The sequence below is a fragment of the Mesorhizobium salmacidum (SeqCode) genome (assembly GCF_037179605.1).
Taxonomy (GTDB): domain Bacteria; phylum Pseudomonadota; class Alphaproteobacteria; order Rhizobiales; family Rhizobiaceae; genus Mesorhizobium; species Mesorhizobium salmacidum.
Genome location: NZ_JAPYKS010000012.1, coordinates 113,427 through 169,435, shown reverse-complemented (window position 1 = coordinate 169,435; position 56,009 = coordinate 113,427). Strand labels below are relative to the sequence as shown.

The window sequence follows — 56,009 nt, the reverse complement described above, 5'->3', positions numbered from 1 at the left end:
CTCACCGTCGAGAGAGAAGTGCACCTGTGCCCGGTCACACTCGGCCAGCCGGACGATACGGCCGGCCGTGCTCACTCCGCTGCCTCTTGTACCTGATGGGGGCGGGGCAATTCGGGGAAGCGTTCGCAGACCGCATCGAAGGCTGCCTGAACGCCGTCCGGCCCGGAACGCCCTTTCATGCGCCGGAAGATCTCCGTCTTGGCGAAGAAGCGCCAATGGATCGGCAAAGCATCCAGAACCACATGAAGCTGGTCATAGGCCGCCGGCGTCCACTGCGCTTCGTAATCATCGCGCTCCGGACCGAAATGGAAATGACCGACCGATGGTTCCTTGCGTGAGCGCAGCAGCTTGGTCGCGTGTTCATCGATCTCGCCGCCGCGGATGACAACGCCATAGTCACGCTCGGCGGCTGTCGGCGAGACATAGCCGCGCCGCACGTCCTGAGCGACCCGCCAGGGCTCGCGCTGCAGCGGATCGCCGAGGCCGCCGCCGCCGGCGGAGCGGATCTCGAGCATGTCGCCAGGCTGCAGGACCGCCGTGTCGATATTGCCCAGCCGCCGCTCGTGCTCGCCCCCCGGATTGACGACCATATCGGACAGGCCGGCCGCCTTGCCGCCCAGCACGCCCCAGGGTCGGAAGAAGCTGCGGTCGCGGTTGCGGGCCGTGATCCTGGAGTCCGGAGCAAAGACGCGGAAAGCCATTTCGGTCGCCAGCCCGCCGCGCCAGCGGCCCGCACCGCCGCTATCCCTGGCGAGCCCGTATTTCACGAACTCGACCGGGGTCTCGGTCTCGGTGATCTCTATCGGCGTGTTCTTGAGATAGGCGGCATCGGCACCCGATCCGTTGGTGCCATCGCGATGCGGCATGGCGCCGCCGCCGCCCACCACGGGGTTCACCGCCGCGATGACGCTCCGGCTGGTACGCTCATCCGTCGTCATGACGTTGATGATGCAATTGTTGCCGGCCGGAGCCGCAGGCAGGCGCTCCGGCACTGCCTGCGAAAAGGCGCCGAAGATGACCGAGCGCAGCCGGGCGCAGGTGAGCGAGCGCATGCCGACGGCGGCGGGGTGGACCGGGTTCAGCACCGAACCTTCGGGAGTGATGCAGGTGAAAGGCCTGGTGAGACCGGTGTTGAGCAGGATTTTCGGGTTGAGCGTGTAGAGAACGTAATAGACGCCCACCAGCAGCATGGTGTGGCGCGGGTCGCCGCCCGAGGGCACGTTGAGCGAGGAGCCGAGTTGCGGATCGGAGCCGGTGAAGTCGAGGACCGCCTCCCCGCCTTTGATCGTCAGCCTCAGCTTCAGCCGGCAGGGATTGGCCTCGACCGAATCCTCGTCGGCATAATCCGCGAATTCCCATGTGCCGTCAGGCATGGAGCGCAGCACGTCACGCGCCTGCGCCTCCGCGTGGTCAAGAAGGGCGGCAATGCCTTCGATGAAGCCGGCCGTGCCGAACTTCCCCACCATTGCGTGAATCTTGCGCTCGCCGGTGTTGAGCGCGCCGACGAGTGCCTTGATGTCGCCGATGTTGAGATCCGGCTTGCGCACATTGGTGCTCATGATGCGCAGGATCATTTCGTCGAATACGCCCTCCCGCACCAGCTTCGTGGGAGGAAAGCGGATGCCTTCCTGATGGATTTCGGTCAGCGCCCGGCTGAGCGAGGCCGGCACCGCCCCGCCCATGTCGGTGTTGTGGATGTGGCCTCCGGTCCAGGCGACGATCTCGCCCTCTACGAAGACCGGCTTCCACAGATGGGTGTCGGGTGCATGGGTGGCGACATAGCCTGAATAGGGATCGTTGGTGAAGGCAACGTCGCCAGGCCGGTAGTCGTCCACCATTGCGATCGCACGGCTATACGAAAGCCCGGGATACCAGGTGGCGCCGAGTTCCATCGGGACGGCGAAGGTCGCGCCCGAGCGGTCCATCAGCATCACCGTGAAGTCCTGCGTTTCCTTGACGAAGGCGGAATGCGCGGTGCGGTGTAGCGTGTGGGCCATGTTCTCGGCCGCCGCGCGGGCATGGTTCGCCAGAACCTGAAGGTTTGTCCGGTCAAACAAAGACGTCACTCCGCGAAAGTCAGAAGAAGATTGAGGTGGCGATCGACCCGCGCCTGCACTCCGGCGGGAATGGCAAGGGTGGTGTCTTCCTGAACGACCACGGCAGGCCCTTGGAAGCTACTACCAGGCACAAGAGTCTGCCGGTCGTGGAGGTCGACGGTCTCGACGCCCAGGCCTGTATAGACCGGAAGCTGGCGCGCCGGACTGGCGGAGACGTCGATCTCGTCGATCTCTGGAAAGGAGAGCGCCGGACCCGCGCCGACGGCGGACAGCCTGATGTTCACAAGCTCGATCTCGCCGTCCGGGTCGTGGAAATCGTAGAGCCGCTCATGGGTGCGGTGAAAGGCCTGCTCGATGGCCTCTGCGTCACTCTCGTCGAGCCATTCCGGCGAAAGGACGACCTCGATCTCATAGCTCTGACCGAGATAGCGCATATCGCAGGAGAAATTGAGCTCAGCGGCCGCGTCATGCCCTTGCGCCGCGAGCCAGTCGCGACCCTCGCTTGCGAGCGCCTCGAAAGCCGCGCGGATAATTGGGAGCGACGCGGCCGACAGCGGTGAGAAAATGGTACGAATGAAATCTCCGCGCAGATCCGCCACCAGTCCGCCCAGTGCCGACACCACGCCGGGGCGTCGTGGCGCCATGACGCGCTTCATGCCGAGTTCGCGGGCAAGGAAAGCGCCGAGCATGGGGCCGCCGCCGCCAAAGGGCATCAGCGTGAAATCGCGCAAGTCGACGCCGGCGCGCGATGCGAGTTTCTCGACCTCGACGAACATCTCCGACACCGCGATGTCGAGCATCGCCTGCGCGGTCTGCTCGACCGGGCGGCCGAGTCGCCTCGCAAGCTCGCCGACCGCGCGATGCGCCAGCCCGGTATCGATGCTGAGTTGTCCATAGGCCATCTCGCTGTGACCGAGCCATCCGCATACCACCATGGCATCCGTCACGGTCGCCCGCTCGCCGCCGCGGCCGTAGCAAGCCGGTCCCGGCGTCGAGCCGGCCGACTCGGGCCCGACCCGCAACACCCCTTGAGCGTCGACGCTGGCGATCGAGCCGCCGCCGACGCCTATCGAACTCACCGACACGGAAGGGATATGGAGCGGAAACTCGCCGATCAGTTCGCCGGTGCCGAACTGTGGCCCACCGTCGATGATGAGTGCGAAGTCGGCCGAGGTGCCGCCGATGTCGAGGGTAAGTATCCTGTCCTCGCCGGCCTGACGCGCCAGCCACGCGGCGCCGATGACCCCTGAAGCCGTACCCGAAAGCAGCATATTGACGCAGGCCTGCTTGCCTTCGGCAGCGTTCATCAGCCCACCGTTCGACTTCGTCAGCATGGGGCGAGCCGGCACGCCGCGGCTCTTCAACCTCTCTTCCAGCGCCGTCAGGTAGCCCGAGACACGCGGATGGACATAGCCGTTGAGGATGGCGGTGGAGCTGCGCTCGTATTCGCGAATGACCGGCCAGACCTCGGCCGAGGTGAAGACGAAGAGGTCGGGTGCGAGGCGCGCGATAGCAGACTTAACCGAGGCCTCCTGCGCGGCGTTGCGCCAGGAATGAAGGAAGGCCACGATGATACCTTGCGCCCCGTTCGCTTTCGCCGCCGCGACCGCGCTTTCAACGGCTGCTACATCAGGTGCCTTGGTCTCGCTGCCATCGGCGCGCATGCGGGCCGGAATGCCGAACACCATGTCGCGCGAGATCAGCGGGTCCGGCCGAGAGCAGAACAGCGAATACATGTCCGGCATGCGAAGCCGTGCGAGCTCGATCACGTCCTCGAAGCCGGCATTGGTGAACAGCGCGAGCGGCACGCCCTTGCGCTGGATAATCGTGTTGATGCCGACCGTCGTGCCGTGCACGAAGCGCGTCATATGCGTAGGATCAAAGCCTTCGCGTTCGGCTAGAAGGGTGAGGCCAGTCATCAGCTCGGCGCCCGGATCTTCCGGTGTCGTCAGCACCTTTAGCGAGGCGAGGCGTCCGGAGTTCGCTTCGAGCGCACAGAAATCGATGAAAGTCCCGCCGATATCGACGCCGACCTTCCAGTCGGCTCTGTTGTGCGCTTCATCCGCCGTGATGACTCCGTCCATGATGCGTCCCTTCCTGTCTGCCAACCAAAGCTGGCACGAGCGGATGGTGCGGGTCCAAGACGTATGACGGGCAAGAATATAAGTCCTGCTTATGCCTTAGCGCGATGTTCCTCCAGGACGATGGAACAGGCCGCGCGGATTTCATCGCGCATCATCTCATCGGCTCGCGAAAGGGCTCGCGTCCGCGAGGTGAGAAGCGCGATCGGAAATTCCGGTCCTGCCGTGAGCGGCCTGACCGCAAGCCCGGCAAACTGATGCCACGGCAGCAGCGCATCGACCAAGGCGATGCCCAGACCGGCCTGGACGAAGCCGACCGCGGAGATGGAGACGTCGATCTCGAGCGACGGCGAAAGCGCCACGCCTTGCGCCTGGGCCGCGCGGGCCAGTTCATCGGCAGGGCGGGTGTTACCGCGATAAGATATCAACTCTTCCCCGACAAGGTCGGCGAGCGTCAGCTCGGCTTTCGCTTGCAGCGCGTGCCCGGCGGGCAGCAGACATACGAAGCCGAGTCTGCCGACCACCTCCGCCTCTATATCCGGAGGCAGCCGGTCGTCCATGGCCACGCCGAGGCAGGCATCGCCCGCGCGCAGCATGTCGACGATTGCCGAGATAGGCGCGCTATGGGCACGCAGCATTATGTGGGGATGCTGCGCCCGGAATTTGGTGAACGCACGCGGCAATATCGCCATTGCCGGCGGCGGCGACGCCGCAATCCGCACCAGCCCGGTCCTACCCAGGCGCAGATCGGTGGTCTTGCGGCGCAAGCCGTCGAGCCCCGCCGACAACCTCTCGGCATCGGGGAAGATCTCTAGCGCCTCCGGGGTTGGTCGCAGCCGACCCTTCACCCGCTCGAACAGGGTGAAGCCGAGTTCGTCCTCAGCGTGGAGCAGGATCTGGCTGAGCGCAGGCTGGGAAATGTTCAGCATCCGCGCCGCAGCGGTCACGGTACCTGAGCGCATCACGGCGATGAACACTTCGAGTTGCCGGGCCCGCATGGCTACTCCATAGGTAAAACTTATGGCTTCTGTCCAAACCCATCTTTGACGCAATGCGGCGGCGCCGACAAGATTGGCGCATTCAAGTGTCACCCGCTCTGCACAAGGAATGACGTATGGATGTGATTGTGCTGGGCGGCGGCCTGATGGGGACGGCTTCAGCCTATTTCCTCACCCGGCGCGGCGCGCGCGTGACGCTGATCGAGCGCAACCGGATCGGCACCGGAGCGACCGTCGCCTCCTTCGGCAACATCCGGCGCACGGGGCGGCATCTGTCGCAACTGCCGCTGGCCCATCGCTCGCTCAGGCTCTGGGGCGAGGCCGAGAAAATGCTTGGCCGCGACGTCGAATTCCGCGCCACCGGCCATATCCGGCTGATCTTCGATGAAGCCAGTCTCGCCGACATGCGAACCTACGCCCAGACGGCGCGGCCCTGGGGACTTGAGTTGGAGGAACTCAGCCCGCGCGAGATACACACCCGCTTTCCCGGCCTCGGTCCCGATGCGATCGCGGCGTCGTTCTCACCGCATGATGGCAGCGGCAATCCGCGGCTGATTGCACCCGCCTTTGCCGAGGCAGCCCGCCAGCTGGGCACCGAAATCGTCGAGGAAGCGGAGGTCGAGACTGTCAGGCACACCGGCTCCAGCTTTCTTGTCACCAGTTCAAAAGGTACATTCGCCGCCGAGTGCCTGCTCAACACCGCCGGAGCTTGGGGTGCACGCATCGCCGCACAGTTCGGCGAACAGGTTCCGCTCGATGCGCGTGGCCCACAAATGGGCGTGACCGAACCACTGCCGCACCGGATCCTGCCGGTGGTCGGCATCTGGACGCGTGACAAGAACCATGGCGCCTATCTGCGTCAGGTCGAGCGGGGCAACATCGTCTTCGGCGGCGCGGCCGAAAGGGTGCTGGTGGATCTCGATCCCGGCCATGCGGCCGCCGACCCCATGCGCCTGCAGGCGCAGTTGCGCGCCGTCGCGCGGCTGCTGCCCTCAATCGCAAGGGTCGCGGTGATCCGCACCTGGTCGGGCTGCGAGGGCTATGTCAGGGACATGCTGCCGGTCATGGGACGCTCGGCGACGACGCCAGGCCTGTTCCACGCCTTCGGCTTCAGCGGACACGGCTTCCAGCTCGGTCCGGGCGTGGGCGATGCCATGGCCGAGCTCATTATGACCGACCGATGCGAAACGCCGCTCGATGATTTCAGGGTCGATCGCTTCGGTCGCGCCGTCTGAAAGGTTGCGACAACGTCCAAACCCTCACGTTCGGCGTACGTTCGACACAACGGGAGTTGATCGTCTATCGGCCGTTCATTCTGCAGATCGGTTGAGAGGCATGGGTAGATCGCGGCTCGATTCACGATGGATTTTCCTGGCATGCGCGTGGTCTCGCGCGCAGCTTGGTGCGCGAGAGCGCTTGCAAGGCGCAGAATCGCTCTGTCAGGCACTTGGCGCAGGACCGGTTCGTGGGATTTCATCACCATTGCGGGTGGCGCTTGCTGCGGGTCAAGAATAGGGGTGTGCCGTACTGCCGCGGAACAAAGCAGTCCGCATGGTGCATGGTCTTCTTCAAGGCTTCCGAGATCACAATCTTGGTCCATGTTTCGCAAGATGTGCTCGTGCGAGAGATGAGAGAAGCCATGATATCGATTGGTCGCAGAAAGGGATGGCAAGGCGTGCCATTCGGAAATCCGCCAGCCTTCCGGCCGTGCTTTACATGCGCTGCTGGTAGCGCTACCAATTCATATGGAGGACGTGGCAAGACTGCAAGCTGCGTATGTATGGAGTGGACGTCTCCCTCGCAGGCGTCGCATCGCTCGGGAGGGAATCGATGGCATCCGTTGCGATCCGCGATGTCTACAAATCCTTCGGCGCCGCCGAAATTCTCCATGGCGTCGGGATCGATATAGAAGACGGCGAGTTCGTAACGCTGGTCGGCCCGTCGGGCTGTGGGAAGTCGACGCTGTTGCGCATGATCGCGGGCCTCGAAGGCATCACGCGCGGCGAGATCGCCATTGGCGGGCGCATTGTCAACACGGTCGCCCCCAAGGAACGCGACATTGCCATGGTGTTCCAGAATTACGCGCTTTACCCACATATGACGGTGCGCGAGAACATGGCGTTCTCCCTGATGTTGAAGCGTGTCTCGAAACAGGAGAGCGATGGCAAGGTCGAGCGTGCCGCGGAAATTCTCAACCTCACGCCGTTGCTGTCGCGCTATCCCCGGCAGCTTTCGGGCGGGCAGCGGCAGCGCGTGGCCATGGGCCGGGCGATCGTGCGCGACCCACAGGTCTTTTTGTTTGACGAGCCGCTCTCCAATCTCGATGCCAAACTGCGCGTGCAGATGCGCGCAGAGATCAAGGAACTGCATCAGCGCCTGAAGACCACGACCGTCTATGTCACTCACGATCAGATCGAGGCGATGACGATGGCCGACAAGATCGTCGTCATGCATGACGGCAATGTGGAGCAGATCGGGCGACCGCTCGATCTTTATGACCGGCCGGACAATCTTTTCGTGGCGATGTTCATCGGCTCCCCGGCAATGAACATGCTGACAGGCCGCATTGGCGCCGGCGGCTTCGAAGGCAGCGGCGGCGTCGCCATAGATTTGCCGCGTACGCCGCAAAACCTGAATAACGGTCCGGTGGTGCTTGGCATACGGCCCGAGCATCTGCGCCTTTCCGACCACGGCTTCCCCATCACCGTTTCGGTCGTCGAACCGACCGGGTCGGAGTTGCAGATCATCGGCCGCGCGCCTGGCGGTGAAGAGATCGTCGCGAATTTCCGGGAGCGACACCCGTTCCGGCCCGGCGAAACCGTCAAGCTTGCCGCCGAGCCGAGCCTGATCCATCTCTTTGACGTGGATACGGGCCGCCGGCTTTGAACATGCCGAGGTCTCAGCCAATCAAAACAGGAGGAAATGGCAATGAGATTCACCAGACGCGACGTAATACGAACCAGCGCCGGTGCGGCGGCTGCCGGAGCAATCGGCAACCGCCTGCTTGGCACGCCAGCCTTTGCCCAGGATGCGCCGAAATACACGCCCGAAAAAGGTGCCAAGCTCAGGCTCCTTCGCTGGTCACCGTTTGTCCAGGGCGATGAGACCGCCTGGCTGGCGCTGACGAAGAAATTCACCGATGCCACCGGTGTCGAGGTGCGCGTCGACAAGGAGAGCTGGGAGGACATTCGTCCCAAGGCGGCGGTCGCGGCCAACGTCGGCTCGGGCCCCGACCTGATGTTCGTCTGGTTCGACGATCCCTTCCAATATCCCGACAAGCTCCTCGATGTGACCGATCTCGGAGATTATCTGGGCAAGAAATATGGCGGCTGGCACGAGGGCCCGAAGAGCTACGCCACCAAGGACGGCAAGTTCATCGGCTTGCCGCTGGCCACCATAGGCAACGCCATCGTCTACCGCGAGAGCTGGGTCAAGGAGGCCGGTTTCTCCGAGTTCCCGAAAGACACCGACAGCTTCCTCGAATTGTGCAAGGCCGTGCAGGCTAAAGGCCATCCGGCCGGCTTCACCCATGGACATGGCGTCGGTGACGGCAACAACTACGCTCATTGGCTGTTGTGGAGCCATGGTGGCAAGATGGTCGACGAGAACAGCAAGGTGGTGATCAACAGTCCCGAGACGATGAAGGCGATCGAATATGCTCAGGCGCTCTACAAGACCTTCATCCCCGGCACGGAAAGCTGGCTCGACGTGAACAACAACCGCGCCTTCCTGGCCGGCGAGTTGTCCGTCATCGCCAACGGTATCTCGGCCTATGAAACCGCCAGGATCAACAAGGACAAGGATCCTAAGCTGACTGAAATGGCCAAGGACATCCGCACCGCTAGCTTGCCGATCGGTCCGATCGGCAAGGCAGTGGAGCTTTACCAGGTCACCTCGGCGGTGATCTTCAACTACACACCCCATCCGAACGCGGCCAAGGCCTATCTGCAGTTCATGTTCGAGGAACCGCAGATGTCGGAATGGATCAAGGGCTCTTCCGGCTATTGCTGCCAAACCTTGAAGGCCTACGACGACAATCCGATCTGGAAGGCCGATCCGAACTATGCGCCCTATGCCAAAGCGTCCGCAACGCTGCGCAACAACGGCTACGCCGGGCTGCTCGGCTACGCTTCGGCCGCCACCATGGCCGACTATGTGCTGGTCGACATGTTCGCCAAGGCGGTGACCGGTCGGGCGACGCCACAGGAGGCAATGGAAGAGGCCGAGAAGCGCGCCAACCGGTATTACCGGGTGTAGTCCGCACGTCTTCTTCCGTTCATGGAAGAAGACGCTTGTATTTTTCGGGTCGGCCGCAGCGTGGGTCGAGACGTGCCGCCGAAATGCAGGCGCCCTATGAGGAGAGCGCGGGGCCGTGAGATCCGCGCGCCGGCAGTCTTCTCCACGAAGGCGGAAGGACTGCTGGCTCCGGAGCCACTCGATATCCACCAGAGGAGCCTTTTCATGGCCGTGACAACCGCCGCCGCCCCGCCCCGCCCCTCCTTCTTGTCGCGCATTGCGGAAAGTCGCGGGCTGCTTAGCTTTGGCTTTATGCTGCCGACAGTGGTGCTGCTGCTGGTCTTCCTGACCTATCCGCTGGGGCTCGGCGTCTGGCTCGGCTTCACCGACGCCCGCATCGGCAGGCCAGGCGTCTTCATCGGCCTGGAAAACTATGAATATCTCTGGGACGACAGCGTGTTCTGGCTGTCCGTGTTCAACACGCTTCTCTACACGGTGAGCGCGTCGATCCTGAAGTTCGCCCTCGGCCTGTGGCTGGCGTTGCTGCTCAACGAGAACCTGCCGTTCAAATCCTTTTTCCGCGCGGTGGTGCTTCTTCCCTGGGTGGTACCGACGGTGTTGTCGGCGATCGCTTTCTGGTGGATCTACGATTCGCAGTTCTCGATCATCTCCTGGGCTCTCAAGCAGATGGGCCTCATCGATCACAACATCAATTTCCTTGGCGATCCGCAGAACGCCCGCGCTTCGGTGATCGCCGCCAATGTCTGGCGCGGCATTCCCTTCGTCGCCATAACCCTGCTCGCCGGCCTGCAGACGATCCCGCAATCGCTTTACGAAGCCGCCACGCTGGACGGCGCCGGTCGCTGGCAGCTGTTTCGCTATGTCACCCTGCCGCTGCTGACGCCGATCATCGCCATCACCATGACCTTTTCGGTTCTGTTCACCTTCACCGATTTCCAGCTCATCTATGTGCTGACGCGCGGCGGCCCGGTGAACGCCACACATCTCATGGCGACGCTTTCTTTCCAACGCGGCATTTCGGGCGGGCAACTCGGTGAAGGCGCGGCGATCGCGGTAGCGATGATCCCCTTCCTGCTCGGCGCGATCCTGTTCAGCTATTTCGGCCTGCAGCGGCGCAGATGGCAGCAAGGCGGCGGAGATTGAGATGGCTCTAATCAACGCTAAACCGAACCCCGCCGGCGGCGACGACGGTGGCATGACCTATTTGCAAAGCATGCCGCGGCGCGTGGTGACGGTCTACCTTCCGTTGGCGATTTTCATCATCGTGCTGCTCTTTCCCTTCTACTGGATGACGATCACCGCCATCAAACCCAACGCGGAGATGACCAGCTACGATACATCGAGCCCGTTCTGGGTAGTCCACCCGACGTTGCAGAACATCCGTTACCTGCTGTTCGAAACCTCCTATCCGGGCTGGCTGCTCAACACGACGATCATCTCGGTCGCCGCTACCGTGCTTTCGCTCATCGCCGCGGTGTTGGCTGCCTATGCGATCGAGCGGCTGCGCTTTTCCGGGTCGCGCCAGGTCGGGCTCGCCGTCTTTCTCGCCTACCTGGTGCCGCCGTCCATCCTGTTCATTCCTTTGTCGGTCATGGTCTTCAATCTCGGGCTCTACGACACGCCTTTTGCCCTGATCCTGACTTATCCGACTTTCCTGGTGCCTTTCTGCACCTGGTTGCTGATGGGCTATTTTCGTTCCATTCCCTTCGAACTGGAAGAGTGCGCGCTCATCGATGGCGCCAGCCGCTGGCAGGTGCTGACCAAGATCGTGCTGCCGCTGTCGGTGCCGGGGCTGATCTCCGCCGGTATCTTCGCCTTCACGCTGTCGTGGAACGAGTTCATCTACGCTCTGACCTTCATTCAGTCGTCCGAAAACAAGACCGTGCCGGTGGGCGTGCTGACCGAGCTCGTCCGCTCCGACGTCTACGAATGGGGTTCACTAATGGCCGGCGCCCTGATCGGGTCGCTGCCGGTGGTGATCCTTTATTCCTTCTTCGTCGAGCACTATGTGTCGTCAATGACAGGGGCGGTCAAAGAGTAGGCCAGCGCAATAGGGCAACTGACAGCAATGGCAATTTCCGGCGTTCCGCCATCGCGACTGAGTCCACACGATACCCGGTGGCTGAACACGGTGTTAGCAGACGAATTCGCCAAAACTCTTGGCTTCCTTCAGGCGACGCTTCTCGATCGCTGGTGATCGTCCCTCGCCGATGGCGCGCCTCGTGTCGATACACTTCGCCCGGGCGAGTGAAATCCGTAGCGTCCGTACCCTCCCGGATAGATGGTCTTCCGGCGGCCATTGAGTCTGAAATCCAGGCGGAACGAGATCGCGCCGTTCGGCATGACGCGAACATACATCCCGTCGCGGTCTGCAATCTTGTAGATTTTGTCTTTGGGTTTTCAACGCCTTGAGGGCAGCATCGGTCAGCATCCCTATTGCCTCCTGAAAAAAGTACCGTCAGCGCAATTTCACGGACTCGTGGTGGCGATTCCCTTTTATCGTCACTGCCTTGAAGCGAAAAAAGTACCGTCACGGGCCTGATTGGCCGCGACGGTGCTTTTGAAAAATTCGTCCGAGCAATATGCCGCAGGCCCGTCAGGCAGGCCGCCAAAGCCAAGCTCTGCATACCGATAGTCACCGAATGTCGGTGAACGGGTTTATTTTTGTTTTCTACGGCTTGCGTCGTGCCATGGCGTTAATTCGGCGGGATTCAGATAGACCTGAATCATTCCCACTCGATTGTGCCAGGCGGTTTCGAGGTCACGTCGTACACCACACGGTTGATGCCGCGCACTTCGTTGATGATGCGGGTGGCGGCGGCACCTAGGAAGGCCATGTCGTAGTGATAGAAATCAGCCGTCATGCCGTCGACCGAAGTGACTGCACGCAGCGCACAGACGAATTCGTAGGTGCGGCCGTCGCCCATCACGCCGACGGTCTGCACCGGCAACAACACGGCGAAGGCCTGCCAGATCGCGTCATAGAGGCCAGCCTTGCGGATCTCGTCGAGATAGATGGCGTCGGCCTCGCGCAGGATCTCCAGCTTCTCCCGGGTGATGCCGCCAGGGCAGCGGATGGCAAGACCGGGCCCTGGGAACGGATGGCGGCCGATGAAGCTTTCGGGCAGACCGAGCTCCTTGCCGAGCGCCCTCACCTCGTCCTTGAACAGTTCGCGCAACGGCTCGACCAGTTGCATGTTCATGCGCTCGGGCAGGCCGCCGACATTGTGGTGCGACTTGATCGTCACCGACGGGCCGCCAGTGAAGGAGACGCTTTCGATGACGTCGGGATAGAGCGTGCCTTGTGCCAGGAAATCGGCCCCGCCGAGCTTCTTTGCCTCGTCCTCGAACACCTCGATGAACAGCCGGCCGATAGTCTTGCGCTTCTTTTCCGGATCCGACTCGCCCTCCAGCGCCGAGATGAATTTGTCGGAGGCATCGACCAGGATCAGCGGCAGATTGTAATGCTGGCGGAACATCGCCACCACACCGGCGGCCTCGTCCTTGCGCATCAGGCCGTGGTCGACGAGAATGCAGGTCAGCTGGTCGCCGACCGCCTCGTGGATCAGAAGGGCGGCGACCGAGGAATCCACGCCGCCCGACAGCGCGCAGATGACCTTGCCCTTGCCGACCTGCTTGCGGATCGCCTCGACCGCGTGTTCGCGATAGGCGCGCATCGTCCAGTCGCCTTCGATGCCGGCGATGTTGTGAACGAAATTCCTGAGCAGCCGGGCGCCGTCGGGTGTGTGCACCACCTCCGGGTGGAACATGATGCCGTACATCCTGCGCTCGACATTGCCGAAGATGGCGAAAGGCGAGCTTTCCGATTTGCCGAACACCTCGAAGCCCGGCGGCAAGGCGATGACGCGATCGCCATGGCTCATCCACACCTGATGGCGCTGGCCGGTCGCCCAAAGCCCTTCGAACAGCGGACTGTCCTTCTCGATCTCGACGAAGGCGCGGCCGAATTCGCGATGGTTGGAGCTTTCGGCGACGCCGCCCATCTGCACGCACATGGCCATCTGGCCGTAGCAGATGCCAAGCACCGGCACCCCGGCGTCGAAGACGATCTGCGGCGCGCGCGGGCTGCCGATGTCCGATGTCGAGGCGGGGCCGCCGGACAGGATCACAGCTTTCGGATTGATGCGCTTGAACGCGGCTTCGGCCGACTGGAACGGCACGATCTCGGAAAACACGCCGGCCTCGCGGATGCGGCGGGCGATGAGTTGGGTAAACTGGCTGCCGAAATCGACAATCAGGACGGTGTCGGTGTGATTGGCTGTCGTCATGGCGAGCCTTTAGAGAAAGAAACGAGTCGGCGCAATGGGTTGCGCGGTCACGCCGCTCACTTCTGCCCCGATGCTCCTGCCGATGCGTCGCCCCGCCCCGCGTCAAGTGTGCGCAAGGCGTCCATAAGCGCTGCGAACCGCTGCTCGCCGATGCGATCGATATAGCCGCGCTCGATCTGAAGCTTGATGCGGTCGCCGTCGCGCAAGGCATCCAGACCCTTGCGGGTATAGCACACAAGCTTGCCGCGCCCGTCCCGTGGATCGGGCAACCGCTCCAGCACGCCTTCCGCCTCCAGACCGTCGAGCAATTGTTGAACCGCTTGCTTGGAGGTGGCCGCGCGCTCGATCAATGCCGACTGGCGCGTGCCGTTGCGCGGGATGTGCCCGAGCAGCCCGGCGCGCGCCTCGCTGAACCAGGCGTGGCCGGCGGACCGCATGGCGGCAGCAAATTCCACCTGCCAGGCACGGCCCGCCTGCCATAGCCGCCAGCCGACATGATCCGGCGACGCTTCGGTTTTTTCGTCAAGCTGCTTGACCATTTATGCCAGACTCCGTATAGTCAAGATACTTGACGATATTCATCCCGTCGAGCCTCTTTCGAAACGCGAACCCATGGACAGGTATAATGACATTACTGAACAGGGACACGCTGGCCATTATCATGGTCGGAACCACGCATGTCATCGACATGGGCGGCAAGCACGCCTTCGTCCACTATGAAACTGAAGATCGGGCGCACCTCCTCCTACCGGACGGCACACGCTTCCACGGACTTTGGGCGCTGCTGGACGACGGCTACAAGGTCGAATGGAAAGACGGCCCCGCCGGCGCGTGGAAACTCGATCATACACCGGGAGCGATCGATTATATCGACGCAACAGGCGCCGTGCGCGGACGCGTCTCACGCATCGATTTCGGCGATCCGCAGTGCCTGGCCGCTTGATCCGAAGAACAGTCAGCCCTCGAGCAGACCGCCACCGATCGCCCGTTCGAGCGACTCGATCGCCACGGCCAGTTTCTCGTCGATGACGTGCAGATATTCCGTCCAGTCGTTGACATGGCGCAGATCGGCCGCGCCGTCGGAAATGCCGCGCAGGCCGATCAGCGGCACGCCGAACAATTGGCAGGCGCGCAGGCAGGCGAAGGTCTCCATGTCGACCATATCGGCGTCGATCGCGTCGTAAGCGGCACCGGTGACGATCGCGCCGCCGGTCGAGAGCGTGGCGCTTCTGATACCTGGAATAACGAGGGGCAGCGGCACCGTCACCGGCAGGTCGAGGAAAGGCGTCGCGCCCTTCTCGAAGCCGAGCGGCGAAGCGTCCATGTCGCGATAGCTCACCGAAGCGGCCTGGTAGATTTCAGCCTGTTCCAGCTTGCGGCTGCCGGCCGAGCCCAGCGAAACGACGAGGTCCGGCAATGCTTTTGTGGATTTCAACCAGGAGAGCTCGGCGCCCAGCCGTACGCCGGCTTCGACCGGGCCGACTCCCGTCATCAGCGGGTTGAACAGCCGCTGCAGATGCGGGCCATATTCGGCCTGCGCCGCCATGACGAAGAGCACATTCTTGCCGCCAATGCGCACGACATTGCTCATTGGATCATCCCGCGATACCGTCGCGACCAACCATCGTCATCATCGTGCCGGTCATGGTGGCGATCAGCTTGGCCTCGCCGTCGGCGGCGAAGGCATAGGCCTGGCCGTCGGCAACGATGATGGTGCGGCCGGGTTTGGTCACCGAACCGCGGAACAGAAAGCGTTCGCCCCGGCCCGGCGCCAGAAGGTTGACCTTGAATTCGATGGTCAGCACGCCGGAATTCTCAGGCATGAGCGAGAATGCCGCATAGCCGCAAGCCGAGTCCAGCGCCGTCGAAATGACGCCTGCATGCAGGAAGCCATGCTGCTGGGTCAGCGCCGCCGAATAGGGCATCTCGATCTCGATTATGCCGGGTGTCACCAAAGTCAATTCGGCGCCGATCGTCGCCATCGCCTGCTGGCGTGCGAAGGACGCCCTGACGCGATCCTCATAGTCTGGAGCCGGTACGATCTTCGCTGCCATCGCCGTTGCCTTCGTTTGTCTGGCAAAGCTTATTGCAGAGGGATCGGCGGCAGGCAATCTCAATTGCTGCACTGCAACAATTGGTCTCGTAGGCCGTCACCGGCCGAGTGGCCGCGAACTGCCGGCGGATGCGGCAGGGCTCAGTTGGTCCGGCGCAGCGCGCAGAAATAGAACCCATCAGTGCCGCTCAGCGCCGGCGACAGGGAAATATCGCCGCCAGCGCCGATCCGCGCCGCTGCTTGGTGGCCCGGAAAACGGCCGTCCCAGAGAGCGCGGTGATCGACCGGGGCAAAGCCGCTGCTGCGCTCACGAAACGCCATGACCTGCTCGCCATTCTCCTCGTCGAACACCGAGCAGGTGATATAGACCAGCAGGCCGCCGGGTTTGACATACATCCTGGCGGCATCGAGGATCGTCGCCTGCTCGCCCTTGCGGGCGTCGAGCTGTCTCTGTGTCAGCCGCCATTTGGCATCGGGACGACGCCGCCAGGTGCCGCTGCCGGTGCAGGGCGCATCGACCAGCACGATGTCCATGTGACCGACCAGTGGGGCAAGCTCGGCCGGCTTGGTGGCGACCTGCACATTGCGATTTTCCGAGCGGCGGATGCGGTCGAAGATTGGCGCCAGCCGCGCCTTTTCAGCATCATGGGCAAAGATCTGGCCGTGATTGTCCATCGCCGCCGACAGCGCCAGCGTCTTGCCGCCGGCGCCGGCACAGAAGTCGAGCACCTGCATGCCGGCCGTCGCGCCGGCAAGCGCTGCCGTAATTTGCGACCCCTCGTCCTGGACCTCGAACCAGCCTTTCTGGAAGGCCGGCTCGGCCTGCACGTTCGGGTGTCGGCCATCACCGTCGATCGGCGGGATGCGGATACCGTAGGGTGCGATCCGTGCGACACTGGCACCGGTCTGCTCCAGTTCGGCCAAGACCTTGACGCGATCGGCTTGAAGCGTGTTGACCCGGATGTCGAGCGGCGGACGCGTGGCCAGCGCCGCGCCCTCCTCGACCCATGTCTCGCCAAAGGCCCGCTCGAAAAGCGGTTCGCACCAATCGGGTATGTCGGCGCGAACCGCGGGCGGCGCGTCGGCAAGCCGGCGTTCCGCGATTGCCCTGAGTTCCGTGGCGCTGAGCAGCGGCGGCGCGAACTTGTCGCCTTCGAGCGCAGCATTGAGCGACTGCCCCGTCTGGTTCCATTCGAGCAACAGCGCCCCGAAGCCGATGGCGCGCGGCGTGTCTTCGCCCAGCAACCAGCCGGCAGAGCGCTTGTGGCGCAGCGCGTCGTAGACGATGTTCCCGATCGCGGCGCGATCACCACCGCCGGCGAAGCGATGTGACAGGCCCCAATCCTTCAGCGCGTCGGCCACCGGCCGGTGACGCCGGCCAATATCCTCCAGCACTTCGATAGCCGCAGCCAGCCGTCCGCCCAGTCGCATTCGTCATTCCATCAAATCGAGCACATTATCTCGGTCTGCTCTTAGAGCCTTTCACGTCCGGATTGAACCCCGCTCGGTCTCGCCGCGAGCGCAAGCTGGCCATGGTCGGCAAACCTGTCCGATCAGTAAATCTTCACGGCGGTTAACAGTAGGCAGACCAGTAGATGCAATATTTCTAATGTTCTTAACTGGCGGCTGCAAGGACGGCGTATGGCGCTACAGCTCTGCTTTCCAAGTTTTTCGGTTGGGAATACTCTTGCCGCCATGATTCGCGGCGCGGAAACCGTTGACCGGCGGATCGTCACGAGGAGAGGGCAATGAAGACTTATCTGGCGGAAGTTCTAGGCACATTTCTGTTGGTGTTCATCGGTACGGCGTCCGTGGTGACGGGCGGCTTCGGCGGCGCGCTGCCGCTTGGCCAGGAAGGCATCGGCCTGGCATTCGGCATCGGCCTCATCGCGGCGGCCTATGCGATCGGCCCGATTTCGGGCGCGCATCTCAATCCGGCGGTGACACTCGGCGTCTTCCTTGCCGGCCGGCTGGCTGCCAAGGACGTCATCCCCTATTGGATTGCGCAGATCATCGGCGCCATCATCGCCTCGCTTGCGCTGTGGATCATCGTTTCCGGCCAGACCGGCGGCCACACAGGCGGCTTCGGCGCCAATGGCTGGGACGAGACGAAATGGGGCATGAGCTCGGCGTTCCTGTGGGAACTGATCGGCACCTTCACCTTCGTCACGGTGATCCTCGGCGTTACCGCTGAAAAGCACTCGACGGCTTTTGCCGGTCTGATCATCGGCTTGACGCTGGCCGGCATTCACTTCGCCATGATCCCGGTCACCGGCACCTCGGTCAATCCGGCGCGCTCCATCGGTCCGGCGCTGTTTACCGGCGGTGCCGCACTCAGCCAGCTCTGGCTGTTCATCGTCGCGCCGTTGATCGGCGGCGCCATTGCCGGAGTCGTCGCCAAGGCGCGTATTTTCGAGAAGGATTGATTGCCGGAGCTTGAATGCAAAAAGGCGCGAGCTACGGCCCGCGCCTTTTTTTGCGACTTTGAGTTCGGATCAGGCAGCGATATCAAACCGGTCGGCGTTCATCACCTTGGTCCATGCCGCAACGAAATCCCGGGCGAATTTCTGCCCGGCGTCCGCCGATCCGTAGACTTCGGCCAAGGCACGCAGCTGCGCATGCGAGCCGAAGATCAGATCGGCGCGGGTGCCGGTCCACTTGACGGCCTTGGTCCTGCGGTCGCGCGCCTCGTAGACCTCTTCCGAGCCCGGCTCGGAGCCGGCAGCCGGATCCCACACCGTGCTCATGCTGAGCAGGTTGACGAAGAAGTCGTTGGTCAGCTTACCCGGCCTGTCGGTGAACACGCCATGCTTCGACTGGCCGGTGTTGGCGCCGAGCACCCGCAGGCCGCCAACAAGCACCGTCAGCTCCGGCGCCGACAGGCCCAGCAACTGCGCCCGGTCGACCAGCATGGCTTCGACCGACATGGGCTGCTTGCCTCTGACGTAGTTGCGGAAGCCGTCGACTTTCGGCTCGAGAGCGGCAAAAGAGTGGACGTCCGTCTGCTCCTGCGAGGCATCCATGCGGCCGGGCGTGAACGGCACCTTCACGTCGTTGCCGCCATCCTTCGCAGCCTTCTCGACGGCCGCGACACCACCGAGCACGATCAGGTCGGCAAGCGAGACCTTCTTGCCGCCAGCGTTGAACTCCTTCTGAATGCCTTCGAGCTTGGCAAGCACCTTCGCTAGCTCGGCCGGCTGGTTGACGTCCCAGTCCTTCTGCGGTGCCAGCCGGATGCGGGCACCGTTGGCGCCGCCGCGCTTGTCGGAGTTGCGGAAGGTCGAAGCCGAGGCCCAGGCCGTCGAGACCAGTTCGGAAACCGACAGGCCGGAGGCCAGGATCTTGGCCTTCAGCGATGCGATGTCCTGGTCGCTGACCAGTTCATGGTCGACCGCCGGGATCGGATCCTGCCAGATCAGCTCTTCCTTCGGCACCAACGGGCCGAGATAGCGGACGACCGGGCCCATGTCGCGGTGGGTCAGCTTGAACCAGGCGCGGGCAAAGGCATCGGCGAACTGATCCGGATGTTCGTGGAAACGCCGTGAGATCTTCTCGTAGGCCGGGTCGGCCCGCAGCGCGAGGTCGGTGGTCAGCATGGCCGGCGCGCGACGCTTCGAGGGATCGTGCGCATCGGGCACCGTGCCGGCACCGGCGCCACCCTTCGGCGTCCACTGATGGGCGCCTGCCGGGCTCTTCGTCAGTTCCCATTCGTAGTTGAACAGGTTGTCGAAGAAGTTGTTGCTCCACTTGGTGGGCGTCGTTGTCCAGGTGACTTCGAGGCCCGAGGTGATGGCATCGCCGGCAATGCCCGACGCATACTTGCTCGACCAGCCGAGGCCCTGCGCCTCTATGCCGGCGCCTTCCGGCTCGGCCCCTACCAGCGAGGCATCACCGGCGCCATGGGTCTTGCCAAAGGTGTGGCCGCCGGCGATCAGCGCCACGGTTTCCTCGTCGTTCATCGCCATGCGAGCGAAGGTTTCGCGGATGTCGCGCGCGGCGGCGATCGGGTCCGGCTTGCCGTTCGGGCCTTCCGGGTTGACGTAGATCAAGCCCATCTGCACGGCGCCGAGATGGCCACGAAGCTCACGGTCGCCCGAATAGCGCTCGTCGCCAAGCCACTTGGTCTCGGAGCCCCAGTCGACGTCCTGCTCCGGCTCCCAAACGTCGGCGCGGCCGCCGGCGAAGCCGAAGGTCTTGAAGCCCATCGATTCCAGCGCGACGTTGCCGGTGAGGATCAACAGGTCGGCCCAGGAAATCTTGCGGCCGTATTTCTGCTTGACCGGCCACAGCAGCCGGCGCGCCTTGTCAAGATTGGCGTTATCAGGCCAGCTGTTCAGCGGGGCGAAACGCTGCTGGCCCGCTCCGGCCCCGCCGCGACCGTCGCCGATGCGATAGGTGCCGGCGCTGTGCCAGGCCATGCGGATGAAGAGCGGCCCATAATGGCCGAAGTCGGCCGGCCACCAGTCCTGCGAATCCGTCATGACCTTATGCAGGTCCTTGACCACCGCATCGAGGTCGAGACTCGCGAATTCCTTGGCATAATCGAAGTCCTCGCCCATCGGGTCCGACAGATTCGACTGCTGGTGGAGAACGCCGAGGTCAAGCTGGTTCGGCCACCAGTCACGGTTGGTCCGGCTGGCGGATCCATGCGCAACAGGGCATTTGCCCGCGCTGTTGTCGTCGGTTTTCGCGTCCATCTCTCACTCCAATTTTGCCGAGGTTTGATTTTGCCGAGGTTGATTTTTGCCGAGATTTTGGGGGCGGCCAGCGGCCCGCGCCAATCTGGAACCACCCCAGACTAGGCCACACTGACGATAAAAACAAATTGCCTTTCCTGTTTATTTCGATAGGATTTTCTTATGATAGGCTTGACTGCATGATCGGATTAACAGTTCGCCAGATGCATTATTTCGACGCGCTGGCGCAGACGCTGCATTTCGGGCGTGCGGCGAAACTTGCCGGTGTCAGCCAGCCGGCGCTGTCCTCCCAGATCGCAGAAATGGAGCAACGGCTGAACTGCCGGTTGTTCGAACGCGGTGGCAAGTCGGTGCGCATGACGGACGAAGCGGTCGCCCTGTTGCCACGCATCGAGCGCATCCTGGCTGACATACGTGACGTGGAAACGACGGCCCGGCGCGGCCGCACTGCCATGGAGGGACGCTTCCGGTTGGGCATCATCCCGACCGTCGCGCCCTATCTTCTGCCGCGGGCCTTGCCCGAACTGAAGAAGCATTTCCCGGCCCTGCTGCTCGAACTGCGCGAGGCGGTCACCACCTCCCTGGTCGAGGACACCGCATCGCGAAAACTCGATGCCTTCATCGCCGCGCTTCCGCTCGACCATCCCGGGCTGATCACCGAAGCGCTGTTTCCCGACCGGTTCTTCCTGGCCGTGCCATCAGGCGATCCGGCCTTTGCCTCGCCGCCGGTTCCGCCCGAGAGCCCGGCGCTGGAAAGACTGATGCTGCTGGAAGAAGGCCATTGCCTGCGCGAACAGGCGCTGGCCGTCTGCGGCAATGTGCGGCCGGTGGCGATGGCAAGCTATGGCGCGACCAGCCTGACCACGCTTTTGCAGATGGTGGCGCACGGGCTCGGCGTCACTCTCATCCCCGAAATGGCGGCGGGCCCTGCCGGCACTATCCCCGATCTCAAGATCGTGCCGTTCCAGGAACCGATGCCGCAGCGCATGATCTGCCTTGCCTGGCGGCGCAACAATGCGCGGCACGGCGAATGCGTCGAACTGGCGAAGATCATCCGGGGCCTCGGTGCGGTGATGCTGGTGGCGTGAGAAGCGAACAACCCCGCGCCGGACCGTTCGCGCGTGCGAGAGCCGGGCTCGGCGCAGGGCCATCGGAGATGCGGAACCGACGACGTCAACCTGTCAGGGTGTCGCGATGCCGGCATGGTGACTTCCCAACTGCCAGAAGGGTAGCCGAAACCGATCACGCTCCGCTTCGACGATATGGAAGCCCGCCGCCCGGATCAGCTGCAATGGGTCGCGGTTGAGATGGCAGCCGCCGGCGAGCCGGCCCCACAGCCGGTTCAGATGCTCCTGCCACCGGCGGCAACGCGGCCCTTCGGCCTGGCCGTGCTCGATGAAGATCAACCGGCCCGTGGGCTTCAGGATGCGCCGGATCTCGGTTAGCGCCACCTCAGGGTCCGGAATGGTGCAGAAGGCATAGGTGACGACGACCGTGTCGGCGAAGCTGTCGGTCAAGGGCAGTCTTTCACCGCTGGCCCGGATACAGTCGACATCGAATGGCAAGGAACGGGTCTTCGGTTCGGCCAGACCCAGCATCGTGCCGTCGGGATCGACGCCGACCACCCGTTTCACCCTGCCGGCGTCGTAATAGGGAAGGTTCAGGCCGGACCCGAAACCGACCTCGACCACAAGGCCCCCCGCCCGCGGGATCAAGCGCCTTCGCATATGCGCGAAGGCGCTGGCCGAACAGCCGGCGTGGACGAGGTAGGGAGCAATGCAGCGCGCGTACCAGGAGAGACAGGATTGGCACATGCTTCAGCCTCCTAGCCGTGTGCTGGCGGCACCGGAAGGGATGCCTCCGCCGGCAACGGGCCCTGATGTGCAATGGTGGATGGAAGTATTGACCAGTGACATTTCTCGCTCCAAGGGAGTCTCATGATCGGGCCCGATCGGCCCGACGTCGTGGGGATGGATAGAAGGCCGGCGTCCCCTCAACGTCCCTGGATGGCGGTGGTCGGATCGATGGAGCGATTGGAATTTCGATTTCTGGGTTTTCCGGAGTTCCGCTTGAACGGCCGGCGGGTGGAACTCGCCCTGCGCAAGGCGGCAGCCCTCCTCATCTATATCGCCGAGGCCAGCGGGCCGGTGGCGCGCGAGGTCGCCGCCACGCTTTTGTGGCCCGAGACCGACGATCAGGCCGCACGCGCCCGCCTTCGGCGGACACTCTATAAAATCCGCATCGCGTTCGGCAGTGAGATCATCGCCGCCACAGGCGGCTCCCTCAGCCTGCGCCCAGCATTGTCCGCCGAGATCGACACCAGGGTTTTCGAGCATGCCTGCAATTCCGGCTCTCTCGACGCCGCAGCCGATATCTACAAAGTCGACTATCTCGCCGGCTTCTCGCTGCCGGACTGTCCGGAATTCGAAGAATGGGTCTTCTTCCGGCGGGAGACCTTGCGCGGCCGCTTGGTGCAAGCGCTGGAGCGGCTCGTCGAAGCCAAGATCGCCCGCGGCGAGCCGCGCGGCGCGATCGTTCATGCGACGCGGCTGGCGGCACTCGACCCCCTGAGCGAAAGCGCGCACCGCCACTTGATCCGTGCCCACCTGGCGGCAGGCGACAGGGCGGCGGCGGAGCGTCAGATCGAGACGTGCATCCGGCTGTTGCGGGACGAACTCGGCGTAGCGCCGAACCCCGCCACGCTGGCCATGCTGCGCGAGCCAACTCAGGACACCACCTTGGACGTGCCCAGAACGCGCTATGTCGCGGTCGACGGCATCCACATCGCGTACCAGATCGTCGGTAGCGGCCCGACGGACATCGTGCTCGTTCCCGGCTTTATTTCGCATGTCGAGCGTATCTGGGAAGACCCGGGCTGCCGCGCCTGGCTGACCGCGATTTCGCGCCTGGGTCGCCTGATTCTCTTCGACCGGCGCGGCATGGGGCTTTCCGACCGCGTGGGTGCCCGTCCCACAGTCGAGGCGACGGCGCAGGATATTCTGGCGGTCATGAATGCGGCCGGCAGCCGCCGGGCCTTGCTCGTCGGCGCGTCGGAGGGTGGGCCGGGCTGTATCCGTTTTGCGGTCGAGCATCCCGATCGGCTGACAGGCCTTGTCCTGTGGGGCTCGCTTGCGAAAGGCAGCCGCGCGCCTGACTATCCCTACGCCTTGACCGTCGCGCAGTATGATCTTTGGAAGCAACGCCTGCTCGCGGGCTGGGGTGGCCCGGCGGAAATCGAAACCTTCGCCCCAAGCCTCGCTGACGACCGCCAGGCGAGGACTTGGTGGGCCGGATTGCTCAGGGCAGCCTCCAGCCCGGGCGCGGTCGCGGGCCTGCTCGAGGCATTGCGGGACGCCGATGTCCGTCACCTCCTGGCAAAAGTCTCCGCCCCGACGATGGTCCTCCACCGTTCCGGCGACCGCGCGGTGCGCATCGAGGCCGGGCGGTTTCTCGCGTCCAGGATTCCCGGCGCGCGTTTCATCGAGGTCGACGGCGACAACCACTGGTTCTGGGTCGGCGACCAGCAGATGCTGCTCAACAGCATCAGCGCGCTGGTGCGACGCGGCTGATCCGGCCTCACGCCGTCTTTTGCGTCACCAGGCCCAGCTCTTCCGCCATCGCTTGACGCATCAGGAATTTCTGCGGCTTGCCGGTCACCGTCATCGGCAATTCGGTGCGGAAGCGGATGTGGCGCGGCACCTTATAGTGGGCGATCTGGCCGGCGCAGAAGGCCTTGATCTCCTGTTCGGTGGCGACCTGGCCGGGCTTGAGGACGATCCAGGCGCACAACTCCTCGCCATATTTGGCGTCGGGAATGCCGAAGACCTGGACTTCCCGCACTTTGGGATGGCGGTAGAGGAATTCCTCGACCTCTCTGGGATAGACGTTCTCGCCGCCACGGATGACCATGTCCTTGACACGGCCGACAATGTTGCAATAGCCCTCGGCGTCGATGGTGGCGAGGTCGCCGGTGTGCATCCAGCCATCGCTATCTATCGCCTCGCGGGTCTTTTCGTCGTCGTCCCAATAGCCCTTCATCACCGAATAGCCGCGCGTGCAAAGCTCGCCCGGCGCGCCGACCGCAACGGTGGCGCCATCGGCGTCGATCGCCTTGACCTCGACATGCGGATGGATGCGCCCGACCGTCGAGACGCGCTTTTCCAGGGGATCGTCAACGCTGCTCTGGAACGAGACCGGACTGGTCTCGGTAATGCCGTAGGCGATGGTCACTTGCGCCATATGCATCAGCGACACCACCTTCTTCATCACCTCGATCGGGCATGGCGAACCGGCCATGATGCCGGTGCGCAGGCTGGACAGATCGAAGGATGAAAAGTCCGGATGGTCGAGCATGCCGACGAACATGGTCGGCACGCCATAGAGGCCGGTGCAGCGTTCCTGCGACACGGCTTTCAACGTCAGTCCGGGATCGAAGCCTTCGCACGGGAAAACCATGGTCGCGCCCTTCGACACGCAACCCATCGTGCCCATCGACATGCCGAAGCAATGATAGAGCGGCACAGGGATGCAGAGCCGGTCTTCGACGGTAAGCTTGATGGCCGAGGTGACGAAATTGCCGTTGTTGACGATGTTCAGATGGGTGAGCGTCGCGCCCTTGGGTGCGCCTGTCGTGCCCGAGGTGAACTGGATGTTGATCGCATCGCCCGGCTTCAGCCCCTCGGAAATGCGGTCAAGGCTGTCATGCTCGTCGCGCCCAGCCATGGCCAGCACATCGCCGAAATTGAACATGCCTGGCGAGTTCTCCTCGCCCATGCGGATGACAATCCTGAGCGCCGGCAACTTGCTGGCCTTCAGTTTGCCCGGTGTTGCCGTGGCGATCTCCGGCGCCAGCGTCTCGATCATGCCGAGATAGTCCGACGTCTTGAAGCTGGCCGACGTCACCAAGGCCTTGCAGCCGACCTTGTTCAGGGCATATTCCAGTTCGGTCAGCCGGTAGGCGGGATTGATGTTGACCAAGATCAGGCCGATGCGGGCGGTGGCGAACTGCGTCACCAGCCATTCCCACCGGTTGGGTGACCAGATGCCGACCCGGTCGCCCTTCTGGAGGCCGAGTGCCAGGAAGCCGGCGGCCAGCGCATCCACCGTGTCCGACAGTTCGCTCCAGGTGAAGCGCTTGTCCTGGCCGACAAAGACGGCGGCATCGAGCGTGCCGTGTTTGCTGACGGTGTCGGAGAAAAGGGCTGGAATGGTCTTGTCGAGCAGCGGCACGCCGCGATCGCCCGAGACATGCGCCCTGCCATCCACGGGCGCGATAAAGACGCCGCCGGCACGCGCGCCACGGCCGCGCAGATTGGTGGCGTTCTTCAGCTCGTCGAGATTGACCGGCATCGCTGTCTCCTCCAAGACTGGCCGAACCTATCAGCCTGCCGGGATGCTGGAAATCCCGTCGATGGTACTGGAGCCCCCTCCCTGAAGGATCGCTATGCGATCGCTGCCGCCATTTTCGCGACGATGTCGCGCAAGACGGCTTCGTCGACCGGGGCACGTGTCTTCCTCGAGGCCACAAGGCAGGCCTGCGACTCCAGCACGACGCCATCGCCCAGCACCTTGAGATGGTTGGCGCGCAGCGTCGAGCCCGTGCTGGTGATGTCGACGATGACGTCGGCAAGGCCGGCCGCCGGCGCGCCCTCGGTGGCGCCGAGGCTCTCGACGATGCGATAGACCTGGATACCGTGTTTGAGCGAAAAGAACTGCTGCGTCAGCCGCCAGTATTTGGTGGCGATCCTGAGCCGCCGGCCATGACGCTGGCGGAAATCGGCTGCAACGTCGTCGAGATCGGCCATGGTGTCGACATCGAGCCAGATCTCGGGCACCGCGACCACGACATCGGCATGGCCGAAGCCGAGGCGGGCGACAATCTCTGCCCGCGCTTCCCAGTCGGCGAGATTTTCCCGCACAAGGTCCTCACCGGTGATACCGAGATCGACCGCGCCCTGGCCTATTTCGCCCGATATTTCGGAGGCCGACAGGAAAACCACTTCGACATTGTCCAGGCCCTCGACGCGGGCGTGATATTTGCGCTCGTCGCCGGGCAGGCTGACGGCGAGGCCAGCCTTGGCCAGCACCTCCAGGGCCTGCTCCTTGAGCCTGCCCTTCGACGGGATCGCCAGTGTGATCATGATGCCGCCCCCCGCAACGCCTCGATGCGGTCGAGCCACACCGAAAAGCCGACACCAGGGATCGCGGTCTTGGCGCCGAGCAGCGTCAGCAACCTGTCATAGCGCCCGCCACCGGCGAGGGGACGCTGGCCATCGGCAGCCGCGATTTCGAAGACCACACCCGTGTAATAATCGAGCGGACGGCCGAAAGCGGCGTCGTAGCGGATTTTTCCCGAGGGCAAGCCATGCGCCTCGATCGCCTTGGCGCGGGCCGAGAATTTTTCCAGCGCGGCGCCCAGCGAAAGTCCGGCGCCGGTGGCGAAGGTTTCCAACGCCTGGGCTGCGCCATCGAGCGGCACGTCGATCGCCAGAAAATTCTTCAGGGCAGCGAAGGCCTCGTTCGACAGCCGCACGCTGCGCAACTCGGCTTTCTCGATCAGCCGCCGCGCGATATCCGACGGCGCGCGCCCTGCGGATGCCGACAGGCCAGCCTCTTCCATGCCGCCGGCAATGTGCTGGGAAAGACCGTCCAGATCGCCGTCGAGGACAAGCGCCGCGACTGGACCGGAGAGCTGGCCGTTGCGCGGCGGGTTGGCGAGATCGGCGAGTGCGGCCTCCAGCATCGGCGCCGAGCCGAAGGCGCGGGCCAGCCGCATGCGCCAGCCGCGCGGCAGGCCAAGGGCCGCCAGCACCGCCTCGAACATGCCCTGGTCACCGAGCGTGATCGCCAGCGACTGGCCGGGGAGCACCAGTGACAGCAACGCATGCGCGTCGGCCACCGAGCGGGCATCGGCTTCGGCCGTGTCGCGGTCGCCGAGATCCTCGATGCCGGCCTGGAAGAACTCATTGCCGCCCTCGCGGCGCTGGCGAAACACTTCGCCGAGATAGGAATAGCGGCGCGGCGTGCCGGCCTGGCTGGCTATGTGGTCGAGGCAGACGGGAATGGTGAATTCGGGCCGCAGGCAGAGCGTCTGCCCGGTCTCGCTTTCGGTGAGGAAAATGCGCCGGCGCAGATCCTCGCCGGCCATGTCGAGGAACGGATCGGCCGGCTGCAGCACCGCGACTTCGACGGCATGTGTGTTGCGCGCAGCGAAGAGGGCGGTGATGTCGGCTGATATGGCGGGGTAGCGGGAGGTCATGGACAGGATGGGCGCGAGGCACCCCCCCCTGTCCTGCCGGACATCTCCCCCGCAAGGGGGGAGATTGGCAGCTTCAAGTGCGGAGCCCTTTCTGCAACGCCGGTGGTTGGCGAAGGCATGCGCGACATCCGATCTCCCCCCTTGCGGGGGAGATGTCCGGCAGGACAGAGGAGGGTGTTCAAGCGCCACCCTTCGCGCGATCGGCGGCCTGCGCCACCAAAATCTTCTGCACCTCGGCGACCAGTTCGCTTTCCGCCACCGTCACCTGCGCCGGGCGCGCGGCGCGCCATTCGGCGTTGTCGGTGATTTCGGCGGACATGCGGGCGCCTTCGATCAGGTCCTTGATCTGCAATTCGCCCTTGGCGCGCTCGTCGCCACCCTGGATGATGGCGACGGGACAACCGCGCCGGTCGGCATATTTGAGCTGCGCCTTCATGCCGGCGCCGCCGAGATACATTTCGGAGCGGATGCCGGCGGCACGCAATTGCGAGACCATCTTCTGGTAGCGGCCGAGGCTTTCGGTGTCCTTGTCCATGACCAGCACGACAACCGGCGCGATCACGTCGGCGCTGTCGAGCTTGCCGAGGTTTTTCAGCGCCGTCATCAGCCTGGAGACGCCGATGGAAAAACCCGTCGCCGGAACCGGCTCGCCACGGAAGCGCGAGACCAGGCCATCATAGCGGCCGCCGCCGCCGACGGAACCGAAGCGCACGATCTGGCCATCTTCGTTGGGGATTTCGGCCAGCAGTTCGGCCTCGAAGACGGGCCCGGTATAGTATTCGAGGCCGCGCACGACGGAACGATCCATGGCGATGCGGTCCTCGGCATATCCGGCGGCCCTGACCAGAGCTTCGATCGTCGCGAGTTCGCCTACGCCCTCCTGGTAGACCGCGTTCCCGCTGACGGTGGCATCCTGGCCAGCCTGCGCATTTCGCGCAGTCGCCAGAAGAACGGCCCCGGCTTGCGTGTCATTCAGCCCGGCGCCCTTGGCGAAGTCGCCCTCGCCTTCCTTGCCACCGTCCCAGCGCCCCGGCCCAAGCAGAAGCCGGACCCCTTCCGGACCGAGCTTATCGAGCTTGTCGATGGCACGCAGCACCGTCAGCCTGCGCCCGATATTCTCGTCACCGCCAAGTCCGATCGCCTCCAGCACGCCGTCCAGCACCTTGCGGTTGTTGACGCGGATGACGTAGTCGCCGCGCTTGATACCGAGCGCTTCCATGACGTCGGCCATCATCATCGCCATCTCCGCGTCCGCCGCCACGCCCGGCGTGCCGATCGTATCGGCGTCGAACTGCATGAACTGGCGGAAGCGGCCGGGACCGGGCTTTTCGTTGCGAAACACCCAGCCGGATCGGTAGCTGCGATAGGGTTTCGGCAGGCGCTCGAAGTTCTCGGCGACGAAACGCGCCGTCGGCGCGGTCAGGTCGTAGCGCAGCGACAGCCACTGGTCGTCATCGTCCTGGAACGAGAAAACACCTTCGTTCGGCCGATCCTGGTCGGGCAGGAATTTTCCCAGCGCATCGGTGTATTCGATCAGCGGCTGGTCGGCCGGCTCGAAGCCATAAAGCTCATAGACCGAGCGGATCGTCGCCATCATCTTCTCGACGGCACGAATGTCCTCGGCGCTGCGGTCGGCAAAACCGCGCGGCAGCCGCGCTTTCGTCTTTTCCGATTTGTCGGCCATGAGATGAGTCTTTTTGCTGGGTAAAGGATGACTTATTTTCGAGTGCGCGTGTCCTAGCCGAAGCAGCTTTGTGCGGCAAGGGTTGGCACTTCTGCCTTCTCCCGCTGCGGGAGAAGGGAAGAGGCGCCAATATTTGAAACAAAACGCAGCAAAAATGAAACAATGGCGCCATCAACCCGGCATCGTGCCGACACAATCGCGGCCGATATAGCGCACCGACACGAAGGGGTTCGGGACATGACCAGCGCAACGACATTCCATGCCAACAACAAAGCCGGTGAATTGCAGGCACGACTGCGCCCGGCGGGCACCCATGCGCCGAAAATGATTGGCCAGGCGGCCGGACCGTTCGATGTACCGGCCGACACCGGCAAGGATCCTTCCCTGCGCGACGCCCTGCTGACCGGCCTGCTGGTGATCTATCCGACAGTGGCTGCCGTGGCGGCGATCGTCGCCGGGCTGTTCCTGGCCGGTGCCAACGGCACCTGAACTGCCCGTAGCTATTTCGGCCGTTTGAAAGCCTTCCGTTCCTTCTCGACCTCCTTGCGGCACACACACCCCTCGAGATGGTCGTTGACCATGCCCATGGCCTGCATGAAGGCGTAGACCGTGGTCGGGCCGACGAAGGTCCAGCCGCGCTTCTTCAGGTCCTTCGATATCCGCACGGAGACCGCGGTGGTCGGGTTGGCGCGCAGATGGGCGAGGTCGACGGTTTGCGGCCGTTCCTCCCTGCCGGGTTCGAACTTCCAAAACCAGGCAGCCAGGGAGCCGAACTCGTCGACCATTTCGCGGGCGCGTTTGGCATTGTTGATGGTCGAGACGATCTTGCCGCGATGGCGGATGATGCCGGCATTGCCGAGCAGGCGCTCGACGTCCCGTTCGGTGAAGGTGGCGACCTTGTCGAAGTCGAAGCCAGCGAAGGCCTCGCGAAAATTCTCCCGCTTGCGCAGAATGGTCAGCCACGACAGGCCCGACTGGAACCCTTCCAGGCAGATCTTCTCGAACAGCCTGCGGTCGTCGGCCACCGGCCGGCCCCATTCATGGTCATGGTAATGTAGATAGTCGGGCAGATTGCCATGCCAGAAGCAGCGCGCGACACCGTCAGGACCGGCAAGCAGGCCGGTTTTTTCATTGCTCATCCTGAAAATTCCATCCGTTAACACGCTTCCGCGCTGTCTTTACCGTGGCTTTACCAGATTCCTGAACCCGGCGGTAACCACACCAAAGGGTTTACTGACAGAACCGCATTTTACGCATTCCGATTCATGTTTCGGTTGCTGCTCGCCGCCAATGATCGCGCAAGCCGGAAGCGTTCTCGCCCGGTGTATTAGACGATCAAGGTGCGTTCCCGATGAAGAGAGTTCTGTTTCCCTTGCTCAGCGCCGTGGCTGTGTTTGCCGCCGGCGTCACACCCTCAACCGCCGGCGACCGCTATGCCGACAGGCCGCCGGTGATGGTGAGCCCCGACCTTTCCGCGCCCTGGGTGCTGCAACTCGGCCATGCGCCGGGCATCGTGCGGCAGAACCGACAGGCCGCGCAGCCGCGCCAGCGCACCGCGCAGCCCGACCGCGTGCAGACGGCCGCTGTGCAGGCCCCGGCCAAACGCATGGCCATGCGCCCGCAGATCAATCCGGTCTACCTGCCGCAGGAAGTCGCCTATGAAGGCGCGCAGAAGCCGGGCACCATCGTCATCGATACCACGCAGAATTTCCTCTATCTGGTCGAGAAGAACGGCAAGGCGCGGCGTTACGGCGTCGGCACCGGCAAGCCCGGCTTCGAATGGTCGGGCACGCACAAGATCACCAACAAGCGCGTCTGGCCGGACTGGCGTCCGCCGGCGGAGATGATCAAGCGCGAGGCGGCCAAGGGCCGTTACCTGCCGACCTATCTGGCCGGCGGCATGGAAAACCCGCTCGGCGCGCGCGCGCTTTATCTCGGCACCACGGAGTACCGCATTCATGGCACCAACCAGCCCTGGACGATCGGCGGTTCGGTGTCGTCGGGCTGCATCCGCATGCGCAACGAGGATGTCGTCGACCTCTATGAACGGGTCAATGTCGGAACGACGGTCGAAGTGATATAGTGATAGCGAATCAGCCGGTTAAGCAGTGTTGTGTAGTTTTTGACGCACTGTTGCCCTCAAGTCATAGCGCACTTTTGGAAGACGTGCTTAGACTGGCAGCGAGTTAACGGGGGACGGGCCGTGTGGGGATACGGCCAGTCACGAGAGGGCAGCACGGGTAACCGGGCTGCCCTTTTCGTTTCACGGTGCGACAGGTCGCCCCGAAAGCACGGTGTTTCGTTTTCGGGGCTGATTTCCGGGCCATGCTCTGCTATTGCAGTGCACAATTTCCCCACCAAAGGTTCGAACTATGTCCCCGTCCGACGACAGCCGCTATCTCAAGGGCGGCCCGGTTGCCCAGCGCATCATCGCCGCCGTGCGCGAGGACGCGGCCATTGCCAAGGCTGAGGGTTTCCCGCCCAAGCTGATCTCGATCACCGTCGGCGATACCGACGCGGTCGATGTCTATGTGCGCAACCAGCGTGCGAAGGCACAGCTCGCCGGCATCGATTTCGAGGAGCGGCGTTTTCCCGCCACCATCACCGCAGGTGAACTCGAAGCAGCCATCCACGGCCTGAATGCCGATCCGCGCGTCACCGGCATCATCATTCAGCGGCCGGTTCCCGCTCATATCCCGATCAAGACACTGCAGGCGGCCGTGCACCCGCTGAAGGACGTCGAGGGCATGCACCCGGCCTCGATCGGCAACATCGTCTACAACCAGCTCGACCTCGCGCCCTGCACCGCAGCGGCCTCGGTCGAACTGCTCAGGGAAACCGGCCTTGATCTCAAGGGGCTTGAAGTGGTCATCGTCGGCCATTCGGAAATCGTCGGCAAGCCGATCGCTTTCCTTCTAATGAGCGAAGGCGCGACCGTGACGGTCTGCCATCACATGACGCGCTCGGTTGCCGCCCATGCGCGGCGCGCCGACGCGCTGTTCGTCGCCGTTGGCAAGCCCAGGCTGATCAAGGCCGACATGGTGAAACCAGGGGCGGCCGTCATCGATATCGGCATCAATTCCGAAATTGGGCCTGATGGCACGAGCCGCATTGTCGGCGACGTCGACACCGAAAGCGTACGCGAGGTTGCCTCCTGGATCACGCCCGTGCCAGGCGGCGTCGGCCCGATCACGGTGGCGATCCTGCTGCGCAACACGATGGTGGCGCTCAGCCGCCAGCGCGCGCTTTATGAAGCTACCTACGGCACGGCGGGCAGGCTCGCGGCCGAGTAGCGGTGGGCCTACCTACTCCGCCGCCACCAAGCTTTCTTCCAGAACGCCTTCCGGCTTCGGCCCGCCATAAGCCCAGTCGAGCAGCTTGATCGTATGCACCACAGGCATCCTGGCGGCGGATGCGATCTGCGTGATGCAGCCGATATTGCCGGTGGCGACGATCGAGGCGCCCGTCGCCTCGATGTTTTTCACCTTACGATCGCGCAGCCTGGCCGAAATCTCGGATTGCAGGATGTTGTAGGTGCCGGCCGAGCCGCAACAGAGGTGCCCCTCGCGCGGCTCGCGCACGACGAAGCCGGCCTTGGCGAGCAGTTCCTTCGGCTGGCGGATAATCTTCTGGCCGTGCTGCATGGAGCAGGCTGAGTGATAGGCAACGACCGTGCCCGGCTTGCGCACCGGCTCAGGCAGATCGATGGCGGACAGATACTCGGTGATATCCTTGGCCAGCCCCGACACGCGCGCGGCCTTGTCGGCATAGGCCGGATCGAGCCGCAGCATGAAGCCGTAATCCTTGATCGTCGTGCCGCAGCCCGACGCGGTGATGATGATGGCGTCGAGCCCGCCCTGCTCGATGGCGCGCGTCCAGGCATCGACATTCTGCCTGGCCGAGGCAAGGGCGGCTTCTTCCCGCCCCATGTGATGAACCAGTGCGCCGCAGCAGCCCTCGCCCGGCGGCACCACGACCTCGACGCCGAGCCGCGTCAGCAACGAGATGGTGGTGTCGTTGATACCGGGATCAAGCACCGACTGCGCACATCCGGTAAGGATGGCGACCCGGCCCTTTTTCGTCCCCTGCCCAGCATGGACGCCCGGCAAGGCCATCGGCGAGGCCGCCGGGATCGACGCCGGTGCGAGCTTGAGCATCGCGCCGAGAGGCTTCAGCGCCGGAATTTTTTCGAAGAGGCCGATGAAAGGCTTGCCCAGCCTGGCCAGCTTGAGCGCGGCGCGGAAGCGTTGGGGATAAGGCAGCACGAAAGCCAGCATGGCGCGGGTCAGCCGGTCGAGCAGCGGCCGCTTGTAAGTTTCCTGGATATGAGCGCGGGCATGGTCGACCAGGTGCATGTAGTTGACGCCCGACGGGCAGGTGGTCATGCAGGCGAGGCAGGACAGGCAGCGGTCGATATGGGTGACGATCTCCTTGTCGGCGGGACGGCCGTTCTCCAGCATGTCCTTGATCAGATAGATGCGCCCGCGCGGCGAATCGAGTTCGTTGCCAAGCGTCACATAGGTCGGGCAGGTAGCGGTGCAGAAGCCACAATGCACGCATTTGCGCAGGACCTTTTCGGACTCCGCGACATGCGGATCGGCAAGCTGGGCGGGCGAAAAATTGGTCTGCATCTCTGATGTCCTAGGCCATGCGGCCGGGATTGAGGATGTTCTTCGGGTCGAATTCCTGCTTCAGCCGCTGGCTGAGCGCCGCCAATGCCGGCGCCTGCGGCTCGAACACCGGCAGAGCCGCCCGATGGGAAGGGGTAGCGCGCACCAGCGTCGCATGGCCGCCGCCATGTTTCCTCAGAAGCCCGCGCAGCAGAGCGGCTTCGGGATCGCCCTCTTCCATGCGCAGCCACACCAGCCCGCCCTGCCAGTCGTAGAAGGCGCTGACGGCGGCCTGCATGCGCAGCGTCAGAACCATCTGATGCCCCTGTGCGGGCATCATCGAGACCCGCCAGACCGGCTTCTCGCTGCCATCGACGAAGGGCCGGCAATCCCTTATATCGCGCCAGATTGCCTTGGAGGTCCCACTGGCAATCTCCTCCAGCGGCCCGGCCTTGCCGAGCAGTGTCCTCAGCGCGGCGATACGATAGGCGACGGAAGGACCAAAGCCCTCGACGCGCAGCAGCGTGGCGGCATCACTGCCGAGCGTGCCGCCGGCAACACGCGCGGCGATGCGCTCCGGCAGGTGGGCGGCACTCGACACTTCGGCGCTGGAACCAAGCGCCAAGGCCATGGCGGTGCAGGCGGCATCATCGAGCAGGCCACGAATGGCGAGCGTGACTTCGGTCTCGGCCGCTGGCAGCACCTTGAAGGTGACGTCGGTGAAGACGGCCAGCGTACCCCAGCTGTTGGCCATCAGCTTCGACAGATCGTAGCCGGTGACGTTCTTGACCACGCGGCCGCCCGACTTGAAGGCTTCGCCCCGGCCGGAAACGACATTGATGCCCAGGATATGGTCGCGCGCGGCGCCCGCCTTCAGCCGGCGGGGTCCGGACAGGTTGGCGCCGAGCACGCCGCCAATGGTGCCTTTGCCCGGCTCGCCACCGAGCAACGGGCCGTAGTCCATCGGCTCGAAGGCGAGCTGCTGGCCGTTTTCAGCCAGCAGCTTTTCGATCTCGGCCAGCGGCGTGCCTGATTTGGCCGACAGTACCAGTTCGGCGGGCTCATAGAGGGTCACGCCCGAGAGTTTCGACAGGTCGAGCGTGTGCTCGGTCTGCAACGGACGACCGATGCCGCGCTTGGAGCCGCGGCCAAGGATTTCGAGCGATGTTTCCTCTGCCGCCGCCCAGGCAACGGTGGAGAGGACTTCATCTGAGGTGGTGGGGGCAAAGGCGGTCATATTCGCACCGGGTTCTGCGGCCCCATCATCTCAAAACCTCGGAATGTCGGGAAATGCCACCTGGCCGCGATGCACGTGCATGCGGCCGAGTTCAGCACAGCGACGCAGTTGCGGGAACACCTTTCCGGGATTGAGCAAATGGTTGGGGTCGAAAGCGCATTTGACGCGCATTTGCTGATCGAGGTCGATCTGGTTGAACATTTCCGGCATCAGGTCGCGCTTCTCGACCCCGACGCCATGCTCGCCGGTGAGCACGCCACCGACCTTGACGCAAAGCCGCAAAATGTCGGCGCCGAAGCTTTCCGCCTTGTCGAGTTCGCCCGGCACGTTGGCATCGTAGAGGATCAGCGGATGCAGATTGCCGTCGCCGGCGTGGAAGACATTGGCGACGCCGAGACCGTATTTTTCCGACAGCTCGCGCATGCCGGCCAGCACGCGCGGCAACTCCTTGCGTGGGATCGTGCCGTCCATGCAGTAATAGTCGGGCGAGATGCGGCCAACGGCGGGGAAGGCGGCCTTGCGACCGGCCCAAAAACTCAACCGCTCCTGCTCGGACTGCGAGATGCGGCACGTAGTCGAGCCGTTGCGGATGGCGATCGCCTCGACCGCGGTGATGAGATGATCGACCTCCACGCTCGGACCGTCGAGCTCGACGATCAGCAGCGCCTCGACATCGAGGGGATAGCCGGCATGGACAAAATCTTCCGCCGCATGGATTGCCGGCCGGTCCATCATTTCCATGCCGCCCGGAATGATGCCGGCGCCGATGATGTCGGCGACGCACTGGCCGCCCTGCTCGCTGGTCGGAAAGCCGATCAGCAGCGCGCGCGCCGTCTCCGGCTTCCTCAGGATGCGCACAGTGACCTCGGTGACGACGCCGAGCAGACCTTCCGAACCGGTCATGACGCCGAGCAGATCATAGCCCTCGGCGTCGAGGTGACCGCCGCCGAGCCGCACCACCTCGCCATTCATCAGCACCATCTCGATGCCGAGCACATTGTTGGCGGTGAGGCCATATTTCAGGCAGTGCACGCCGCCGGAATTTTCCGCCACGTTGCCGCCGATCGAGCAGGCGATCTGGGAGGATGGATCGGGGGCATAGTAAAACCCGTCCTGCTCGACGGCGATGGTGATGCCGAGATTGGTGACGCCGGGCTGGGCGACGACGATACGGTTGGGAAAATCGATCTCGAGGATGCGGTTGAACCTGCTCATGACGAGCAGCACCGCGTCCTCCAACGGCAGCGCGCCGCCCGACAGCGAGGTTCCGGATCCGCGCGGCACGACGCGAATGTTGCGGTCGTTGCAATATTTCAGCACGCGCGAGACCTGCGCCACCGTCTCGGGCAGGACCACGACCAGCGGCACTTGCTGGTAGGCGGTCAGGCCATCGCTTTCGAAGGCTCGCATTTCGTTGGCGGCGTCGACCACGCCCTCGCCCGGCACGATGATGCGCATGTCGGCGACGATTTCGTTGCGCCGGCGCAGCGTCCCGGCGTCTGGCTTGGGCATGGCAAGGCCGGACATCGGCGCTTCCTCCACTCGACTGGTAAAAATGATTTACCAGCTAGCGGCATTTGTTGCAAACCCTGCTTTGGTGCATCCGGGCGGCGAACGCGGGCAAAGCTTCCGCAGCGGCAATCTGCCGCTGCATTTCTATTGCGTTCGAAGCATAGCGCGGACTATTCGCCCGGATGTTTCGCCGGCTCGGAATGCATCCGTCGCACCCTGCGCACGCCCCACCAGACCAGCAGGATGGCGAACGGCACCGAGGAGGCGGTGACGACCTCCGGCGCGAAGGTGTGGCCAAAAACCGACGCGCCCTTGGCGACATAGCCGATGAGGCCGACCACGTAATAGGAGACGGCGGCGACCGAGAGGCCTTCGACGGTCTGCTGCAGGCGCAGTTGCAGGCGGGCGCGGTTGTTCATCGAGGCGAGCAGGTCGCGGTTCTGCTTCTCGACCTCGACATCGACCCAGGTCCGCAGCAGCGTGGTGGCACGGGTCAGCTTCCGCGACAGATTGGCCTGGCGCTCCTCGACCGAGCGGCAGGTGCGCATGGCCGGCGCCATGCGCCGCAGCAGAAAGCCCGCCCAGGTGTCGTAGCCCTGGACAGGCTCCTCATCCAACGCCTCCAGCCTTTCCGTGACGATGCCGTCATAGGCGCGGCTGGCGCCGAAGCGATAGAGGCTGGAAGCGGCATCGGCCTCCAGTTCGGCGGCAAGCTCCGTCAGGCCGGCCAGCAGCGTCTGGTTGTCGCGCGTCTCGGCGACCTTCATTTCCAGCGTCGTCTGCGCCAAGCGGTCCTCGATGCGGCGAGCGCGGCCGGACAAGGTGAGCGCCAGCGGCAGGCCGAGCATGGCAAGCGTGCGGTAGGTTTCGATGTCGATCAGCCGCTGCGACAGCGCGCCGGTACTGGCCGGAGTGAGACCACGGTCGAGCACCAGCATGCGGGTCATGCCGTCGCCGTCCTGGCGGAAGTCGGTGACGATCGCCGCGCTGCCGCGTTCGACCAGCGAGTGACAGAGGCTGGTCGGGTCGAAGCCGGCGATCAGCCTCTCGTTCGCCTGCGTCCATTTGCGGATCTCGAGCCGGATACCCGAGATGACGGTTCCCGGCGGTGAAAAGCCGTTGCCGAAGGGCGAATCCTCTTGCCCCCGGCCGTTCTCGGCCAACGGCCCTTCCCAGAGATAGGTCGAGAATTCCGTGTGCCGCTCCCAGCGCAGCGTGCCCTTGCCCCATTTCATGGCGTGGTGGCGGGCATGACGCTCGGGCGCGGCGATGCCGAGGCGGCGTGACAGTTCCGAAAGCACGGCATGGTCGACCGCGGAGCCGCCTTCGGTCATGAAGGAGAGTTGGACGAGCACGCGCGGCTTCTCGACCAGCGGATGCGGGCGGGCATGAACCTCGCCGAGCGCGCCGGGCCGGCCTTCATGCGCCGGAAAGCCCAGGACACTGCCTTGGCTGCGCGGCTGGAATTCAAGATTGGACGTCTCGTCCGACACGTCTGGTCCCCCTGGTTTCGACCCTTCGTGCATTGGCGTCCTCTTGCGGCAATCGGCGAGGGACGTAAACAGCAAAGTTTAGCCCGAGGCGATATGCCGGCGCGGCGCGGAAATCGACCCGATGAGACGAATTGGATAAATAATTTGACCAGTTGGCGACGGAGGCATTAATCTGCGCGACATCATTCCGTTCTCCAGGCGCTTCCTTTGGGCGACATTTTCTCCAGGATCGAGCATTCGCGCACCGCCGACGAGGTGGTGCAGCAGATCGAAAGCCTAATTCTCGAAGGCGTGCTGCGCACCGGCGACCGGCTGCCGGGCGAGCGCGAGCTGGCACGCCAGTTCGATGTGTCGCGGCCCATTCTGCGCGATGCGCTGAAGGCGCTCGAAGGGCGCGGCCTGCTGTCGACACGTCCGGGCGGCGGCACTCACGTCGCCGACATTATCGGCCAGTTGTTCACCAAGCCGGTGACGGACCTGATCTCGACGCATCGCAAGGCGGTGGCCGACTATCTGGAATACCGCCGCGAGATGGAAGGCATAGCCGCCGAATATGCGGCGCGGCGCGCCACACCCGAGGACCTTGCCCTGCTCGACCGCATCATGGCACGCATGGACGAGGCGCATCGCACCGGCGACTTCGACGACGAGGCCGAGATCGACGTCGAATTCCATCATGCGATCTGCGAATGCGCGCACAACATCCTGCTCTTGCACACGCTGCGTTCCTGCTATCGGCTGTTGTCGGAAGGCGTGTTCCAGAACCGGCTGCTGGTGTTCACAGTGCCCGGCGCGCGCGAGGCGCTGCTGGCGCAGCACCGGGCGATCCACACCGCGGTCAAGGCCGGCGATCCGGCCGGCGCCCGCCAGGCGGCAATGGACCACATGACCTATGTCGAGCGTTCGATGGCGGAAGCCGAGCGCAGCGGCGACTGGCAACGCGTGTCGCGGCTGAGGCTGAGGCAGCGTTCGGAAGCCGGCGACAGCGAACCAGCGCGCAGGCGCTCCTAGTCAATTCGACCAAGCGGGGACCATCATGAGCGACATTCTCACCATCGCAGACCTCAAGGATCTCGCGCGCCGGCGCGTGCCCAAGATGTTCTTCGACTATGCCGACTCAGGCGCCTGGACCGAGAGCACCTACCGCGCGAACGAGGAAGACTTCCAGAAGATCAAGTTCCGCCAGCGCGTGCTGGTCGACATGAGCAACCGCTCACTGGAAACGACCATGATCGGTCAGAAAGTGTCGATGCCGGTAGCGCTGGCGCCGACCGGCCTGACCGGCATGCAGCATGCCGACGGCGAGATGCTGGCAGCGCAGGCGGCAGAGGAATTCGGCGTGCCGTTCACGCTCTCGACGATGAGCATCTGCTCGATCGAGGATGTCGCTTCGGTGACAAAGAAACCGTTCTGGTTCCAGCTCTATGTACTGCGCGACAAGGACTTCGTGCTCAATCTGATCGACAGGGCGAAGGCGGCGAAGTGCTCGGCGCTGGTGCTGACGCTCGACCTGCAGGTCCTCGGCCAGCGCCACAAGGATGTTCGCAACGGGCTTTCAGCGCCACCCAAGATGACGCTGGCCAACATAGCCAACATCGCGGTGCGGCCTGGCTGGTGGATGGGCATGGCTGGCACGAAGCGCCGTACCTTCCGCAATATCGTCGGCCATGCCAAGGGCGTCGGCGACGTGGCTTCGCTGTCGTCATGGACGACGGAGCAGTTCGATCCGCAACTGTCGTGGAAGGACGTCGCCTGGATCAAGGAGCGCTGGGGCGGCAAGCTGATCCTCAAGGGCATTCTCGACAAGGAAGACGCACTGATGGCGGCCAAGACCGGCGCCGACGCGATCATCGTTTCGAACCATGGCGGGCGGCAGCTCGATGGCGCGTCATCGTCGATCATGGTGCTGGAGGAGATCGCCGATGCGGTTGGCGACAGAATAGAAGTGCATATGGACGGCGGCATCCGCTCCGGCCAGGACGTGTTGAAAGCGCTCTGCCTGGGCGCCAAGGGCACCTATATCGGCCGACCATTTCTTTACGGCCTGGGCGCGCTCGGCAAGGAAGGGGTTACCAAAGCGTTGGAAATCATCCGCAAGGAGATGGACATTACGCTGGCTCTGTGCGGAAAGCGTCTGGTCACCGACATGGGCAAGGACCAGCTCCGGCGCTAAGTCCGTGACATCTGACCACGGAGATATCAAGACCTTGGCGGAACCCGGCATCCATTTCCTCGACGCACACGGGCCGGCCGGCGTGCGTCTCTACGCGATCGGCGACGTGCATGGCCGGCTCGACCTGCTGGCCGCCATGCACGGCCAGATCAAGGCCGAGATCGCGAAGGACCTGGTTGCGGACTGGCGCATCATCCATCTTGGCGACTATGTCGATCGCGGACCGGAGTCCAAGGGCGTCATCGACTTTCTGATCGAAGCGCGCGAACGCGATCCGCGAAACATGATGCTGGTTGGCAACCACGACATCGGCTTTCTCGACTTTCTCAAGACACCCGATCCCGAAGGGCTCTTCATCCGCTTTGGCGGTATCCAGACCGCGCAATCCTATGGGGTGACGATCAGCAACGGCAGCGGCGTTTGGTTCGGCAAGGCGGAATCAGCCATGCGCAAGGGCCACCAAGCCCTGCTCGAAGCCGTGCCGCAAAGCCATGTCGACTTCCTGCGATCGTTGCCGTTCTCGGTGACGTCAGGCGACTTCTTCTTCTGCCATGCCGGCATCAGGCCAGGCATTCCCCTGGACAATCAGAACCCGCAGGACCTGATCTGGATCCGTGACGTCTTCCACGACCACACCGGCCTCTTCGCCAAGGTCGTGGTGCACGGTCACACACCGGTCCCGGAGGCGGAAGTGATGGCCAACCGCGTCAATGTCGACACGCTTGCCTGGCAATCAGGCATGCTTACCGCGCTCGTCGTGGACGGCGTGGACAAACGCATCCTGGAAATGTCGATAAAAGAGCCTTGAGGGCCTCGGCGCCCGAGGGTGTGACGGATGCCCTGGCTAGCGCAGGGAGGCGGTGACGCCGTAGCCGTCGACGGCGTTGTGGTTGTTGGCCGCATCGGCGGCATAGATACCCAATCCGCAAAGCACGATGGCGGACAACATGGCAAAGGACAGAAGCGCTGCTTTCACGGAGGTCATCTCTTGTTGAGCCTTCTGCATCTGTGCACGAGGCGGTTACCAATGCGTTGAAAAGGAAAAATCGCTTCAAAGTTTCGACGATTTCGCGCTTCTAGGCGTGTTCCGTATCGATGGTGTGTCGCGCGGGTCACCACAAAAGGTTCATCCCAGTTGCACAGCCGACATAGGGCGCGCGCCTTCTAGGATGGCGGCCGGACACAAGCCAAGGATGAAAGGAGTTTTCCCGGACGGATTCATGGCCGCGTGCCAATTATGTCACGCAGAACGCGAGGGATGGACGCTCAGGCTGTCTCGAAATTCGCTCTGACAGCCTCTCAGATCGTCGCCACCCAGGCACGGGCAATGGCGAGACCAGCAGCATCGGCGTCAGGGCCGTTGCGGGCCATTTCGCCATCGAGCCTGCCGGCCCAGTCGGGATGGCGCGCGGCAATGATCGGCGCGAAGGATGAGCTCCAATCCTTCACCATCGGCCGGTCAGCCTCGAAGTGGAACTGGAAGCCGTAGACGGCGCGGCCGAGGCGAAACGCCTGGTTTTCGGCGACATCGTTGCCGGCGAGCCGCACGGCGTTTTCGGGCAGCACGAACGTGTCGTCGTGCCATTGGAAGATCGGGAACTTTTCCGGCAGCTCAGCCAGCACCGGATCGGCCCTGGCGTCCGGCGTCAGCGACACGCCGCGCCAGCCGAATTCGTTGGCGCCGCCGATGCGGTTCTCGCCGCCAAAGGCACGGGCGACGAGTTGGCCGCCGAGGCAGATGCCGAGCACGGCGCGGTCCTTGCCGGCAAAATCGCGGGTCAGTTCGAGCAGCGCCGGAAAATAGGGATATTCTTCGTCGGCCAGCGCATTCTGGCCGCCGCCGAGCACCACCATGGCATCATGGCCGGTAGCGTCCTGTGGCAGCGGATCGCCCTTGTAGGGGAGGCGCACATCGAGATCGGCACCCGCTTCCGCCAGTGCCGCGCCGACCTGGCCGAGCCCGGTATTGTCGTAGTTCTGGACAACCAGCACGCGCATCGAAAACCTGCTGACATGAAAAAGGTGCCGCGAGCGATATCATGACGCCGGCATTTCAGCCAAGATACGGGCGCGCGGAGAAAACTATGCCACTGCAGAACCGGGTCGATCCGTTCGGCGCCATCCACGCCGTGCCGGAGCGCGGCCTGTTCACCGGCAATCGCGGCATCATCCACGACCCCGCGACAAAGACTCTCCTGAAAAAGCGCTGGGCGCTTCAGGCCTGGATCATCTGCGTATGCCAATTCCGCAATGTGCGGCGCGAGCCGATGGGCCGCAACCGGGCCGGTGGCAAGGCCGGCTGGACCGAGCTGTTCTTTCTCGACGAGGTGACGGCGCTCGCCGCCGGGCATCGCCCCTGCTTCTTTTGCCAGCGCGAACGGGCCAGGGATTTTGTCGCCCGCTTCGGCCAAGCCTTCGGTATTGCCGAGCCGCGCGCGCCGCAGGTCGACAAGCGACTGCACAAGGAGCGGCTGGCTTCCGGCGGCAAACGGCCTGCGGTCGCAATGGACGCGCTTGCCCGCCTGCCCAACGGTGCGATGATCGCGGCTGGCGGCAGCGCGTACGCCTTGCGCCACGGCGAGGCATTGCCATGGGCTTTTGCCGGATATGGCCCGCCAACCAGCCTTGATCGGTTCGAGGACGAGACGCTTGTGCTGCTGACCCCGGAAACGACGCTTGCCGTCCTGCGCCATGGCTTTCAACCCGTGTGGCATCCTTCCGCCAAGGCTTGACGCCGGCAGCCGCCTCGCCCATTCCTCGGCCATGCGCGCCAACTACAAGATGCAACGTCTGTTCGTGCCCGATGACCTCGGACCAGACATCGAGTTCGAACCCGGCCAGCAGCAGAGCCATTATCTCCTGCATGTGCTGCGGCTCGCCGAAGGCACCGAGATCCTTGTCTTCAATGGCCGCGACGGCGAGTGGTCGGCGGCGATATCAGCGAAATCAAAGCGGTCGGTGCGGCTGAAGGTACTGGCACCGCAAAGACCGCAGCCGCCTTTGCCCGATCTCATCTATTGTTTCGCACCGCTGAAGCAAGGCCGGCTCGATTATCTCGTGCAGAAAGCGGTCGAGATGGGCGCCGGCATCTTGCAGCCGGTCATCACCCAGCACACGCAGGTGGCAAAACCGTCGATCGATCGCCTGCGCGCCAATGTCGTCGAGGCCGCCGAACAATGCGGCATCCTGGCGGTGCCGGAGGTTCGCGAGGCGGAAAAATTCGAGCGCCTGCTGATCGGCTGGGACAAGGAAAGGCGGCTGATCTTCTGCGACGAGGACGCCTCGACCAACAACCCGTTGCCTGCCTTGCAGGCGGTAAAGGAGAAAAAGCTCGCCCTGCTGGTCGGGCCCGAGGGCGGCTTTTCCGACGAGGAGCGTAAGACGTTGCGGGCGCTTCCCTTCGTGACCGCCATCCCGCTCGGGCCGCGTATCCTGCGCGCCGACACGGCGGCCGTGGCGGCGCTTGCGGCGATGCAGGCAACAATCGGCGACTGGTAGGACGTTGTCTCTCGCAAGAGGTGCTTGCGGGCAGTGGCCTTCAATTCCTCTTGACCTGTGGCTCAGGATTTTTCGCTTGATCGGCTACTGACATTTCGTCCATTTAGCGCCGGCGGTGGTCCAACCGCCTTTGAGGGCTTGAAAATGGCGCGCGACACAACCGATTTCCGGCCCATCGAAAGCGTAGACGAGCTTGTCGAGCACCTGGCCGAAGGCAACAAGCCGCGTGAAAAATGGCGCATCGGCACCGAGCACGAAAAATTCCCGTTCTATGTCGATGGCAACGCACCGGTGCCTTACGGCGGCGAGCGCGGCATCCGCGCCATCCTAGAAGGCATGCAGAACAAGCTGGGCTGGGATCCGATCATGGATGCCGGCCGCATCATCGGTCTGGTCGAGCCGACCGGCCAGGGCGCGATTTCCCTTGAGCCCGGCGGACAATTCGAGCTCTCCGGTGCGCCGCTGGAGTCCATCCACCAGACCTGCCGCGAAGGCAACGCCCACCTGGCGCAGGTGCGCGAGATCGCCGAGCCGATGGGCATCCGCTTCCTTGGCCTCGGCGGCAGCCCGAAATGGTCGCTGGCCGAGACGCCGAAAATGCCGAAGTCGCGCTATGAGATCATGACGCGCTACATGCCCAAGGTCGGCACCAAGGGCCTCGACATGATGTACCGCACCTGCACGATCCAGGTGAACCTCGACTTCGAGAGCGAGACCGACATGCGGCGCAAGATGCAGGTGTCGCTGAAACTGCAGCCGCTGTCGACGGCGCTGTTCGCCAACTCGCCCTTCACCGACAGCCGGCCGAACGGGCTGCAGAGCTGGCGCGGCGACATCTGGCGCGACACCGACAACCAGCGCTCCGGCCTGCTCGAATTCTGCTTCTCGCCGGATTTCGGCTTTGCCGACTATGTCGAATGGGCGCTCGACGTGCCGATGTATTTCGTCATCCGTGACGGCCACTATTATGACATGACGCACATCACCTTCCGCCAGTTCATGGCCGGTGCCGCGCGTAACGAAGTGCCGGACGGCCTGCCGACGATGGGCGATTGGGCGAACCATCTGTCGACTTTGTTCCCAGACGTTCGGCTGAAGCGTTTCCTGGAAATGCGCGGCGCCGATGGCGGTCCCTGGCGGCGCATCTGCGCGCTGCCGGCCTTCTGGGTCGGGCTGCTTTATGACGAGGCAGCACTCGACGCGGCCGAGGCGTTGACGTCGAGCTGGACCTACAAGGAAGTGCTGGCCATGCGCAACGCCGTGCCGGAGCTCGGTATTTCCGCGCCCTTCCGCAACACCACGCTGCGCGAGATCGCGCGCGACGTCATGGCCATTTCGCGCACCGGGCTGAAGAACCGCGGCAAGAAGAATCGCGACGGCTACGACGAAACCTCGTTCCTCAACACACTCGATGAAGTTGTGGCGCGCGGCACCACCAGCGCCGAGGAGATGCTGTCGGCCTATCACACGCGCTGGGGCGGCTCGATCGAGCCGGTATTCATGGAATATGCCTATTAACCGCGGGCGATGGCCACGGCAAAAGTAGCTTCAATCGGGCATTGAAACGAATTAGGCTCTCTTTCGAGGATTTCCCGGAGGAGAAGCCGATGCCCACCTTGTTCGACATGCTGACGCAGGCCCAGAACGGCAATGGCATGCAGGCGCTTGCCCAGCAATACGGGCTTTCGCTACAGCAGACACAGGCGGCGGTCGCCGCACTGTTGCCGGCCTTTTCACAAGGGTTGCAGCGCAACACCGCCGATCCCTATGGGCTCGGCGCCTTCATGACGGCGATGGCAAGCGGCCAGCACGCCAAGTATTTCGAGGACGCGACACGCGCCTTCTCCCCGCAAGGCGTCGATGAAGGCAACGGCATTCTGGGACATCTGTTCGGTTCGAAGGACCTGTCGCGCGCCGTGGCCAGCCAGGCGGCGCAGGCGAGCGGCGTCAGCCAGCAGGTCCTGCAGAAGATGCTGCCCGCGATCGCCTCGATGGTGATGGGCGGACTGTTCAAGCAGACGACAAATCAAATGCAGGCCGCGGCTGGTCTTGGTGGCGGCGGCAACAATCCGCTGGGCGAGATCATCGAGCAGATGATGCGGCAGGGCGGCATGCAGGCGCCGGCGCCGCAACAGCGCCAGGCACCGCCGCCTCAGATGGACAACCCGCTCGGCAAGGTCTTGCAGGACATGTTCGGCGGCGGCTCAGCGCAACCACAAAGCCAGCCGCAGCCGGCACCCAATCCCTATGGCGACAATCCGCTCGGCAAGGTGCTGCAGGACATGTTCGGTGGCGGCGCGCCGCAGCAACCACAAGGTCGACCCCAGCCACAGCAGACACAGAGCCCCTACGGCGACAACCCGCTGGGGAAAATCTTCGAGGAGATGCTGCGGCAAGGCGGCGGCTTCGGTGGCATGCCGGGCGGGCAGCCGGCGCCGCAACCTCAGGCACCGCAACCGCAGCAGCGCCAGACCCCACAGCCGCCGGCCAATCCAAGCGGCCGGCCAAGGAATCCGTTCGACGACATTTTCGGCAAGATGTTCGAAACCGGCGCCCAGCAGCGCGACGACTACCAGAAGGGCGTGGAAACGATCTTCGACCAGTTCAAGCGCGACATGGACCGGCGATAGCAGTTCAACGTCCGAGACAAATCCATGAGCAAACGGCTGGAGCAGATGCGCCGCAATATCCGGAAACTCGTAACATTCATCGACGAGGCAAAGAGACATGACGGACAGACTTGAATATCCGGTCATCATCGCGCCGCTTGCGATCGAAGACGGAGGTGGGTTTTCAGCCCTTGTACCAGATCTTCCTGGTTGCATGAGCGACGGTGAGACTCCCGAAGAGGTCATCGCAAATGTTCAAGATGCCATAGCGTCCTGGATAGAGGCCGCGCATGATCTCGGCAGATCGATACCAAAACCATCGCGAAAGCTGGCATTCGCCTGAGCAAAAAAGAAAGCCCGGTCCTTGGGAGGACCGGGCAGCGTGCAGGCAGGCCGGCGGGGAACCGGCAGGGAGTGGGAAGCCTGCATGAACCTTGGTCGCGCTGAGCCGCAAAAAGGTTCAACGGGACCGAAACTCAGCAATCAGGCCACCTTGCGGGCGATGTCCTCGATCGTTTCAACGCGATCGCTGGCGATCTCACGCAGGATCGCCGTCGGGTCGCGGCCAAACGGCACGTCGATTGCGACATGCAAGTCGGCGCGCGTCAGGCCGATATCGGCGAGTTCGGCGTCCGACATCTCGCCAAGGCGGTAGAAGGCGCGGCGATTTTTCCAGGCGCGGTAGGCGTTGGAGACGGTGTTGGCCACGCGCGTCGCAACGGCCGGACGCGAAGTGATGCGCGAGGTCTCGGTGGCGAAATCGATCGTGGTCATGTCGGTCTCCTTCAGACTCGAACGGGCGAAACCCGACGATCGGCGCTGATGACAGCGGCCGTTCCGGCTTCGATTCACATGCCTTCATGTGGACAATGCCAATTTGCCATCGATCGATTGATTAATCCAACGAATGTTTCTAATCTTTGGCATCAACACTAGTGATGGATCACGTCGATGAAAGCGCCGCTCGATCTCGATCAATTGCAGACCTTCATCTCGATCGCCGATACCGGCAGCTTCACCCGTGCAGCGGAAGAAGTGCACCGCACCCAGTCGGCGGTGTCGATGCAGATGCGCCGGCTGGAGGAACGGATCGGCAAGCCTCTGTTCGAGAAGGAGGGGCGCAGCAACAGGCTGACGGAGGAAGGCGACAAGCTGCTCTCCTACGCAAGACGGCTGCTCTATCTCAACCGCGAGACGCTCGCCGCCTTCGACGACCAGCGGCTCGAAGGCACGATCCGCATCGGCACGCCGGACGACTATGCCGACCGTTTCCTGCCGGAGATCATGGCACGCTTCACCCGCTCCAATCCGCGCGTCGAACTGACCGTCATCTGCGAACCGACGCCGGGGCTGGTCGAGCACATCAAGCGCGGCAATCTCGACCTGGCGCTGGTGACACACAATGATGTGCGCGGCCAATCGGAGGTGGTGCGGCGTGAACCGCTGCTGTGGGTCTCCTCGGCCAACCATGCGACGCATGAACAGGAAACGCTGCCGATGGCCTTCGGCCGGCCGAACTGCATCTGGAGGCGCGCCGCCGTCGACGTTCTGGACCAGCAGAACCGCGACTACCGCATCCTGTTCACCAGTTTCTCGGCAACCGTGATCACCGCGGCCGTGCTTTCGGGCCTGGCGATTTCGGTGCTGCCGGAATGCGCGCTCAGGCCCGGCATGCGGGTGCTGGGTGAAGCCGACGGCTTCGGCGCCCTGCCCGACTGCCGCATCGGCATCATGCGCGGCCAGACCTCACGACCCGAAATCGTCGATGCGCTTGCCCGCCACATCTCGGAAAGCCTGGACAACATCTCGATCCCGCTCGGCGAGGACACGGGAACGTTCGACTTCGCGGCCCTCGCCTTCGCCAAGATGAAGCGGAGCAAGGCAAACCAGATCGTGCCCGGCTGGTAGGATGCGGGTCATGAATATCGGGACTGACATGGCCGCCTTGACGTCGGCGCTCAACCAGCCCCCAATCACCGGATGAGCGAAGCAGCATCCGAATCACGCTCCAACGCCACCGAATACACGGTGAGCGAGATTTCGGGCGCGCTGAAGCGCACGGTCGAGGACGTCTTCGGCAATGTGCGGGTGCGCGGCGAAATCTCGGGCTATCGTGGGCCGCATTCCTCCGGCCATGCCTATTTCGCACTGAAGGACGACCGCGCGCGGCTCGACGCCGTGGTGTGGAAAGGCACGATGAGCCGGCTGAAATTCCGTCCCGAAGAGGGGATGGAGGTGATCGCCACCGGCAAGCTCACCACCTATCCCGGCAAGTCCAACTACCAGATCGTCATCGACAATCTGGAGCCGGCTGGCGCCGGGGCGCTGATGGCCCTGCTGGAGGAGCGCAAGCGCCGGCTGCAGGCTGAAGGGCTTTTCGACGCCGGCCGCAAGCGCCGGCTGCCATTCATGCCGTGCACCATCGGCGTCGTCACCTCGCCGACCGGGTCCGTCATCCGCGACATCATCCACCGCATCAAGGACCGCTTTCCGCTGCATGTACTGGTCTGGCCGGTGCGCGTGCAGGGCGACACGGCGAGTGCGGAAGTGACCAATGCCGTCACCGGTTTCAACGCGCTGGCGTGGGACAGCCCCATCCAGCGCCCCGATCTGCTGATCGTCGCGCGCGGCGGCGGCAGCCTGGAAGATCTGTGGGGCTTCAACGACGAGGCGCTCGCCCGCGCAGTCGCCGCCTCCGACATTCCGGTGATTTCGGCCGTCGGGCATGAAACCGACTGGACGCTGATCGACCTTGTCGCGGATGTGCGGGCGCCGACACCGACGGGCGCGGCCGAAATCGCCGTGCCGGTGAAGGCTGACCTCGAAGCGACGCTGGCCAGCCTCGGCGCACGGCTCAAGGCCGCGGTGCTGCGCAATTTCGAACGCAAGCGTCAGGCAGCCCGTGCGGCGGCGCGTGCGCTGCCCTCGCCCGATCAATTGCTGGCGTTGCCGCGCCGGCGCCTGGACGAGGCGACATCGAGGCTCGGTCGTGGCCTGATGGTTTCCACCGAGCGCAAGCGGGCACGATTCTTCGCCGTAAAATTGACGCCGGCAATGCTGTCGCAGCGGATTGCCGAGGCGCGGCGCACCAACGACCGTAACCTTTTGCGCGCGCAGTGGGCGCTGCGCACCCTGGCGAGAAGCCGGCGCGCGGAGCTCAATCGTGCCGCGGACCAGTTGCCAAAATGCGCCAAGGCGTCGTTGCAGCGGCACAGACAGCAACTGGCTTTGCTGCAGGGCCGCATCACGATCGAGCCGACAGCCCGGCGGCAACGTGTGCAGAGGGATATGCTGTCGGCTTTGACGAGACGCGGCGGTCAGGCGATGCTGCTCAGGCTGGAGCGGTTGCGCGGCCGCATCATCCAGGCCGACCGGCTGATGGCGACGCTTTCGCACAAGGCCGTCCTGGCGCGCGGCTTCGCGCTGGTTAAGGATGCCGACGGCGCCGTCATCAAGCAGGCCGCCGACGTGGCGTCTGGGATGGCGCTTTCGCTGGAATTCGCGGACGGTACGGCGGATGCGGTGGCAACCAGCGGCGCCGCGCGGCCAAAGCCCGCTGCCAAGCCGGCTGCAAAGGCCACAGTTGGCAAGGCTAGAGAACCCGGCAATCAGGGATCCTTGTTCTAAGAGCATGACCGACAATCCGCACCATCTGGCAACGCCGTCCGGCAAGCCGCGCGCGCGAAGCTTCAATATCGGCTTCGACGGAACGCCTGGGCCGTTCAACGCGATCACCGACGTGCCTGGCGTCGCGGTCGGCTATGCGACGCTGATATCGGGCGATGGTCCGCTTGTCGTCGGCAAGGGACCAGTGCGCACCGGTGTCACCGCGATCCTGCCCAAGCCGCGCGACGAACTGGCGACGCAGGTCTTCGCCGGCATCTTCAGCCAGAACGGCAATGGCGAACTGACCGGCTCGCACATCATCGAGGAAACCGGTGCCTTCAACTTCCCGATCACCATCACCAACACGCATTCCTGCGGGGTTTCGCGTGACGGCACGCTGCGTTGGATGAACCAAGTGCTGCCGGCGGCCGTCGACAGCGCCTGGGGCTTGCCCGTGGCAGCGGAGACCTATGACGGGTTTCTCAACGACATCAACGGCCACCATCTGACATCGGAGCATGTCGCCGAAGCCCTTGACGGCGCCGCCAGCAGTCCGATCGAGGAAGGCAGCGTCGGCGGCGGCACCGGCATGATCACTTTCGGCTTCAAGGCCGGTTCCGGCACGGCCTCGCGCATCGTCGCATGGCAAGGGCGCACCTACACGGTCGGCGCCTTCGTGCAGTCGAATTTCGGCAAGCGGCACAATTTCACCATTCGTGGCCTGCGCGCCGGTTCCGAACTCACCGAACCGGCGATCCGCGAAACCACGTCGCGTGCGGAAAAGGGCTCAATCATCGCCGTCGTCGCGACCGACGCGCCTTTCCTGCCGCACCAGATGAAGCGGCTGGCACGCCGCGTGCCGCTCGGCGTGGCCATGACCGGCGGCTTCGGCTACCACAGTTCGGGCGACATTTTTCTCGCCTTCTCGACCGCCAATCCTGCCGCTGCGCGGGGGCTGACTGGCCGCATCGCCAGCGCCGATTTCATTCCCGATGTGGACATCGACCCGTTCTTCGATGCCGTGATCCAGACGGTGGAGGAATCGATCCTCAACGCTCTTGTCGCCAATCACGACATGACCGGTCGCGATGGCAATTTCGTGCCTGCCCTGCCGAAAGCGTGGCTCAAAGAAAAATTTGGCTGAGAAGGGTACCAAAGACGAAAACGCGGGCCGAAGCCCGCGCATTCAGACAGGGTTGTCCCTGAAAATCTATTCCGCGGCCTTGCTGGAAGCCTGCTGGCTTTCGTCGGCCTCGGCCGCTTCCTCTAGCCGGGAAGCGATGAGTTCCTGGATGTCGCCGACTTCCTCCTGGATGTCCTCCAGCGGTATGCCGACCTCGGCCGCCTTGGCGGCGCATTCCCTGGCCAGTGTCTCGGCCTGCTTCTCGATCCTGGCCGGGGACTGGCAATGGACCTTTTCGCCGATCCATCCCCGCAAGAATTCGATCGCGTGTTCACTCATACTGCTATTCCCTTGCGGCAAAGCCGGTTGGTAATCCTAAACGTCTGCATCCCGTAAAGGATGCATGTTCCCATTCGAGCCGAGTCGCGGCCGGACGGCAAGCCGAAGCCGTCCAGGGTCCACAGAGCCGAAGGAATTCGAGGGGTGAAGAACATTTTCTGTTTCTGAAGGACTGTACCGTTGGCGGGATCTGCCCGCTCCAAGCAATTGCTTCTACCTTTTACGGCTTCCAGTCCGTTTCGTATCTCAATGGCTGTCGCTACAGCCGCCTTATGACGTTGCGCTTCAAGGCGCGAGCCATCGAAGCCGCCGCTATATAGTGATATCCATACACTATGTCGACTCTCCTCAAGGCCCGTGCACATGAGCCATGCAAAAGTCGCATGGATCGCAGATCCGGTCAGAAGTTTTCGACCCACGGCCTGAGTTCCATTTCCCAGGTCCAGGCGCTGCGGTGCTGGCGGTGGATGGCGAGATAGGCCTCGGCGATCGCGTCCGGCGACAGCCCCCGATCCTGCGGTTCGGACTCCTGTCCGGACGTGGCCGAGGCAATGGCGCCGTCGATGATGAAATGCGCGACGTGAATGTTCTTGGGCGCCAGTTCACGGGCCATGGACTGCGCCAGCCCGCGCAATCCGAATTTGGGCATCGCAAAGCCGGCGGAGTCGGCGAACCCCTTCACGCTTGCCGTCGCTCCGGTGAAGAAGATCGAGCCCGCCCCTTGAGCGATCAGCCGGCGGGCCGCCTGCTGGCCGACCAGGAACCCGCCATAGGCCCCGACAAGCAGCGCCTGACGAACCGCCTCGGGATCGAGTTCGGCCAGCGGACCGCGGGCGCGGCCGCCGGCGTTGAAAACCACCAGGGAAAGCGGGCCAGCTTTGTCGGCGACATCGAACAGACGCTCCACCGACGTGGCGTCGGAGACATCCGTTGCCACGGCTTGCGCGCCGGTTTGCACCTGCAATGCATCGAGCTTCTCGATGTCTCGGGCGGCCAGGACGATTTGGAACCCTTCTCTGGCGAGAAGACGCGCGATCGAGGCGCTCAAGCCGGAGCCCGCCCCGGCAATGACGGCGACATTGGATGTCATGAGACCTCTCCTTCTTCCACTGATTGCAATGGCTGGCAGATGTTGAACTCTGCCGGATCAGCGCCGCACCGGCAACGCGCACGGCGGAAAGAAAAATGGCCGGGCGCGAAAACGGCCCGGCCAAAAGAAGGTCATAACCTTCAGAGGGGAACACCGTTCAGCGAAATGGGAGGAAAACACCGAACGGATTTATCATTCTGAACCGATCCTTGCACGGGCACGACAAATGATTTTCTAAAATCGGTCCGAACTACGAAAAATTCTGTTCGTTCTTGTATCAACTGGCTCAACCCGCCCCGGTTTCCGGCTGAAGCAGGTCCGCGTAATGGCGGCGCGCGACGTCAGGGTGCGAGCGCAGCCGGCTTTTCAGCACATTGGTTCCGACATCGCGAAACAGCGGATTGTCCGGATCGCTGGCCGGCCCGCGCGCCTGCGCCGCTAGTTCCTCCGGCAATTCGAGCAGCGGTATCGTCGCATCGAGCTTGCTGCTGAAGAAGAACGGCACCGAAATGCGCTCGATGCCGGCGGGCGGCGTCACGACGCGATGCACGGTCGCGCGCAAATAGCCGTTCGACGCCAGTTCGAGCAATTCACCGATGTTGACGACGAGCGTGCCGGGAATGGGGTCCACATCCACCCAGCTGCCATCATAGTCGACCTGGAGCCCCTTGTTGTCATCCTGGAGCAGCAGCGTCAGGAAACCGCCATCCTTGTGCGCGCCGACACCTTGGTCGCCGCCGGTCGCCTCGCGGCCGGGGTAGCGCACGATCTTCATGCGGTGGTTTGGTGAGTCTCGATAGATCGGGTCGAAGGCATCCTCGGGTTGCTCGAGCGACAGCGCGAAAGCTTTCAGCAGCCGGATCGCCACCGCTGTTGCCTTGGCCTGCCAGGCAAGCAAGGCCGGTTTAAGCTCCGGCAACGCAGCCGGCCATTGGTTCGGCCCCTGCAGCCGCGTCCAGGCGGGAATTCCGGGGCCTTGCGCTATGGGTTGGCGCTCGACGCCGATGTCGAGCTGTTCGCGCCAATCGGCCTTGCCCTTGGTCAGCTCGCCGCCGGCGCGCGTATAGCCGCGGAACTGCGAGGACTTGACCATGTCGATCGCGAGCTTGTCGGCCTCGCCCAAGGCAAAGAAGCGGCGCGATGCGGTGAGCATCTCGCTGATCTCCGCCCACGAGATGCCATCCCCAGCCAGATAGAAAAAGCCGATGTCGCGCGAGGCGGAACGCAGATCCGCCAGAAACGTCCGACGTTCCGATGCGCCTTGTTCAAAGCGGCTCAGATCAAGCACGGGTACTATTCTGGGCATATCAGGCTCCTTTCCTGGTTTTCTGCGGATGTTTGGCCATCCGCAAACCAGGACTGTTGGACTTGCGTGCACTCTCGGCGGTCACAACGCCAGCAATGCCTGCAAGTCTCATCGACTCCAGATTGCCAAGAAAGAAACGATCGGCCCTTCGAAGCCGCCGCGACGAACAATTTTTCCACGCGCGCCGGCAAAGCTGACAATGGCCGCGATCATTCAGCAGGATGGCGGATCGCCGCAACTGCGCACGGCCTCTGCCCTATTGGGCTGCCCTGAGCAGCATGCCGAAGAGGTCGCGTGGCTCGTCGGGATCGGCCAGCAAGTCGAGCTCCTGGTAGAGGCCGGTCCCACGACAATGGCGTCTATCGCAGCTATGAGTTGGGTGCGGCCTTCAGCTATGTCGGGCTGAAGGCCAACGTGCTCGAATTCATCCCGCCACTGACGCCGACCGAAGATGAAGTGGCCGAGGACATTGATATCGTCGACCAAGCCATTGCCGACGTGAATGCCGGCAAGGTGTCGGATGCGGATGTCGCGTCGTTCATGATGTGGTGAAGGAGCCTCGGTTCACACCAGCCACTCCTTGATCGCCGGGCGGGCGAGCACCGCGCGCATGCGGTCCTCGGCATCGGTGACCGCCGGCGCCATCGGCGCGCGGGTCGGGCCGCAATCGACGCCGATGACGCGGAAGGCCGCCTTCATGCCCGGCAGCACGCCGGTCTCCAGCAGCGCCTCGACGAAGTCCTGCGACACCATCTGCAGCGCCTTCGCCCGTGAAAGATCGCCAGCGCGGACCGCCTGGTCGATCGCTACGTAGAGCCTGCCAAGCAGATTGTAGGTTGTGCCGATGCCGCCTTCGGTGCCGAGCATGCCGGCGGCGGCATAGATCTCATCGAAGCCGTAGTAGAAGAGCTTTTGCGGCTGCCGCTTGCGCAGCAGGGAATATTTGAAGAGGTCGGTGGAGGTGAACTTGATGCCGACGACATTTTTGAGATCGAGCAGCCGAACCAGCAGGGGAAGCGGCAGCGGCCGGCCTGTGCGCAAGGGGATTTCGTAGACGATAAGCGGCAGGTCCGTCGCCGCCGCAAGCGCCTGGTAATAGCCGAAGACCTCCTCGTCGGAGAACGGGTAGGAATGCGGCGGCAGCGCCGACAGCGCGTGATAGCCAAGCTTCTGCGCCTGCCGCGCCAGACGGATGGAATCGCGCAGGTTCGGCATGCCGACATGGGCGATCAGCTTGACGCCACTTGAGCCCGCGCCGGCGAAGGCCACTTCTTGCTGCGCCAACAATTCGTCCACCGTTAGCAAGCCGGATTCGCCGCTGCTGCCACCGACATAGAGACCGGCCAGACCCTGGCGCAGCACATAGTCGTTGATGTTGCGCTGGCGTTGCGGATCGAACTCGCCGGCATCGCTCAGTCCGGTCATCAGGGCGGCATACATGCCCGCCAATTGCTTGGTCATTGGGATCCTCGGTTTTCCAGATTTGTCATGATGCGGCTTCGCCAGCGTGGTGGCAGGCGACGAGATGCTGGCCGGCGATGGCGGAGCCGAAATCGCGCCGTGCCGGATCGGTCTTGGTGCAGATCTCGGTCGCCAGGGGGCAGCGCGGATGGAAATGGCAACCGGGCGGCGGCTTCGACGGGTCGGGCACGCCACCGCCAAGCACGATGCGCCGGCGCGTTCCGCCCGCCTTGGGATCAGGCACCGGAATCGCCGACAACAGCGCCCGCGTATAGGGATGCAATGGTGCGCCGAACACTGCCGGCGTGGTGCCGATCTCGACGATGCGGCCGAGATACATCACCGCGACGCGGTCGCTGAGATAGCGGATCATCGACAGATCGTGACCGACGAACAGATAGGCCAAGCCGAGGCGCGCCTTGAGGTCGTCGAGCAGATTGACGATCTGCGCCTGGATCGAGACGTCAAGCGCCGAGATCGGCTCGTCGGCAATGATGAATTTCGGATTGGCCGCCAACGCGCGGGCAATGCCGACGCGCTGGCGCTGGCCGCCGGAGAGCTCGAACGGATAGCGGTTT

At 63.7% G+C, this 56,009-nt stretch carries 52 protein-coding genes and 1 pseudogene (2 of these 53 cut by a window edge); 24 read left to right on the top strand and 29 right to left on the bottom strand.

Features of this window, described 5'->3' with window-relative positions; genetic code table 11:
- From O7A60_RS17980 to O7A60_RS17965, 4 genes are all read right to left on the bottom strand, one after another.
- Nucleotides 1-75: the start of a (2Fe-2S)-binding protein gene (locus tag O7A60_RS17980; RefSeq protein ID WP_337107371.1), read on the bottom strand. The gene continues 234 nt to the left of window position 1, outside the view; the window shows 75 of its 309 coding nt (coding positions 1-75); its start codon is at nt 73-75; its stop codon lies off the left edge, out of view.
- Nucleotides 72-2,057, bottom strand: coding sequence for a hydantoinase B/oxoprolinase family protein (locus tag O7A60_RS17975; protein ID WP_337107370.1), 1,986 nt, complete (start codon nt 2,055-2,057; stop codon nt 72-74). Before O7A60_RS17975 ends, O7A60_RS17980 begins: the two co-directional genes overlap by 4 nt.
- Nucleotides 2,058-2,062: 5 nt before the next feature.
- Complete coding sequence (locus tag O7A60_RS17970; protein ID WP_337107369.1) at nt 2,063-4,141, bottom strand: hydantoinase/oxoprolinase family protein; 2,079 nt, start codon at nt 4,139-4,141, stop codon at nt 2,063-2,065.
- Nucleotides 4,142-4,230: 89 nt separating this feature from the next.
- Nucleotides 4,231-5,136, bottom strand: a complete 906-nt coding sequence (locus tag O7A60_RS17965) for a LysR family transcriptional regulator (protein ID WP_337107368.1) — start codon at nt 5,134-5,136, stop codon at nt 4,231-4,233.
- A 116-nt stretch (nt 5,137-5,252) separates the two neighbouring features.
- On the opposite strand from O7A60_RS17965, the gene O7A60_RS17960 reads away from it, so the two are divergent.
- The 5 genes from O7A60_RS17960 to O7A60_RS17940 all read left to right on the top strand — a co-directional run bounded on the left by O7A60_RS17960 (nt 5,253) and on the right by O7A60_RS17940 (nt 11,434).
- Entirely contained in the window at nt 5,253-6,371 is a 1,119-nt protein-coding gene (locus O7A60_RS17960) for an NAD(P)/FAD-dependent oxidoreductase (protein ID WP_337107367.1), read from the top strand.
- Between the two features lie 595 nt (nt 6,372-6,966).
- Nucleotides 6,967-8,022: an ABC transporter ATP-binding protein gene (locus tag O7A60_RS17955; protein WP_337107366.1), complete on the top strand. Its 1,056-nt coding sequence runs from the start codon at nt 6,967-6,969 to the stop codon at nt 8,020-8,022.
- Between the two features lie 42 nt (nt 8,023-8,064).
- Nucleotides 8,065-9,393, top strand: a complete 1,329-nt coding sequence (locus O7A60_RS17950) for an ABC transporter substrate-binding protein (protein WP_337107365.1) — start codon at nt 8,065-8,067, stop codon at nt 9,391-9,393.
- A 291-nt stretch (nt 9,394-9,684) separates the two neighbouring features.
- Nucleotides 9,685-10,536 carry a carbohydrate ABC transporter permease gene (locus tag O7A60_RS17945; protein WP_411908769.1) on the top strand — a complete coding sequence of 284 codons (852 nt, stop codon included), beginning with the start codon at nt 9,685-9,687 and terminating at the stop codon, nt 10,534-10,536.
- 1 nt (nt 10,537) lies between these two features.
- Nucleotides 10,538-11,434 carry a carbohydrate ABC transporter permease gene (locus tag O7A60_RS17940; protein ID WP_337107364.1) on the top strand — a complete coding sequence of 299 codons (897 nt, stop codon included), beginning with the start codon at nt 10,538-10,540 and terminating at the stop codon, nt 11,432-11,434.
- Between the two features lie 102 nt (nt 11,435-11,536).
- Here the strand turns inward: O7A60_RS17940 and O7A60_RS17935 are convergent.
- From O7A60_RS17935 to O7A60_RS17925, 3 genes and pseudogenes are all read right to left on the bottom strand, one after another.
- Nucleotides 11,537-11,824 (bottom strand): annotated as a pseudogene (locus O7A60_RS17935) (Arm DNA-binding domain-containing protein); the annotation flags it as partial.
- A gap of 295 nt (nt 11,825-12,119) precedes the next feature.
- On the bottom strand, nt 12,120-13,682 hold the full coding sequence (guaA, locus tag O7A60_RS17930; RefSeq protein WP_337107363.1) for a glutamine-hydrolyzing GMP synthase: 1,563 nt from the start codon (nt 13,680-13,682) through the stop codon (nt 12,120-12,122).
- Between the two features lie 56 nt (nt 13,683-13,738).
- Nucleotides 13,739-14,221 carry a MarR family winged helix-turn-helix transcriptional regulator gene (locus tag O7A60_RS17925; RefSeq protein WP_337107362.1) on the bottom strand — a complete coding sequence of 161 codons (483 nt, stop codon included), beginning with the start codon at nt 14,219-14,221 and terminating at the stop codon, nt 13,739-13,741.
- An 86-nt stretch (nt 14,222-14,307) separates the two neighbouring features.
- Between O7A60_RS17925 and O7A60_RS17920 the strand changes: the two genes are divergently transcribed.
- Nucleotides 14,308-14,625 (top strand): hypothetical protein, encoded by a 318-nt coding sequence (locus O7A60_RS17920; protein ID WP_337107361.1) that lies wholly within the window; start codon nt 14,308-14,310, stop codon nt 14,623-14,625.
- Nucleotides 14,626-14,637: 12 nt separating this feature from the next.
- Here the strand turns inward: O7A60_RS17920 and O7A60_RS17915 are convergent, their stop codons facing one another.
- The 3 genes from O7A60_RS17915 to O7A60_RS17905 form a co-directional block, all read right to left on the bottom strand.
- A complete protein-coding gene (locus O7A60_RS17915; protein WP_337107360.1) occupies nt 14,638-15,273 on the bottom strand; it encodes a 5'-methylthioadenosine/S-adenosylhomocysteine nucleosidase in 636 nt (211 codons plus the stop codon).
- Nucleotides 15,274-15,277: 4 nt separating this feature from the next.
- A complete protein-coding gene (locus O7A60_RS17910; RefSeq protein WP_027146613.1) occupies nt 15,278-15,736 on the bottom strand; it encodes a PaaI family thioesterase in 459 nt (152 codons plus the stop codon).
- Nucleotides 15,737-15,876: 140 nt separating this feature from the next.
- Complete coding sequence (locus O7A60_RS17905) at nt 15,877-17,166, bottom strand: RsmB/NOP family class I SAM-dependent RNA methyltransferase (protein WP_337107359.1); 1,290 nt, start codon at nt 17,164-17,166, stop codon at nt 15,877-15,879.
- Between the two features lie 317 nt (nt 17,167-17,483).
- Between O7A60_RS17905 and O7A60_RS17900 the strand changes: the two genes are divergently transcribed.
- Nucleotides 17,484-18,161 carry an MIP family channel protein gene (locus tag O7A60_RS17900; RefSeq protein WP_337107358.1) on the top strand — a complete coding sequence of 226 codons (678 nt, stop codon included), beginning with the start codon at nt 17,484-17,486 and terminating at the stop codon, nt 18,159-18,161.
- 69 nt (nt 18,162-18,230) lie between these two features.
- On the opposite strand, the gene katG is transcribed toward O7A60_RS17900, so the two are convergent.
- Nucleotides 18,231-20,432, bottom strand: a complete 2,202-nt coding sequence (gene katG, locus O7A60_RS17895; RefSeq protein WP_337107357.1) for a catalase/peroxidase HPI — start codon at nt 20,430-20,432, stop codon at nt 18,231-18,233.
- A 179-nt stretch (nt 20,433-20,611) separates the two neighbouring features.
- Between katG and O7A60_RS17890 the strand changes: the two genes are divergently transcribed.
- Nucleotides 20,612-21,520, top strand: coding sequence for a hydrogen peroxide-inducible genes activator (locus tag O7A60_RS17890; RefSeq protein ID WP_140504564.1), 909 nt, complete (start codon nt 20,612-20,614; stop codon nt 21,518-21,520).
- Between the two features lie 93 nt (nt 21,521-21,613).
- Here O7A60_RS17890 and O7A60_RS17885 read toward each other — a convergent pair whose 3' ends face one another.
- Nucleotides 21,614-22,246, bottom strand: a complete 633-nt coding sequence (locus O7A60_RS17885) for a class I SAM-dependent methyltransferase (RefSeq protein WP_337107356.1) — start codon at nt 22,244-22,246, stop codon at nt 21,614-21,616.
- Nucleotides 22,247-22,456: 210 nt separating this feature from the next.
- Between O7A60_RS17885 and O7A60_RS17880 the strand changes: the two genes are divergently transcribed.
- Nucleotides 22,457-24,001: a bifunctional AfsR/SARP family transcriptional regulator/alpha/beta hydrolase gene (locus O7A60_RS17880; protein ID WP_337107355.1), complete on the top strand. Its 1,545-nt coding sequence runs from the start codon at nt 22,457-22,459 to the stop codon at nt 23,999-24,001.
- Nucleotides 24,002-24,008: 7 nt separating this feature from the next.
- Here O7A60_RS17880 and O7A60_RS17875 read toward each other — a convergent pair whose 3' ends face one another.
- The 4 genes from O7A60_RS17875 to hisS all read right to left on the bottom strand — a co-directional run bounded on the left by O7A60_RS17875 (nt 24,009) and on the right by hisS (nt 29,374).
- A complete protein-coding gene (locus O7A60_RS17875; protein ID WP_337107354.1) occupies nt 24,009-25,781 on the bottom strand; it encodes an AMP-binding protein in 1,773 nt (590 codons plus the stop codon).
- Between the two features lie 92 nt (nt 25,782-25,873).
- Nucleotides 25,874-26,572: an ATP phosphoribosyltransferase gene (gene hisG, locus O7A60_RS17870; RefSeq protein WP_337107353.1), complete on the bottom strand. Its 699-nt coding sequence runs from the start codon at nt 26,570-26,572 to the stop codon at nt 25,874-25,876.
- Nucleotides 26,569-27,690, bottom strand: coding sequence for an ATP phosphoribosyltransferase regulatory subunit (locus O7A60_RS17865; protein WP_337107352.1), 1,122 nt, complete (start codon nt 27,688-27,690; stop codon nt 26,569-26,571). The genes hisG and O7A60_RS17865 overlap by 4 nt, the downstream gene beginning before the upstream one ends.
- A gap of 178 nt (nt 27,691-27,868) precedes the next feature.
- Entirely contained in the window at nt 27,869-29,374 is a 1,506-nt protein-coding gene (gene hisS, locus O7A60_RS17860) for a histidine--tRNA ligase (RefSeq protein ID WP_337107351.1), read from the bottom strand.
- A gap of 237 nt (nt 29,375-29,611) precedes the next feature.
- Between hisS and O7A60_RS17855 the strand changes: the two genes are divergently transcribed.
- The gene (locus O7A60_RS17855) at nt 29,612-29,863 is read left to right on the top strand and encodes a hypothetical protein (protein ID WP_337107350.1); all 252 of its coding nucleotides are present in this window, start codon (nt 29,612-29,614) and stop codon (nt 29,861-29,863) included.
- Nucleotides 29,864-29,874: 11 nt separating this feature from the next.
- On the opposite strand, the gene O7A60_RS17850 is transcribed toward O7A60_RS17855, so the two are convergent.
- Nucleotides 29,875-30,513, bottom strand: a complete 639-nt coding sequence (locus tag O7A60_RS17850; protein WP_140504576.1) for a DNA-3-methyladenine glycosylase I — start codon at nt 30,511-30,513, stop codon at nt 29,875-29,877.
- A 212-nt stretch (nt 30,514-30,725) separates the two neighbouring features.
- Between O7A60_RS17850 and O7A60_RS17845 the strand changes: the two genes are divergently transcribed.
- Nucleotides 30,726-31,457, top strand: a complete 732-nt coding sequence (locus O7A60_RS17845) for a L,D-transpeptidase (protein WP_337107349.1) — start codon at nt 30,726-30,728, stop codon at nt 31,455-31,457.
- A gap of 289 nt (nt 31,458-31,746) precedes the next feature.
- A complete protein-coding gene (locus tag O7A60_RS17840; RefSeq protein WP_337107348.1) occupies nt 31,747-32,667 on the top strand; it encodes a bifunctional 5,10-methylenetetrahydrofolate dehydrogenase/5,10-methenyltetrahydrofolate cyclohydrolase in 921 nt (306 codons plus the stop codon).
- 12 nt (nt 32,668-32,679) lie between these two features.
- Here the strand turns inward: O7A60_RS17840 and glcF are convergent, their stop codons facing one another.
- The 4 genes from glcF to O7A60_RS17820 form a co-directional block, all read right to left on the bottom strand.
- Nucleotides 32,680-34,005, bottom strand: a complete 1,326-nt coding sequence (glcF, locus tag O7A60_RS17835) for a glycolate oxidase subunit GlcF (protein WP_337107347.1) — start codon at nt 34,003-34,005, stop codon at nt 32,680-32,682.
- 10 nt (nt 34,006-34,015) lie between these two features.
- The gene (gene glcE, locus O7A60_RS17830; protein ID WP_337107346.1) at nt 34,016-35,221 is read right to left on the bottom strand and encodes a glycolate oxidase subunit GlcE; all 1,206 of its coding nucleotides are present in this window, start codon (nt 35,219-35,221) and stop codon (nt 34,016-34,018) included.
- 30 nt (nt 35,222-35,251) lie between these two features.
- Nucleotides 35,252-36,748, bottom strand: coding sequence for an FAD-linked oxidase C-terminal domain-containing protein (locus tag O7A60_RS17825; RefSeq protein ID WP_337107345.1), 1,497 nt, complete (start codon nt 36,746-36,748; stop codon nt 35,252-35,254).
- 155 nt (nt 36,749-36,903) lie between these two features.
- Nucleotides 36,904-38,226 carry a DUF3422 family protein gene (locus O7A60_RS17820; protein ID WP_027146160.1) on the bottom strand — a complete coding sequence of 441 codons (1,323 nt, stop codon included), beginning with the start codon at nt 38,224-38,226 and terminating at the stop codon, nt 36,904-36,906.
- Nucleotides 38,227-38,433: 207 nt separating this feature from the next.
- Here O7A60_RS17820 and O7A60_RS17815 point away from each other — a divergent pair, with 207 nt between their 5' ends.
- Genes O7A60_RS17815 through O7A60_RS17805 form a run of 3 tightly spaced genes read left to right on the top strand, consistent with a single transcriptional unit; the run spans nt 38,434 to nt 41,207 of the window.
- On the top strand, nt 38,434-39,237 hold the full coding sequence (locus O7A60_RS17815; RefSeq protein WP_337107344.1) for a FadR/GntR family transcriptional regulator: 804 nt from the start codon (nt 38,434-38,436) through the stop codon (nt 39,235-39,237).
- Nucleotides 39,238-39,262: 25 nt separating this feature from the next.
- Nucleotides 39,263-40,399, top strand: coding sequence for an alpha-hydroxy acid oxidase (locus O7A60_RS17810; protein WP_140770396.1), 1,137 nt, complete (start codon nt 39,263-39,265; stop codon nt 40,397-40,399).
- A gap of 34 nt (nt 40,400-40,433) precedes the next feature.
- A complete protein-coding gene (locus O7A60_RS17805; RefSeq protein ID WP_337107394.1) occupies nt 40,434-41,207 on the top strand; it encodes a metallophosphoesterase in 774 nt (257 codons plus the stop codon).
- Nucleotides 41,208-41,243: 36 nt separating this feature from the next.
- Here O7A60_RS17805 and O7A60_RS17800 read toward each other — a convergent pair whose 3' ends face one another.
- A complete protein-coding gene (locus O7A60_RS17800) occupies nt 41,244-41,375 on the bottom strand; it encodes a hypothetical protein (protein ID WP_013893872.1) in 132 nt (43 codons plus the stop codon).
- A gap of 323 nt (nt 41,376-41,698) precedes the next feature.
- A complete protein-coding gene (locus O7A60_RS17795; protein WP_140713505.1) occupies nt 41,699-42,397 on the bottom strand; it encodes a type 1 glutamine amidotransferase in 699 nt (232 codons plus the stop codon).
- Nucleotides 42,398-42,483: 86 nt separating this feature from the next.
- Here O7A60_RS17795 and O7A60_RS17790 point away from each other — a divergent pair, with 86 nt between their 5' ends.
- From O7A60_RS17790 to O7A60_RS17770, 5 genes are all read left to right on the top strand, one after another.
- On the top strand, nt 42,484-43,131 hold the full coding sequence (locus O7A60_RS17790; RefSeq protein ID WP_337107343.1) for a hypothetical protein: 648 nt from the start codon (nt 42,484-42,486) through the stop codon (nt 43,129-43,131).
- A 31-nt stretch (nt 43,132-43,162) separates the two neighbouring features.
- Entirely contained in the window at nt 43,163-43,897 is a 735-nt protein-coding gene (locus tag O7A60_RS17785; RefSeq protein WP_337107393.1) for a 16S rRNA (uracil(1498)-N(3))-methyltransferase, read from the top strand.
- Nucleotides 43,898-44,041: 144 nt separating this feature from the next.
- On the top strand, nt 44,042-45,415 hold the full coding sequence (locus O7A60_RS17780; RefSeq protein WP_337107342.1) for a glutamate--cysteine ligase: 1,374 nt from the start codon (nt 44,042-44,044) through the stop codon (nt 45,413-45,415).
- 89 nt (nt 45,416-45,504) lie between these two features.
- Complete coding sequence (locus tag O7A60_RS17775; protein ID WP_337107341.1) at nt 45,505-46,527, top strand: DUF937 domain-containing protein; 1,023 nt, start codon at nt 45,505-45,507, stop codon at nt 46,525-46,527.
- A gap of 97 nt (nt 46,528-46,624) precedes the next feature.
- On the top strand, nt 46,625-46,849 hold the full coding sequence (locus O7A60_RS17770) for a type II toxin-antitoxin system HicB family antitoxin (protein WP_337107340.1): 225 nt from the start codon (nt 46,625-46,627) through the stop codon (nt 46,847-46,849).
- A 140-nt stretch (nt 46,850-46,989) separates the two neighbouring features.
- On the opposite strand, the gene O7A60_RS17765 is transcribed toward O7A60_RS17770, so the two are convergent.
- On the bottom strand, nt 46,990-47,280 hold the full coding sequence (locus tag O7A60_RS17765) for a DUF1127 domain-containing protein (protein ID WP_224570360.1): 291 nt from the start codon (nt 47,278-47,280) through the stop codon (nt 46,990-46,992).
- A gap of 177 nt (nt 47,281-47,457) precedes the next feature.
- Here O7A60_RS17765 and O7A60_RS17760 point away from each other — a divergent pair, with 177 nt between their 5' ends.
- From O7A60_RS17760 to O7A60_RS17750, 3 genes are all read left to right on the top strand, one after another.
- Nucleotides 47,458-48,414: a LysR substrate-binding domain-containing protein gene (locus O7A60_RS17760; protein ID WP_337107339.1), complete on the top strand. Its 957-nt coding sequence runs from the start codon at nt 47,458-47,460 to the stop codon at nt 48,412-48,414.
- Between the two features lie 72 nt (nt 48,415-48,486).
- Nucleotides 48,487-50,133, top strand: coding sequence for an exodeoxyribonuclease VII large subunit (gene xseA, locus O7A60_RS17755; RefSeq protein WP_337107338.1), 1,647 nt, complete (start codon nt 48,487-48,489; stop codon nt 50,131-50,133).
- A gap of 4 nt (nt 50,134-50,137) precedes the next feature.
- On the top strand, nt 50,138-51,256 hold the full coding sequence (locus O7A60_RS17750) for a DmpA family aminopeptidase (RefSeq protein WP_337107337.1): 1,119 nt from the start codon (nt 50,138-50,140) through the stop codon (nt 51,254-51,256).
- 66 nt (nt 51,257-51,322) lie between these two features.
- Here O7A60_RS17750 and O7A60_RS17745 read toward each other — a convergent pair whose 3' ends face one another.
- From O7A60_RS17745 to O7A60_RS17735, 3 genes are all read right to left on the bottom strand, one after another.
- The gene (locus O7A60_RS17745) at nt 51,323-51,574 is read right to left on the bottom strand and encodes a DUF768 domain-containing protein (protein ID WP_027146174.1); all 252 of its coding nucleotides are present in this window, start codon (nt 51,572-51,574) and stop codon (nt 51,323-51,325) included.
- A gap of 400 nt (nt 51,575-51,974) precedes the next feature.
- On the bottom strand, nt 51,975-52,664 hold the full coding sequence (locus tag O7A60_RS17740) for an SDR family NAD(P)-dependent oxidoreductase (RefSeq protein ID WP_337107336.1): 690 nt from the start codon (nt 52,662-52,664) through the stop codon (nt 51,975-51,977).
- Nucleotides 52,665-52,950: 286 nt separating this feature from the next.
- Complete coding sequence (locus O7A60_RS17735; protein WP_337107335.1) at nt 52,951-53,970, bottom strand: isopenicillin N synthase family dioxygenase; 1,020 nt, start codon at nt 53,968-53,970, stop codon at nt 52,951-52,953.
- Nucleotides 53,971-54,345: 375 nt separating this feature from the next.
- Between O7A60_RS17735 and O7A60_RS17730 the strand changes: the two genes are divergently transcribed.
- Nucleotides 54,346-54,522 (top strand): hypothetical protein, encoded by a 177-nt coding sequence (locus O7A60_RS17730; RefSeq protein ID WP_337107334.1) that lies wholly within the window; start codon nt 54,346-54,348, stop codon nt 54,520-54,522.
- A 12-nt stretch (nt 54,523-54,534) separates the two neighbouring features.
- Here O7A60_RS17730 and O7A60_RS17725 read toward each other — a convergent pair whose 3' ends face one another.
- Together O7A60_RS17725 and O7A60_RS17720 are read right to left on the bottom strand one after the other, a co-directional pair.
- Nucleotides 54,535-55,431 (bottom strand): dihydrodipicolinate synthase family protein, encoded by an 897-nt coding sequence (locus O7A60_RS17725; protein ID WP_337107333.1) that lies wholly within the window; start codon nt 55,429-55,431, stop codon nt 54,535-54,537.
- 25 nt (nt 55,432-55,456) lie between these two features.
- On the bottom strand, nt 55,457-56,009 hold the 3' end of the coding sequence (locus O7A60_RS17720; RefSeq protein WP_337107332.1) for an ABC transporter ATP-binding protein. The gene runs 1,520 nt beyond the window's last position; 553 of the gene's 2,073 nt are visible here — the last part of the coding sequence; its start codon lies beyond the right edge, outside the window; the stop codon is at nt 55,457-55,459.

What these genes read in the sequence shown, in the direction of transcription:
- O7A60_RS17970 (WP_337107369.1), bottom strand. Translation starts at nt 4,141, where the DNA reads ATGGACGGAGTCATCACGGCGGATGAAGCGCACAACAGAGCCGACTGG.
- O7A60_RS17965 (WP_337107368.1), bottom strand. Translation starts at nt 5,136, where the DNA reads ATGCGGGCCCGGCAACTCGAAGTGTTCATCGCCGTGATGCGCTCAGGT.
- O7A60_RS17960 (WP_337107367.1), top strand. Translation starts at nt 5,253, where the DNA reads ATGGATGTGATTGTGCTGGGCGGCGGCCTGATGGGGACGGCTTCAGCC.
- O7A60_RS17955 (WP_337107366.1), top strand. Translation starts at nt 6,967, where the DNA reads ATGGCATCCGTTGCGATCCGCGATGTCTACAAATCCTTCGGCGCCGCC.
- O7A60_RS17950 (WP_337107365.1), top strand. Translation starts at nt 8,065, where the DNA reads ATGAGATTCACCAGACGCGACGTAATACGAACCAGCGCCGGTGCGGCG.
- O7A60_RS17945 (WP_411908769.1), top strand. Translation starts at nt 9,685, where the DNA reads ATGCTGCCGACAGTGGTGCTGCTGCTGGTCTTCCTGACCTATCCGCTG.
- O7A60_RS17940 (WP_337107364.1), top strand. Translation starts at nt 10,538, where the DNA reads ATGGCTCTAATCAACGCTAAACCGAACCCCGCCGGCGGCGACGACGGT.
- guaA (WP_337107363.1), bottom strand. Translation starts at nt 13,682, where the DNA reads ATGACGACAGCCAATCACACCGACACCGTCCTGATTGTCGATTTCGGC.
- O7A60_RS17925 (WP_337107362.1), bottom strand. Translation starts at nt 14,221, where the DNA reads ATGGTCAAGCAGCTTGACGAAAAAACCGAAGCGTCGCCGGATCATGTC.
- O7A60_RS17920 (WP_337107361.1), top strand. Translation starts at nt 14,308, where the DNA reads ATGACATTACTGAACAGGGACACGCTGGCCATTATCATGGTCGGAACC.
- O7A60_RS17915 (WP_337107360.1), bottom strand. Translation starts at nt 15,273, where the DNA reads ATGAGCAATGTCGTGCGCATTGGCGGCAAGAATGTGCTCTTCGTCATG.
- O7A60_RS17910 (WP_027146613.1), bottom strand. Translation starts at nt 15,736, where the DNA reads ATGGCAGCGAAGATCGTACCGGCTCCAGACTATGAGGATCGCGTCAGG.
- O7A60_RS17905 (WP_337107359.1), bottom strand. Translation starts at nt 17,166, where the DNA reads ATGCGACTGGGCGGACGGCTGGCTGCGGCTATCGAAGTGCTGGAGGAT.
- O7A60_RS17900 (WP_337107358.1), top strand. Translation starts at nt 17,484, where the DNA reads ATGAAGACTTATCTGGCGGAAGTTCTAGGCACATTTCTGTTGGTGTTC.
- katG (WP_337107357.1), bottom strand. Translation starts at nt 20,432, where the DNA reads ATGGACGCGAAAACCGACGACAACAGCGCGGGCAAATGCCCTGTTGCG.
- O7A60_RS17890 (WP_140504564.1), top strand. Translation starts at nt 20,612, where the DNA reads ATGATCGGATTAACAGTTCGCCAGATGCATTATTTCGACGCGCTGGCG.
- O7A60_RS17885 (WP_337107356.1), bottom strand. Translation starts at nt 22,246, where the DNA reads ATGTGCCAATCCTGTCTCTCCTGGTACGCGCGCTGCATTGCTCCCTAC.
- O7A60_RS17880 (WP_337107355.1), top strand. Translation starts at nt 22,457, where the DNA reads ATGGAGCGATTGGAATTTCGATTTCTGGGTTTTCCGGAGTTCCGCTTG.
- O7A60_RS17875 (WP_337107354.1), bottom strand. Translation starts at nt 25,781, where the DNA reads ATGCCGGTCAATCTCGACGAGCTGAAGAACGCCACCAATCTGCGCGGC.
- hisG (WP_337107353.1), bottom strand. Translation starts at nt 26,572, where the DNA reads ATGATCACACTGGCGATCCCGTCGAAGGGCAGGCTCAAGGAGCAGGCC.
- O7A60_RS17865 (WP_337107352.1), bottom strand. Translation starts at nt 27,690, where the DNA reads ATGACCTCCCGCTACCCCGCCATATCAGCCGACATCACCGCCCTCTTC.
- hisS (WP_337107351.1), bottom strand. Translation starts at nt 29,374, where the DNA reads ATGGCCGACAAATCGGAAAAGACGAAAGCGCGGCTGCCGCGCGGTTTT.
- O7A60_RS17855 (WP_337107350.1), top strand. Translation starts at nt 29,612, where the DNA reads ATGACCAGCGCAACGACATTCCATGCCAACAACAAAGCCGGTGAATTG.
- O7A60_RS17850 (WP_140504576.1), bottom strand. Translation starts at nt 30,513, where the DNA reads ATGAGCAATGAAAAAACCGGCCTGCTTGCCGGTCCTGACGGTGTCGCG.
- O7A60_RS17845 (WP_337107349.1), top strand. Translation starts at nt 30,726, where the DNA reads ATGAAGAGAGTTCTGTTTCCCTTGCTCAGCGCCGTGGCTGTGTTTGCC.
- O7A60_RS17840 (WP_337107348.1), top strand. Translation starts at nt 31,747, where the DNA reads ATGTCCCCGTCCGACGACAGCCGCTATCTCAAGGGCGGCCCGGTTGCC.
- glcF (WP_337107347.1), bottom strand. Translation starts at nt 34,005, where the DNA reads ATGCAGACCAATTTTTCGCCCGCCCAGCTTGCCGATCCGCATGTCGCG.
- glcE (WP_337107346.1), bottom strand. Translation starts at nt 35,221, where the DNA reads ATGACCGCCTTTGCCCCCACCACCTCAGATGAAGTCCTCTCCACCGTT.
- O7A60_RS17825 (WP_337107345.1), bottom strand. Translation starts at nt 36,748, where the DNA reads ATGTCCGGCCTTGCCATGCCCAAGCCAGACGCCGGGACGCTGCGCCGG.
- O7A60_RS17810 (WP_140770396.1), top strand. Translation starts at nt 39,263, where the DNA reads ATGAGCGACATTCTCACCATCGCAGACCTCAAGGATCTCGCGCGCCGG.
- O7A60_RS17795 (WP_140713505.1), bottom strand. Translation starts at nt 42,397, where the DNA reads ATGCGCGTGCTGGTTGTCCAGAACTACGACAATACCGGGCTCGGCCAG.
- O7A60_RS17790 (WP_337107343.1), top strand. Translation starts at nt 42,484, where the DNA reads ATGCCACTGCAGAACCGGGTCGATCCGTTCGGCGCCATCCACGCCGTG.
- O7A60_RS17785 (WP_337107393.1), top strand. Translation starts at nt 43,163, where the DNA reads ATGCGCGCCAACTACAAGATGCAACGTCTGTTCGTGCCCGATGACCTC.
- O7A60_RS17780 (WP_337107342.1), top strand. Translation starts at nt 44,042, where the DNA reads ATGGCGCGCGACACAACCGATTTCCGGCCCATCGAAAGCGTAGACGAG.
- O7A60_RS17775 (WP_337107341.1), top strand. Translation starts at nt 45,505, where the DNA reads ATGCCCACCTTGTTCGACATGCTGACGCAGGCCCAGAACGGCAATGGC.
- O7A60_RS17770 (WP_337107340.1), top strand. Translation starts at nt 46,625, where the DNA reads ATGACGGACAGACTTGAATATCCGGTCATCATCGCGCCGCTTGCGATC.
- O7A60_RS17765 (WP_224570360.1), bottom strand. Translation starts at nt 47,280, where the DNA reads ATGACCACGATCGATTTCGCCACCGAGACCTCGCGCATCACTTCGCGT.
- O7A60_RS17760 (WP_337107339.1), top strand. Translation starts at nt 47,458, where the DNA reads ATGAAAGCGCCGCTCGATCTCGATCAATTGCAGACCTTCATCTCGATC.
- xseA (WP_337107338.1), top strand. Translation starts at nt 48,487, where the DNA reads ATGAGCGAAGCAGCATCCGAATCACGCTCCAACGCCACCGAATACACG.
- O7A60_RS17750 (WP_337107337.1), top strand. Translation starts at nt 50,138, where the DNA reads ATGACCGACAATCCGCACCATCTGGCAACGCCGTCCGGCAAGCCGCGC.
- O7A60_RS17745 (WP_027146174.1), bottom strand. Translation starts at nt 51,574, where the DNA reads ATGAGTGAACACGCGATCGAATTCTTGCGGGGATGGATCGGCGAAAAG.
- O7A60_RS17740 (WP_337107336.1), bottom strand. Translation starts at nt 52,664, where the DNA reads ATGACATCCAATGTCGCCGTCATTGCCGGGGCGGGCTCCGGCTTGAGC.
- O7A60_RS17735 (WP_337107335.1), bottom strand. Translation starts at nt 53,970, where the DNA reads ATGCCCAGAATAGTACCCGTGCTTGATCTGAGCCGCTTTGAACAAGGC.
- O7A60_RS17725 (WP_337107333.1), bottom strand. Translation starts at nt 55,431, where the DNA reads ATGACCAAGCAATTGGCGGGCATGTATGCCGCCCTGATGACCGGACTG.